Origin of the sequence: Rhodoferax sp. (assembly GCF_030653815.1) — a bacterium.
Classification (GTDB): Bacteria; Pseudomonadota; Gammaproteobacteria; order Burkholderiales; family Burkholderiaceae_C; genus Rhodoferax.
Window position 1 is genome coordinate 170,909 of sequence record NZ_JAURYQ010000037.1, and the last position, 56,562, is coordinate 227,470.

49 protein-coding genes, 6 tRNA genes and 2 pseudogenes (2 of these 57 only partly in view) are annotated in these 56,562 nt (G+C 61.1%); 40 read left to right on the forward strand and 17 right to left on the reverse strand.

Annotated features, from left to right (window positions below; all coding sequences use genetic code 11):
* The 6 genes from Q7U49_RS14070 to Q7U49_RS14095 form a co-directional block, all read left to right on the forward strand.
* On the forward strand, positions 1-26 hold the final stretch of the coding sequence (locus Q7U49_RS14070) for a DUF2065 domain-containing protein (protein WP_304764959.1). It extends 163 nt beyond the left edge of the window; the window shows 26 of its 189 coding nt (coding positions 164-189); its start codon lies off the left edge, out of view; it ends in the stop codon at positions 24-26.
* 57 nt (positions 27-83) lie between these two features.
* Entirely contained in the window at positions 84-1,235 is a 1,152-nt protein-coding gene (locus Q7U49_RS14075) for an ATP phosphoribosyltransferase regulatory subunit (RefSeq protein ID WP_304764961.1), read from the forward strand.
* Between the two features lie 19 nt (positions 1,236-1,254).
* On the forward strand, positions 1,255-2,631 hold the full coding sequence (locus Q7U49_RS14080; protein ID WP_304764963.1) for an adenylosuccinate synthase: 1,377 nt from the start codon (positions 1,255-1,257) through the stop codon (positions 2,629-2,631).
* A gap of 66 nt (positions 2,632-2,697) precedes the next feature.
* Positions 2,698-3,222 (forward strand): phosphoribosyltransferase, encoded by a 525-nt coding sequence (locus Q7U49_RS14085; RefSeq protein ID WP_304764965.1) that lies wholly within the window; start codon positions 2,698-2,700, stop codon positions 3,220-3,222.
* A gap of 18 nt (positions 3,223-3,240) precedes the next feature.
* Positions 3,241-4,446: a PLP-dependent transferase gene (locus Q7U49_RS14090; protein ID WP_304764967.1), complete on the forward strand. Its 1,206-nt coding sequence runs from the start codon at positions 3,241-3,243 to the stop codon at positions 4,444-4,446.
* A 78-nt stretch (positions 4,447-4,524) separates the two neighbouring features.
* A complete protein-coding gene (locus Q7U49_RS14095) occupies positions 4,525-4,701 on the forward strand; it encodes a hypothetical protein (RefSeq protein ID WP_304764969.1) in 177 nt (58 codons plus the stop codon).
* A 24-nt stretch (positions 4,702-4,725) separates the two neighbouring features.
* On the opposite strand, the gene mnmH is transcribed toward Q7U49_RS14095, so the two are convergent.
* Entirely contained in the window at positions 4,726-5,778 is a 1,053-nt protein-coding gene (mnmH, locus tag Q7U49_RS14100; protein WP_304764970.1) for a tRNA 2-selenouridine(34) synthase MnmH, read from the reverse strand.
* Entirely contained in the window at positions 5,775-6,335 is a 561-nt protein-coding gene (locus Q7U49_RS14105) for an arylesterase (RefSeq protein WP_304764972.1), read from the reverse strand. Before Q7U49_RS14105 ends, mnmH begins: the two co-directional genes overlap by 4 nt.
* A 112-nt stretch (positions 6,336-6,447) precedes the next feature.
* Between Q7U49_RS14105 and Q7U49_RS14110 the strand changes: the two genes are divergently transcribed.
* The 4 genes from Q7U49_RS14110 to Q7U49_RS14125 all read left to right on the forward strand — a co-directional run bounded on the left by Q7U49_RS14110 (position 6,448) and on the right by Q7U49_RS14125 (position 12,071).
* On the forward strand, positions 6,448-7,119 hold the full coding sequence (locus Q7U49_RS14110) for an ABC transporter ATP-binding protein (protein WP_304764974.1): 672 nt from the start codon (positions 6,448-6,450) through the stop codon (positions 7,117-7,119).
* A gap of 68 nt (positions 7,120-7,187) precedes the next feature.
* Entirely contained in the window at positions 7,188-9,158 is a 1,971-nt protein-coding gene (locus Q7U49_RS14115) for a TonB-dependent siderophore receptor (protein WP_304764976.1), read from the forward strand.
* A gap of 7 nt (positions 9,159-9,165) precedes the next feature.
* Positions 9,166-10,116, forward strand: coding sequence for an ABC transporter substrate-binding protein (locus tag Q7U49_RS14120; RefSeq protein WP_304764978.1), 951 nt, complete (start codon positions 9,166-9,168; stop codon positions 10,114-10,116).
* Positions 10,113-12,071 carry an ATP-binding protein gene (locus tag Q7U49_RS14125; protein WP_304764980.1) on the forward strand — a complete coding sequence of 653 codons (1,959 nt, stop codon included), beginning with the start codon at positions 10,113-10,115 and terminating at the stop codon, positions 12,069-12,071. Before Q7U49_RS14120 ends, Q7U49_RS14125 begins: the two co-directional genes overlap by 4 nt.
* Here Q7U49_RS14125 and Q7U49_RS14130 read toward each other — a convergent pair.
* Complete coding sequence (locus Q7U49_RS14130; RefSeq protein ID WP_304764981.1) at positions 12,038-12,697, reverse strand: response regulator transcription factor; 660 nt, start codon at positions 12,695-12,697, stop codon at positions 12,038-12,040. The two genes, Q7U49_RS14125 and Q7U49_RS14130, sit on opposite strands and share 34 nt — an antisense overlap.
* Positions 12,698-12,792: 95 nt before the next feature.
* On the opposite strand from Q7U49_RS14130, the gene dnaE reads away from it, so the two are divergent.
* Positions 12,793-16,356 carry a DNA polymerase III subunit alpha gene (gene dnaE, locus Q7U49_RS14135; protein WP_304764983.1) on the forward strand — a complete coding sequence of 1,188 codons (3,564 nt, stop codon included), beginning with the start codon at positions 12,793-12,795 and terminating at the stop codon, positions 16,354-16,356.
* Between the two features lie 3 nt (positions 16,357-16,359).
* Here the strand turns inward: dnaE and Q7U49_RS14140 are convergent, their stop codons facing one another.
* The 8 genes from Q7U49_RS14140 to ribBA are packed head-to-tail and all read right to left on the reverse strand — an operon-like array spanning position 16,360 to position 22,125.
* Positions 16,360-17,229: an energy transducer TonB gene (locus Q7U49_RS14140; protein WP_304764986.1), complete on the reverse strand. Its 870-nt coding sequence runs from the start codon at positions 17,227-17,229 to the stop codon at positions 16,360-16,362.
* A gap of 9 nt (positions 17,230-17,238) precedes the next feature.
* A complete protein-coding gene (locus Q7U49_RS14145) occupies positions 17,239-17,658 on the reverse strand; it encodes a biopolymer transporter ExbD (RefSeq protein WP_304764989.1) in 420 nt (139 codons plus the stop codon).
* 2 nt (positions 17,659-17,660) lie between these two features.
* Positions 17,661-18,353, reverse strand: a complete 693-nt coding sequence (tolQ, locus tag Q7U49_RS14150; protein ID WP_296273447.1) for a protein TolQ — start codon at positions 18,351-18,353, stop codon at positions 17,661-17,663.
* Positions 18,354-18,360: 7 nt separating this feature from the next.
* A complete protein-coding gene (gene ybgC / locus Q7U49_RS14155; protein WP_304764994.1) occupies positions 18,361-18,789 on the reverse strand; it encodes a tol-pal system-associated acyl-CoA thioesterase in 429 nt (142 codons plus the stop codon).
* Positions 18,786-19,970, reverse strand: a complete 1,185-nt coding sequence (locus Q7U49_RS14160; RefSeq protein WP_304764997.1) for a pyridoxal phosphate-dependent aminotransferase — start codon at positions 19,968-19,970, stop codon at positions 18,786-18,788. Before Q7U49_RS14160 ends, ybgC begins: the two co-directional genes overlap by 4 nt.
* Positions 19,971-19,978: 8 nt before the next feature.
* Positions 19,979-20,509, reverse strand: a complete 531-nt coding sequence (gene nusB, locus Q7U49_RS14165; RefSeq protein WP_304765000.1) for a transcription antitermination factor NusB — start codon at positions 20,507-20,509, stop codon at positions 19,979-19,981.
* A complete protein-coding gene (ribH, locus tag Q7U49_RS14170) occupies positions 20,506-20,982 on the reverse strand; it encodes a 6,7-dimethyl-8-ribityllumazine synthase (protein ID WP_304765003.1) in 477 nt (158 codons plus the stop codon). The genes nusB and ribH overlap by 4 nt, the downstream gene beginning before the upstream one ends.
* Before the next feature lie 27 nt (positions 20,983-21,009).
* Positions 21,010-22,125: a bifunctional 3,4-dihydroxy-2-butanone-4-phosphate synthase/GTP cyclohydrolase II gene (ribBA, locus tag Q7U49_RS14175; protein ID WP_304765005.1), complete on the reverse strand. Its 1,116-nt coding sequence runs from the start codon at positions 22,123-22,125 to the stop codon at positions 21,010-21,012.
* Positions 22,126-22,267: 142 nt separating this feature from the next.
* Between ribBA and Q7U49_RS14180 the strand changes: the two genes are divergently transcribed.
* The 3 genes and pseudogenes from Q7U49_RS14180 to Q7U49_RS14190 all read left to right on the forward strand — a co-directional run.
* A complete protein-coding gene (locus tag Q7U49_RS14180; protein WP_304765007.1) occupies positions 22,268-22,651 on the forward strand; it encodes a hypothetical protein in 384 nt (127 codons plus the stop codon).
* A gap of 99 nt (positions 22,652-22,750) precedes the next feature.
* Positions 22,751-24,769: pseudogene (locus Q7U49_RS14185) on the forward strand (FAD-dependent oxidoreductase); the annotation flags it as partial.
* 120 nt (positions 24,770-24,889) lie between these two features.
* A pseudogene (locus Q7U49_RS14190) lies at positions 24,890-25,690 on the forward strand (crotonase/enoyl-CoA hydratase family protein); the annotation flags it as partial.
* Positions 25,691-25,705: 15 nt separating this feature from the next.
* Here the strand turns inward: Q7U49_RS14190 and Q7U49_RS14195 are convergent.
* Positions 25,706-26,026, reverse strand: coding sequence for a cell division protein ZapA (locus Q7U49_RS14195; protein WP_304765009.1), 321 nt, complete (start codon positions 26,024-26,026; stop codon positions 25,706-25,708).
* Positions 26,023-26,259: a DUF904 domain-containing protein gene (locus tag Q7U49_RS14200; protein ID WP_304765012.1), complete on the reverse strand. Its 237-nt coding sequence runs from the start codon at positions 26,257-26,259 to the stop codon at positions 26,023-26,025. The genes Q7U49_RS14195 and Q7U49_RS14200 overlap by 4 nt, the downstream gene beginning before the upstream one ends.
* 180 nt (positions 26,260-26,439) lie before the next feature.
* Between Q7U49_RS14200 and Q7U49_RS14205 the strand changes: the two genes are divergently transcribed.
* The 12 genes from Q7U49_RS14205 (at position 26,440) to Q7U49_RS14260 (ending at position 37,440) form a co-directional block, all read left to right on the forward strand.
* Positions 26,440-27,582: an efflux RND transporter periplasmic adaptor subunit gene (locus tag Q7U49_RS14205; protein ID WP_304765014.1), complete on the forward strand. Its 1,143-nt coding sequence runs from the start codon at positions 26,440-26,442 to the stop codon at positions 27,580-27,582.
* A 7-nt stretch (positions 27,583-27,589) separates the two neighbouring features.
* Positions 27,590-30,760 (forward strand): efflux RND transporter permease subunit, encoded by a 3,171-nt coding sequence (locus Q7U49_RS14210; protein ID WP_304765016.1) that lies wholly within the window; start codon positions 27,590-27,592, stop codon positions 30,758-30,760.
* A gap of 100 nt (positions 30,761-30,860) precedes the next feature.
* Positions 30,861-30,947 (forward strand) — tRNA-Leu (locus tag Q7U49_RS14215).
* Positions 30,948-31,027: 80 nt separating this feature from the next.
* A complete protein-coding gene (tig, locus tag Q7U49_RS14220) occupies positions 31,028-32,338 on the forward strand; it encodes a trigger factor (protein WP_304765019.1) in 1,311 nt (436 codons plus the stop codon).
* 134 nt (positions 32,339-32,472) lie between these two features.
* A complete protein-coding gene (gene clpP / locus Q7U49_RS14225) occupies positions 32,473-33,081 on the forward strand; it encodes an ATP-dependent Clp endopeptidase proteolytic subunit ClpP (RefSeq protein WP_304765021.1) in 609 nt (202 codons plus the stop codon).
* A 4-nt stretch (positions 33,082-33,085) separates the two neighbouring features.
* On the forward strand, positions 33,086-34,342 hold the full coding sequence (gene clpX, locus Q7U49_RS14230) for an ATP-dependent Clp protease ATP-binding subunit ClpX (RefSeq protein WP_304765027.1): 1,257 nt from the start codon (positions 33,086-33,088) through the stop codon (positions 34,340-34,342).
* 32 nt (positions 34,343-34,374) lie between these two features.
* Complete coding sequence (lon, locus tag Q7U49_RS14235; RefSeq protein WP_304765030.1) at positions 34,375-36,816, forward strand: endopeptidase La; 2,442 nt, start codon at positions 34,375-34,377, stop codon at positions 36,814-36,816.
* A 61-nt stretch (positions 36,817-36,877) separates the two neighbouring features.
* A tRNA-Gly gene (locus Q7U49_RS14240) sits at positions 36,878-36,953 on the forward strand.
* A gap of 36 nt (positions 36,954-36,989) precedes the next feature.
* Positions 36,990-37,065 (forward strand) — tRNA-Gly (locus tag Q7U49_RS14245).
* 47 nt (positions 37,066-37,112) lie between these two features.
* Positions 37,113-37,186, forward strand: a tRNA-Cys gene (locus Q7U49_RS14250).
* A 70-nt stretch (positions 37,187-37,256) separates the two neighbouring features.
* Positions 37,257-37,342, forward strand: a tRNA-Leu gene (locus Q7U49_RS14255).
* 21 nt (positions 37,343-37,363) lie between these two features.
* Positions 37,364-37,440: transfer RNA gene (locus Q7U49_RS14260), tRNA-Arg, on the forward strand.
* Positions 37,441-37,503: 63 nt separating this feature from the next.
* Here Q7U49_RS14260 and fabI read toward each other — a convergent pair.
* The gene (fabI, locus tag Q7U49_RS14265; protein WP_304765033.1) at positions 37,504-38,289 is read right to left on the reverse strand and encodes an enoyl-ACP reductase FabI; all 786 of its coding nucleotides are present in this window, start codon (positions 38,287-38,289) and stop codon (positions 37,504-37,506) included.
* Between the two features lie 43 nt (positions 38,290-38,332).
* On the opposite strand from fabI, the gene Q7U49_RS14270 reads away from it, so the two are divergent.
* The 12 genes from Q7U49_RS14270 (at position 38,333) to Q7U49_RS14325 (ending at position 54,326) form a co-directional block, all read left to right on the forward strand.
* Entirely contained in the window at positions 38,333-40,141 is a 1,809-nt protein-coding gene (locus Q7U49_RS14270; protein WP_304765036.1) for an extracellular solute-binding protein, read from the forward strand.
* A 3-nt stretch (positions 40,142-40,144) separates the two neighbouring features.
* Entirely contained in the window at positions 40,145-41,179 is a 1,035-nt protein-coding gene (locus Q7U49_RS14275; protein ID WP_304765039.1) for a microcin C ABC transporter permease YejB, read from the forward strand.
* On the forward strand, positions 41,145-42,218 hold the full coding sequence (locus Q7U49_RS14280) for an ABC transporter permease (protein ID WP_304765041.1): 1,074 nt from the start codon (positions 41,145-41,147) through the stop codon (positions 42,216-42,218). The genes Q7U49_RS14275 and Q7U49_RS14280 overlap by 35 nt, the downstream gene beginning before the upstream one ends.
* Positions 42,215-43,810, forward strand: a complete 1,596-nt coding sequence (locus Q7U49_RS14285) for an ABC transporter ATP-binding protein (RefSeq protein WP_304765044.1) — start codon at positions 42,215-42,217, stop codon at positions 43,808-43,810. The genes Q7U49_RS14280 and Q7U49_RS14285 overlap by 4 nt, the downstream gene beginning before the upstream one ends.
* A 131-nt stretch (positions 43,811-43,941) precedes the next feature.
* Positions 43,942-44,580, forward strand: a complete 639-nt coding sequence (rimP, locus tag Q7U49_RS14290; RefSeq protein ID WP_304765047.1) for a ribosome maturation factor RimP — start codon at positions 43,942-43,944, stop codon at positions 44,578-44,580.
* 17 nt (positions 44,581-44,597) lie between these two features.
* The gene (nusA, locus tag Q7U49_RS14295; RefSeq protein WP_304765050.1) at positions 44,598-46,094 is read left to right on the forward strand and encodes a transcription termination factor NusA; all 1,497 of its coding nucleotides are present in this window, start codon (positions 44,598-44,600) and stop codon (positions 46,092-46,094) included.
* 77 nt (positions 46,095-46,171) lie between these two features.
* On the forward strand, positions 46,172-49,102 hold the full coding sequence (infB, locus tag Q7U49_RS14300) for a translation initiation factor IF-2 (RefSeq protein ID WP_304765053.1): 2,931 nt from the start codon (positions 46,172-46,174) through the stop codon (positions 49,100-49,102).
* 17 nt (positions 49,103-49,119) lie between these two features.
* Positions 49,120-49,488, forward strand: coding sequence for a 30S ribosome-binding factor RbfA (gene rbfA, locus Q7U49_RS14305; protein WP_296652850.1), 369 nt, complete (start codon positions 49,120-49,122; stop codon positions 49,486-49,488).
* Positions 49,489-49,492: 4 nt separating this feature from the next.
* On the forward strand, positions 49,493-50,494 hold the full coding sequence (gene truB, locus Q7U49_RS14310; RefSeq protein WP_304765056.1) for a tRNA pseudouridine(55) synthase TruB: 1,002 nt from the start codon (positions 49,493-49,495) through the stop codon (positions 50,492-50,494).
* Positions 50,495-50,512: 18 nt separating this feature from the next.
* On the forward strand, positions 50,513-52,342 hold the full coding sequence (gene typA / locus Q7U49_RS14315; protein WP_304765059.1) for a translational GTPase TypA: 1,830 nt from the start codon (positions 50,513-50,515) through the stop codon (positions 52,340-52,342).
* A gap of 5 nt (positions 52,343-52,347) precedes the next feature.
* On the forward strand, positions 52,348-53,223 hold the full coding sequence (locus Q7U49_RS14320; RefSeq protein ID WP_370654014.1) for a DMT family transporter: 876 nt from the start codon (positions 52,348-52,350) through the stop codon (positions 53,221-53,223).
* Positions 53,220-54,326 (forward strand): enoyl-CoA hydratase/isomerase family protein, encoded by a 1,107-nt coding sequence (locus Q7U49_RS14325; RefSeq protein ID WP_304765062.1) that lies wholly within the window; start codon positions 53,220-53,222, stop codon positions 54,324-54,326. Before Q7U49_RS14320 ends, Q7U49_RS14325 begins: the two co-directional genes overlap by 4 nt.
* 17 nt (positions 54,327-54,343) lie before the next feature.
* Here Q7U49_RS14325 and Q7U49_RS14330 read toward each other — a convergent pair whose 3' ends face one another.
* From Q7U49_RS14330 to Q7U49_RS14340, 3 genes are all read right to left on the reverse strand, one after another.
* On the reverse strand, positions 54,344-55,171 hold the full coding sequence (locus Q7U49_RS14330; protein WP_304765064.1) for an anti-sigma factor: 828 nt from the start codon (positions 55,169-55,171) through the stop codon (positions 54,344-54,346).
* 13 nt (positions 55,172-55,184) lie between these two features.
* The gene (locus Q7U49_RS14335) at positions 55,185-55,733 is read right to left on the reverse strand and encodes an RNA polymerase sigma factor (RefSeq protein ID WP_304765067.1); all 549 of its coding nucleotides are present in this window, start codon (positions 55,731-55,733) and stop codon (positions 55,185-55,187) included.
* A gap of 71 nt (positions 55,734-55,804) precedes the next feature.
* Complete coding sequence (locus Q7U49_RS14340) at positions 55,805-56,161, reverse strand: hypothetical protein (protein WP_370654016.1); 357 nt, start codon at positions 56,159-56,161, stop codon at positions 55,805-55,807.
* Positions 56,162-56,224: 63 nt separating this feature from the next.
* Here Q7U49_RS14340 and Q7U49_RS14345 point away from each other — a divergent pair, with 63 nt between their 5' ends.
* Together Q7U49_RS14345 and murJ are read left to right on the forward strand one after the other, a co-directional pair.
* The gene (locus Q7U49_RS14345; protein ID WP_304765072.1) at positions 56,225-56,467 is read left to right on the forward strand and encodes a hypothetical protein; all 243 of its coding nucleotides are present in this window, start codon (positions 56,225-56,227) and stop codon (positions 56,465-56,467) included.
* Positions 56,464-56,562: the beginning of a murein biosynthesis integral membrane protein MurJ gene (gene murJ, locus Q7U49_RS14350; protein WP_304765074.1), read on the forward strand. 1,467 nt of this gene lie beyond the right edge of the window; only the first 99 of its 1,566 coding nucleotides appear in the window; it begins with the start codon at positions 56,464-56,466; the stop codon falls past the right edge of the window. The genes Q7U49_RS14345 and murJ overlap by 4 nt, the downstream gene beginning before the upstream one ends.

Below are 56,562 nucleotides of genomic sequence, written 5' to 3' on the forward strand. Positions count from 1 at the left end.
TGGCGCTGATTTGGTGGCTGGCTTGACGAAATACCGGACTTTTGCCCGGTAAAATCGCGTATTTAACAGCCTCTCAAAATCACATGTCCGCTTGGGTTCTGCCGGATCACATTGCCGATGTCCTGCCTTCCGAGGCCCGTCACATCGAAGAACTTCGCCGCGACTTGCTCGATACCGCACGCAGCTATGGCTACGAACTGGTCATGCCGCCGCTGCTGGAACATCTCGAATCGCTGTTGACAGGTGCCGGGTCGGCGCTTGATCTGCAGACGTTCAAACTCGTCGACCAACTCTCGGGCCGCATGATGGGCTTGCGCGCAGACAGCACGCCCCAGGTCGCCCGCATCGATGCACATTTGCTCAACCGAGCCGGCGTCACCCGGCTGTGCTACTGCGGACCGGTGCTGCACACGCGCGCCAGTGCCCCTCATGCCACGCGCGAGCCGCTGCAATTGGGCGCAGAAATTTATGGCCACGCCGGGCTTGAGGCGGACATCGAAATCCTGACGCTGGCCTTTGACTGCCTGCAGGCGGCCAGGGTGCAGGCGCCCAGCATTGACCTGGCCGATGCGCGGCTTGTCAAGGCCTTGCTCGCCGATGTTTCCCTGAGCCCAGCCCGGCTGTCTGACGTGCACGCAGCGCTGGCCGCCAAAGACAGTGCCGAACTGGCTGCGCTGACCCGTGATTTACCCCAGGCTGTGCACCAGGGTTTGCTGGCGCTGGTGCAGCTCTATGGCGATGCAGGCGTGCTGGCGGAGGCCGAAAAAACCCTGCCCGCGCTGCCTGCCGTGCGTGAGGCGCTGCAAAGCTTGCGTTATTTGGCACAACACCTGCCGGCGGCCCAGCTCAGTTTCGATCTCGCGGACTTGCGGGGTTACGCCTATTACACCGGCGTTCGTTTTGCCATCTACGCCCCCGGCGCCAGCGACGCCCTGGTGCGCGGTGGCCGTTATGACGAGGTGGGGGCAGTTTTTGGCCGCAACCGGCCCGCAGCAGGTTTCAGTCTTGACCTGAAGGCCCTGGTGGCGGTGGTGACGCCGCGCGCCTTGCAGGCCGCCATTCGTGCGCCCTGGCGCGAAGATGCCGGGCTCAATGCCGCCATTGCCGCCCTGCGTGCACTCGGCGAGGTGGTGGTCTGCGTGTTGCCAGGCCACGAGAGTGAAGTTGATGAGTTCCATTGCGACCGCGAGCTGATTGAAGTTGGCGGGCAGTGGGTTGTTCAAGCCATGCATTGAAATTAGAGAGAAGCAAAAAATGACTGCTATCAAAGGACGTAACGTTGTCGTCGTGGGCACCCAGTGGGGCGATGAGGGCAAGGGCAAGCTGGTCGATTGGTTGACCGAGAGCGCCCAGGGCGTCGTGCGTTTTCAGGGCGGCCACAATGCCGGCCACACGCTGGTCATCAACGGCGTCAAGACCGCGCTGCATCTGATTCCCAGCGGCATCATGCGCCCGGGCGTCAAGTGCTACATCGGCAACGGTGTGGTGCTGTCGGCGGCCAAACTGTTTGAAGAAATTGCCGGACTGGAAAAGGTGGGCGTGGACGTGCGCTCGCGCTTGCGCATCAGTGAGGCTTGTCCGCTGATTTTGCCGTTCCATGCAGCCCTGGACGTGGCGCGTGAATCGGCGCGCGAGCAGGGCGGCAGCGAAAAGATTGGCACCACCGGGCGCGGCATCGGCCCGGCCTACGAGGACAAAATCGCGCGCCGCGCGCTGCGCGTGCAGGACCTCAAGTTCCCCGAGCGATTTGCCAACAAATTGCGCGTGTTGCTGGACTTGCACAACCATGTGCTGACCACGTTTCTGGATTCCAAAGCCTTTGACTTCGGCCCGACGCTGGCGCCTTACATGAAAGATGGCGAAGTGCAGTTTGACGCGGTCTATGCAGAAGCCATGCGCCACGCCGAACTGCTCAAGCCGATGATGGCTGACGTCTCGCGCGAACTCAACGACGCCCACCTGAAGGGTGAGAACCTGTTGTTCGAGGGCGCGCAGGGCACCTTGCTTGACGTCGATCACGGCACTTACCCCTTTGTCACTTCCAGCAACTGCGTGGCCGGCAATGCCGCCGCCGGTGCCGGCGTCGGCCCCGGTTTGCTGCACTACATTCTGGGCATCACCAAGGCCTACTGCACGCGCGTGGGCGGTGGTCCGTTTCCGACCGAACTTGAATGGGAAGTCGAGGGCACGCCGGGCTGGCACATGAGCACCGTGGGCGCAGAAAAGGGCGTCACCACCGGGCGCAGCCGGCGCTGCGGCTGGTTCGACGCGGCCTTGCTCAAGCGCTCGGCGCAAGTCAACGGTTTGAGCGGTTTGTGCATCACCAAGCTCGACGTGCTCGATGGCTTGAAAGAACTCAAGCTGTGCACCGGCTACGAGCTTGATGGCACGGTGACCGACATTTTGCCCATGGGCGCCGACGACATCGCACGTTGTGTGCCCATCTACGAAACCATGGAAGGCTGGAGCGACAGCACCGTGGGGGTCACCCAGTACGACAAGTTGCCCATGGCAGCGCGGCTGTACCTGCAGCGTATCGAGCAGGTCACGGGCGTCCCGGTGCACATTGTCTCGACCAGCCCGGACCGCGATCACACCATCATGATGCGCCATCCCTTTCTGGCCGACTGACGCTGAAGCCGCCACTTTTTCATTCACATCCGATTCGCGTTAGCACTACTTATTTGAGAGGCCTTTATGTTGACAGAAGACGGCAAGCACCTGTATGTGAGCTATGACGAATACCACGGCCTGATTGAAAAACTGGCAATCAAGATTTTTCAGTCAGGCTGGGAATTTGACACCATCCTGTGTCTGGCACGGGGTGGCATGCGCCCGGGTGACATTTTGTCGCGCGTCTTCGACAAGCCGCTGGCCATCATGTCCACCAGTTCCTACCGGGCTGGCGCGGGCACGCAGCAGGGCAACCTTGACATCGCCCACTACATCACCACGCCCAAGGGCGAAATTGCCGGCAAGGTGCTGCTGGTGGACGACCTGGCCGATTCCGGCCTGACGCTGCACGCCGTGATCGATCAGCTCAAGACCAATTACAAACCCATCACCGAGTTGCGCAGCGCCGTGATCTGGACCAAGTCCTTGTCCAGGTTCACGCCCGATTATTCGGTTGAATTTCTGCCGACCAACCCCTGGATTCATCAGCCCTTTGAAGGCTACGACAGCCTGCGTCCCGAGCAACTGATCAAAAAGTGGAGTGTTTGACGCCCATCTGCTTTTGCCATGGCTGAACTCACCACGACCCTGATCCATCACCCCTACCAGCCGCCGGCAGGGTTTGGTGCGCCGCAGCCCGGGGTGTTCAAAGCCTCGACGGTGTTTTTTCCCAACGTGGCAGCCATGCGCCAGTTCGAATGGAAAGACAAGTCGGCCTACACCTACGGTCTGCACGGTACGCCCACCACCTACACCCTGGAAGAACGGCTGTGCACCCTGGAGGGTGGTGCCCAGTGCCTGTTGGTGCCCAGCGGCCTGGCGGCTATTGCCACGGTGTGCCTGGCTTTGCTCAGGCGTGGCGACGAGGTGCTGATTCCTGACAACGCCTATGGCCCGTCCAAAGCGCTGGCCGAAGGCGAGTTGGCGCATTGGGGCATTACGCACCGCTACTTCGACCCCATGGATCCCGCTGACCTGGCGGCCAAACTGTCTCCAGCCACCAAATTGGTCTGGCTGGAGGCTGCAGGCTCGGTCACGCTGGAATTCCCTGATCTGTGCGCGCAGGTTCGCCTGTGCCGCGCCGCCAAGGTGCTTTGCGCCCTCGACAACACCTGGGGCGCCGGTCTGGCTTTCCAGCCGTTCGACCTGCAGCCGGGCCAACTGCCGACACTGTCCGTGGACATTTCCATCCATGCCCTCACCAAGTACCCCAGCGGCGGTGGCGACGTGCTGATGGGCAGTGTCATCACCACCCATGAGCGTCTGCACATGCAGCTCAAGCTGTGTCACATGCGGCTTGGCTTGGGTGTGGCTGCAAACGATGCCGAAAGCGTGTTGCGCGCCCTGCCCAGTTTAGCACTGCGCTACCGCTCCCACGACGAGACGGCCCGTACCTTGGCGCACTGGTGCCAGCAGCGCAATGAGTTCGCTCAGGTTTTGCACCCGGCTTTGCCGCAGTCACCCGGCCACGTGCATTGGCGGGCGCTGTGCGGTGACGCTTTGGGCGCGGCCGCCGGTCTGTTCAGCGTGATCTTCAAACCTGATGTCAACCAGGCCCGGGTTGATGCGTTTTGCGACGCCCTGCAGTTGTTCAAGATTGGTTACAGCTGGGGCGGCCCCATGAGCCTGGTCATGCCTTACCAACTGGAGACCATGCGTTCAAGCTGGCCGGTTTATTTGCAGCCGGGAATTCTGGTGCGCTTTTCCACGGGGCTGGAGTCGGCCGCCGACCTGCAGGCCGACCTGCAGCAAGCCTTGCAGCACATCGCCTGAAAACAGGCTTGCGCTGGCGCAGTGCAACTCAGCCCCGCAAGGCGGCTAAAATCCAGTCCATTAACTTGAAAGTACAACTTGGCAACACCTAATTACGGCTACGAAAAGCGTCAGAAAGAACTGGCGAAAAAGAAGAAAAAAGAAGAAAAACTCAAAGAAAAAGCCCAGCGCAAGGCGGGCGAGGGTGGGCCTGAGGGGCAGGAAGATCAGCCAGATCAGCCAGATCAGCCCGCTCAGGACACACCAGCCAGCTGATTTTCCCGACCTTCGCCCGCGCCATCAAGCCAGCATCTGGCTTGCCAAGGTGTGCATGGCTTCGGCGGACCGGTCGGTGGGCGTCAACGGAGCGGCCCGTGCAAACTGCACAAAATTGCGCTGCATCGACTGCGCATAAGCCGGGTCGTAATGCTGGGTCAGCAACTCCATGACCACCGTGGCAAAGTCCCCGCTTTGCGCCATGCCTTGCCAGCGTTTCACCACCTCGTGGCCCTTGAGTTCGGTGAGTTTTTCCAGTCGCTCACAAAAATAGGCCACGTCGCGCGTCAGGTAGTCATAGTCTTCCAGCAACAGCGCCACACGTTCTTCATCAGACAGTTGCAGGTTCAGGCAGGGGCTGTTGCGCATGGCGTCCATCAGCGCGGTGGGCACCGACAAATTGCCCACTTTTTTGCTCTCGCTTTCCACAAACACCGGCACCGCCGTATCGAACTGGCGCAGTTGGTCCCACACCAGGGTTTCAAAATGCTTTTGGCTTGGCTGGGCCAACCCGGGCACCGCGCCCAGCACCGAACTGCGGTGGTTGGCCAGGGCCTCGAGGTCCAGCACCTGGGCACCTTGCTTTGCCAGCGCCTGCAGCAAGCGGGTTTTGCCACTGCCGGTCGGGCCGCACACCACGCGGAACATCAGCTTGGGCACGCGCGCCACGATGTCCTGTACCAGCGCCGCCCTGAAAGCCTTGTAGCCGCCTTCCACCAGTGTCACCCGAAAACCGATCTGGCTCAAGACCAGCGACAGCGAGCCGCTGCGCTGACCACCGCGCCAGCAATAAGCCAGCGGCTGCCAGTCGCGCGGCTTGTCGATCACCTCGCGCTCAATGTGCGCGGCAATGTTGCGCGCGGCTTTTGCTGCCCCCCGCTTGCGCGCTTCAAACGGGTTGACCTGCTTGTACAGGGTGCCAATCTCGATGCGTTCGGCGTTGTTCAGGGTCGGCCAGTTGATGGCGCCGGGCAGGTGGTCGGCCTGGTATTCGTCTTCGCTGCGGGCGTCGATGATGGCATCAAAGTCGGCCAGCCGCGCCATGACTTCGGCCGCGCCAAGGAGGGTCAGACTCATGACAGTTCTTTCGTGATGGCTGGCCAGACATTGGCCAGCATGCGCGGCTGAGCTGCCTCCTTGGGGTGGATGCGGTCGGCCTGAAACCAGGTCAGGCTGTCAGGGGCATCGGCAATGCCCTTGAGGAAGAAGGGCACCAGGGCGGCACGCGTGGTCTTGGCCACCTCGGCGTACATGCGGGCAAAGCGCTGGGTGTAATCACGTCCGTAGTTCGGTGGCACCTGCATGCCGAGCAACAGCACTTTGGCGCCACTTTGCTGCGCCAGCCGGGTCATGGCCAACAGGTTGTCCCGGGTCATGTCGAGCGGCAGGCCGCGCAGGGCATCATTGCCGCCCAGTTCAATCACCACCAGCGTGGGGCGGTGTTGCGCCAGCAAAGCGGGCAGGCGGGCGCGCCCGCCCGAGCTGGTGTCGCCACTGATGCTGGCGTTGACCACGTCGGCCCGGATCTTTTCAGTCTGAAGTTTTTGTTCAAGCAGAGCGACCCAACCGGTGCCGCGCCTGAGGCCATACTCCGCGCTCAGCGAGTCACCCAGCACCAGCAGGGAAGAGCGCATGGGCGGCGTTGTGTCAGCTGCCACGCTGCGGTAAATCCCGCTGCTGGCAAGGACAGCCGCCAACGCGATACAGTGGCGTCGGTTCAAATTCATTTGTTGCAAAGAAAAATTCATGTCAGATGTCATTATCTCGGTAGAGCACGTTTTCAAGTCGGTGGCCGATGCCACGGGCACGCTGGAAATTTTGCAGGACATTGATTTTGCCCTGCGCTCCCGTGAAACTGTGGCTATTGTCGGTGCTTCGGGTTCCGGCAAGAGCACCCTGTTGTCGATCATTGCCGGGCTCGACACACCCAGCAAGGGCACGGTGCGGCTCGCCGGACACGACTTGTTTGCGATGAGCGAGGACGACCGTGCCGCACTGCGCGCTGAAAAACTGGGTTTCGTCTTCCAGAGCTTTCAATTGCTGGGTAATCTGACAGCGCTGGAAAACGTCATGCTGCCGCTGGAACTGGCCGGCCGACGCCAGGCACGCAAGCTGGCCACCGAGATGCTGGACCGTGTCGGCCTGGCCGAGCGTCTTGGACATTACCCCAAGGTGCTTTCGGGAGGCGAGCAGCAGCGCGTGGCGCTGGCGCGTGCCTTTGTGGTGCAGCCCGCGGTCTTGCTGGCGGACGAACCCACCGGCAGCCTGGACTTTGCCACCGGTGAAAAAATCATGAGCCTGATGTTCGACCTGAACCGCGAACTGGGCACCACCTTGCTGCTGGTCACCCATGACCGCGCCATGGCCGAGCGCTGCCAGCGCAGCATCACCATTGAGGCGGGGCGCGTGCTGGCGTAGCCGGCCTGACGCCCGGTTGGACAGCGCTGGGCGCGTTGGGCGCTGCGTCTTCAGGGCACAATGTTGCCATGAAAAAATCCCCATTGATGTCCCGTTCGGGCGCTTCCCTATTTGTTGGCTTGGTCGGGCTCATGCTCAGCCAAGGGCTTGCGGCCCAGAACACCCCGGGGGTGTCAGAAAAAGATTTTCTGGACGAGATGCCGATCATCCTGTCGGTGTCGCGCCTGCCGCAGCGGCTGGATGAAACACCGGGTGCAGTCACCATTCTTGACCGTGACTTCATTCGCAGCTCGGGCGCGCGCGACGTGGCCGACTTGCTGCGCCTGGTGCCGGGTTTTCAATCCAGCACGTCTTTTGAAGGTGACGCGCCACAAGCCAGTTACCACGGTGTGTATGGCTATTATTCGGCCCGCATCCAGGTGCTGGTCGATGGCCGTTCGGTCTATTCAAACTATTTTGCCGGCAGCGTGGCACCGGGCTTGATGTCGGTGATGCTCGATGATATTGAACGCATTGAGGTGTTGCGCGGCTCCAATTCGGTGGCCTATGGCGCCCGCGCCATGCTCGGCGTGGTCAATATCGTGACCCGGCACAGTGCCGAAACGCTGGGGCCCCGTGCAGCGCTTACGCGCGGAGAAAACGGCATTCAGGACACCGCGCTGGGCCTGGGCTGGCGCACCGACAACAGCACCCAGCGGCTGGCTGTGGACGAGCGGGGTGATGACGGCCTGAGCGGCGCCAATGGCCACAACCGGGTGCAGCGCGCCAACTTCAGGTCGGATTGGCAGGTTTCGGGCAGCAGCCAAGTGCAGCTGAGTGCAGGCTGGATGGCCATTGGGGCTGGCAAAGGCTACCCCGATCGACCTGGCTCAGGCTTTCGTGATACCACCTTTGAAAACAAATTTCTGCAGCTCGACTGGAGGGAAGTGTTGAGCCCGGACCAGGACCTGACGCTCAGCTTGTCACATAACCAGGAAAGTTACCATGATGTGGTGCCCTACCTGCCCATTCCCGGCTTGAATCTCGATGGCAGCGGCACCACCAGCAACAACACCCTGACGGCACAGCACACGCTGCGACTGAGTCCGGCGCTGCGCATGGTCTGGGGCGCCGAATTGCGGCGCGAATCGGTCACCTCGCGCCCCCTGTTCAACACCGACGAGGCCCTGATCGACAATTTCACGCGCTTGTTCACCCATGCCGAATGGCGTCTGCGACCGGACCTGCTGCTCAATGGCGGTGTCATGGCCGAGCGCAGCAGTGCCAATGGCTCCAGCCTGGCCCCCCGACTCATGTTGAACTGGCACGTCACACCCGAACAGACCCTTCGCGCCGGCATGACGCGTTCGTTCCGACCCCCCAGTGCTTTCGAGCGCCGGGCGGATGTGCGCTACTCGTTTAAAAATAAATTGCTCGATGTCACGTTTTTGGCGAGCGGCAACGTGGTGCCTGAAACCGTGCTGACCCGTGAGTTGGGATACCTGGGCACTTTCCCGAGCCTGAAATCGACCCTCGATGTCCGTCTTTTTGATGAGAAATTTACCGGTTTTATCGACGGTATTCGCTACCTGACAAAAGTTGGCGGTAAAGTTTACGCGCCCTACGATTATTCCAATGTTGACAATTTCTCCATCCGGGGTCTGGAACTGCAATGGACTGGCCGGCCCTGGCCGGGTGCGCAACTGGGTGTCAACCAGTCGCTGACCCGGTTGGCGTTCGAGAAACCACCGTCTGAAACCAAATTGGTGGTGGCGATGCCAAAGTCCACCAGCACCGTGTTCCTGACGCAACAGTTGCCAGCGGGCCTGCAGTTTTCACTCAGCCATCAATACAGCGAGCCCCTCTGGGTGCAAAGATCGGGTGATTTGCGGCAATACCTGCACCGCACTGATTGGCGCTTGAGCAAGTCGCTGCGCTTGGGCCAACGCCACGGTGAATTGGCCTTGACCGTGCAAAACCAGGGCTCACCCTACGCCGACTATGACGATGCGTTTTTGTTCAAGCGCCGCGCTTTCGTAACCCTGCGCATCGACAACTGACGCTGGCATGCTTGCGCGCTTGCTCCGGTTCCTGTCAGGGCTGGCCTTGTGCCTGCTGGTCCTGTCCGGGACAGCGCAAACGCCGGAAATCCAGGTCGGCATCGCCCGCAGTCAAACCAGTGCAGCCTACCTTGACGCCACCCAAGCCCTGGTCAATGGCCTGACCCGCCAAGGCGTGTCGCTCAACGCCATCAACGTATGGAGTCCGGCTGAGTTGGCCGCGCTGTCCGGGGTCCGGCTGTCGTCGGTCAAGGTCTGGGTGGCGTTGGGAACCGAGGCCGCCACGGCCTTGGCCCAGAGTCGCGTCAATGCGCCCGTGCTCAACGCCTTGTTGCCACGCAGCAGTTTTGAACGCGTGCTGCGTGTGTCGGGACGCAAGGCATCGGCCGGGTTCAATGTGCTGCAACTCGACCAACCACTGCAACGTCAGCTCGGGTTGATTCGTTTGGCGTTGCCCAAGGCCAGGCGCTTGGGGGTCGTGTGGGGACCGGATTCGCTGCCCAAAGCAGCTGCGTTGCGATCCCTGGCCAGCAGCCAGGGACTGTCGCTGCAAGAGGCCCTGCTCGACGACGAGACGTCCCTGTTTGCCGCCTTGAAGTCTGTCCTTGACAGCAGCGATGTGCTGTTGGCCCAGGCCGACCCGCTGGTGTTCAACAGCAACAACATCCAGAACATCCTGGTGACCACCATCAGGGGGCAGGTTCCTTTGGTCGCGTTTTCTCCGGCTTACGTGCGTGCCGGTGCCTTGCTGGCCGTTTACAGCACGCCGCCCCAGGTGGGTGACCAGGCCGCGCAGTGGGTGCTGGACGTGTTGGCCAACCGGGTCTTGCCTGAGCAGGCACTTGAGCCGCTTGATTTTGAAATCAGCGTCAATGAGCAGGTGGCCCGGGTGCTGGGCTTGTCGCTGGATGTCAAGGCCCTGACACTGGCCTTGAAACGCCAGGAGACTCAACGATGAAGACGCCGGACATTCGGGTGCGCATGCTGGTGGCTGCGCTGTTGCCGGTTTCGCTGTTGAGCGTGTTGTTGTCAGCCGTGTTTTTGATGGCACGTTTTGAAGACATCAGCGCGGCCCACCAGTTGCGCACGCGCTCGGTGGCACGGCAGTTGGCGTTGGCCAGCGAATTTGGTTTGTTTGCCGGCAACAAGCAGCAGTTGCAAGCCCTGGCGCGCGGTGCCTTGCGGGAATCCGATGTGCGCTGGGTCGCCATTGTCAGTCCGCAGGGTGAAACCTTGGCGAGCGCCGGTGTGGCGGGAGGTAACGACTTCCCACCCTATTCCGAGGTGGAAACGCACCAGGTCGACGCGCGGGGCTTGATCGATATGCTGACGCAACCGGTTGTTGCCAGTGGTATCCAGCTTGACGATTTGTACGAAGACGTGAACCAAGTCATTCCGGGCAAGGCAGCGCCCCTGGGTCAGGTGGTGGTGAAATTCTCACGACAGGCGGTGGTGGAGCAACAACAGAGCATCCTTTTGCTGGGTGGCTTGATCAGCGCCCTGGGGTTGCTGTTTGGCCTGGTGCTGGCAGTCCGGCTCAGTGGCGGGGTGATTCGCCCCATGATGCGGGTGTCGCATTTGATCGAGCGCATCGGCAATGGCGATTTTGCTGCTGCTGCCCAGACGCAAGCGCAAACGCCGCCGCAGGATCCGCTTCATGATTTGCAGAAGAATTTGATACAAATGGCCGATCGCCTGGCCGGTGCGCGTCAGGAGCTGGAGCATCAGGTGAGCACGGTGACCCAGGCCTTGCGTGTAAAAAAGGAGGAGGCCGAACTGGCCACGCAGGCCAAGTCGCGGTTTTTGGCTGCAGCTAGCCATGATTTACGCCAACCGGTGCATGCACTGGGCATGTTCATTGCGCGCCTGGCCCAACTCTCCCACGATGAGCAGACGCGCCAGCTGGTCGGTAACCTGCAGGCCTCGGTGAACGCCATGCAAAATTTGCTGGATGGCCTGTTGGATATTTCCCGGCTGGAAGCCAAGGCCGTGCAAATCCACTTCAAGAAATTTCCCCTGATGGAGTTGTTTGAGCGGCTCGGGCATGACTTGGTCCCGCTGGCCCAGGACAAGGGCTTGCAGTTGCGCATTCGCCCCTGTTCGGTGTGGGTTCGAAGCGACCCCGCCCTGCTGTACCGGATCTTGCTTAACCTGGTGGGCAATGCCTTGCGCTACACCGAAAAAGGGGGGGTGCTGGTCGCCTGTCGCTTGGTTGGCAGTGGGTCGCAGGCCAGCATCGAGGTGTGGGACAGTGGTTTGGGCATTGCGCCCGAACATCAGGAAGACGTTTTCAAGGAGTTTTACCAGGTCGACAATCCGGCGCGGCAGCGCAGCCTGGGCATGGGTCTGGGCTTGAGCATTGTGCGGCGAAGCTGCCAGCTGTTGACGCACCCCCTGGAACTGTCGTCGCGTTTGGGCGTGGGAACACGTTTTTCCGTGAAAGTGCCCAGGGTCACGCCCGGTCCTGACCAGGCGCTGGTGGCGGTGGCAGACGTGCCCGAAAAACCCGAGGGGCTGCTGGCCACCGTGCTGGTGATTGAAGACGATGACATGGTGCGTCAGGCTTTGGTGGGTTTGCTGCAAAGCTGGGGCATGACGGTGGCCGAGGCAAGCGACCTGCAAAGTGCGCAGGGCTTGATTGAACAAGGCCTGGTACCGGGCCTGATCATCAGCGACTACCGACTCAATGAGACGCTGAACGGGATTCTGGTGGTCGCCCGGTTGCGCCAGCAACTGGCCTGTGCGGTGCCAGCCTGTCTCATCAGTGGCGACATCGATCCGGCCCTGATCCAGGCCGCGCAACAGGCCCAACTGACGCTGCTGCACAAACCGGTGCGCCCAGCCAAATTACGCAACCTGCTGCGTCATTTGTTGGCCGATCAGCGTGACTCCGATGGCCCAACCGGGTCGTAGCCCCAACGCTTGGCCTCCAGTGCGGCCTGGGTTCGGGTGCTGGCACCAAAAATCCGCAAAATATTGCTGACATGAAATTTCACGGTCTCCGCCCCCAGCGACAATTTTTCGCAGATCTGCCGGTTGGTCAGACCCTTGATCAGCAGCACAAGAACATCGTGCTGCCGTGGGCTGAGCACTGGCGGTGTGGTCAATTTGCCGGACATCCCGGCCGTTTCCTGGCGCATGGCGAGCAGGTCGTCGGGCTGGTAGAGACCGCCGGCCAGAATTTGTCGCAGCGCGGTGAGCAGGGTGTCGCTCAAACTGGATTTGGTCATGAAACCAGCGGCGCCGAGTGTCATGGCCTGCTGCACCACCCTGGGATTGGCCGAGCCCGACAAAATGACCACGGGCAATTCAGGATGCCGTTGACCAAAAATTTCCAAGCCGGCCAGGCCCGTCATGTCAGGTAGCAGATAGTCCAGCAAGACCAGGTCCAGGTCAGGGTTGAAATGGGCGAGTTCCAGCGCACGGGTGCAGGTGGCGGCCTGCAACACGTCGGTTGCTTCCTGCGGGTCAAGGCCCTGAAGCACTTGGCAAAGCCCTTCCCGCACCAGCGCGTGGTCATCAACGACGAGAATCTTCACAGTGGTCGCCTTATGGGGTTTCTTACAATCCAGCTATTACAAGCAAACGCCTTCATTGCAGGCCGAATCGCTTGAATCATCATACAAGAAGACCCATGTTTGTTCACTTACGCCTGCACACCGAATTTTCCGTCATTGATGGCACCACCCGCATTGACGAGGTGGTCAAGGCCGCCGCCGCGGATGGCCAGCCGGCGCTGGCCATCACCGATCTGAGCAACTTGTTTGGGGCCATCAAGTTTTACAAGGAAGGACGCAAGCGCGGCGTCAAGCCGCTCCTTGGCGCCGAGGTCTGGCTCGAAGGCCTGGGCAAGGAGCTGGGGCAACTCTCGCGCGTGTTGCTGCTGGTGCAAAGCCATGCCGGTTACCTCAATTTGTCCGAGTTGCTGGCGCGCGCCTGGACGCAAAACGGCGGCAAGGCGCAGGCCACCGTGAGTCTGGCCTGGCTCAAGGAACTCAATGGCGGGCTGATTTGCCTGTCGGGCGCGCAGGCCGGGCCGGTCGGGCAGGCCCTGCTGCAGGGCGACGAAGCCCGCGCGCTGGACGCCGCACTGCAACTGGCCGGCGTTTTCACGCACCGCTTTTATCTGGAGCTGCAGCGCGCCGGTCGCCCGGAAGACGAGCAGCAGGTGACTGCGGCAGTGCAACTGGCGCTGCGCTCGGGCCTGCCGGTGGTGGCCACGCACCCGGTTCAATTCCAGGCCCCGGAGGATTTTGAGGCGCACGAGGCGCGGGTCTGTATTGCTGAAGGCGAAATGCTCGCCAACCCGCGCCGGGTGCGCCGCTTCACGCGCGACCAATACTTCAAGACCAGCGCCGAAATGCAGGCGCTGTTTGCCGACGTGCCCTCGGCGCTGGCCAACAGCATCGAGATCGCCCGGCGCTGCAACCTGAGTCTGGTGCTGGGCAAGCCGCAACTGCCTGACTTCCCGATTCCACCGGTCAATGGCGTGGTCATGGGGGCGGACGAGTACTTTCGCCACGCCTCGCATGAAGGGCTCAAAGACCGCATGGCGCACCTGTACCCCGACCCGGCGCAGCGCGACAAGGAAATGCCGCGTTATGTGGAGCGGCTCGAATTCGAGCTCAACACCATCCTTAAAATGGGCTTTCCAGGCTACTTTTTGATCGTGGGCGACTTCATCAACTGGGCCAAAAACAACGGCTGCCCGGTGGGCCCTGGGCGCGGCTCGGGTGCCGGTTCGCTGGTGGCTTACGCGCTCAAGATCACCGACCTCGACCCGCTGCAATACAACCTGCTGTTCGAGCGCTTCCTGAACCCGGAACGGGTCTCCATGCCCGACTTCGACATCGACTTTTGCCAGGGCAACCGCGACCGGGTGATCGACTACGTGAAGGAAAAATACGGCAAGGACGCGGTCAGCCAGATTGCCACCTTCGGCACCATGGCGGCGCGCGCGGCCATTCGCGACGTGGGCCGGGTGCTCGACATGAGTTACACCTTTTGCGACGGCATCAGCAAGCTCATTCCCAACAAGCCCGGCGTGGCCGTCACCTTGCAGCTGCCGCCGGCCGACCGCAAAAAGGACGACAAGCTGGTCTATGCGGTGGAAGCCGAGCCGATCCTGGCCGAACGCGAGGCCAAGGAAGAGGACGTGCGCACGCTGCTGGAACTGGCACGCAAGCTCGAAGGCATGACGCGCAACATCGGCATGCACGCCGGCGGTGTGTTGATTGCCCCTGGCAAACTGACCGACTTTTGTCCGCTGTACCAGCAGCCTGGCAGCGACTCGGCGGTGAGTCAATACGACAAGAACGACGTCGAGTCGGTGGGCCTGGTCAAGTTCGACTTTTTGGGCCTGGCGACCCTGACCATTCTGGAAATTGCGCGCGACTTCATCAGGCAGCGCCACCCGGGGCAGGAAAGCTTTGCTTTCGAGAACCTGCCACTGGACGACAAGGCCACCTACAAGCTGTTTCAGGACGGCAAGACCGAGGCCGTGTTCCAGTTTGAATCGCGCGGCATGCAGGGCATGCTGCGTGACGCCAAGCCGACGCGCCTGGAGGACCTGATCGCCCTCAACGCGCTGTACCGGCCCGGCCCGATGGACCTGATCCCCAGCTTTGTGGCGCGCAAGCACGGCCGCGAGGTGGTGGAATACCCGCACCCGCTGGTGGCCAACATGCTCAGCGAGACCTACGGCATCATGGTCTACCAGGAGCAGGTGATGCAGACCGCGCAGATCCTGGGCGGCTACTCGCTGGGCGGGGCCGACATGCTGCGCCGCGCCATGGGCAAGAAAGACGCCGACGAGATGGCCCGGCACCGCCAGATTTTCCGTGATGGCGCCCTGAAAAACGACATCCACCAGGACAAGGCCGACGAGGTCTTCGACCTGATGGAGAAGTTTGCCGGCTATGGTTTCAACAAGTCGCACGCCGCGGCCTATTCGCTGCTGGCCTACCACACCGCCTGGCTCAAGGTGCACTACACGGCCGAGTTCTTTTGCGCCAACATGACGGTGGAAATGGACGACACCGACAAGCTCAAGGTCTTGCTGGAAGACGCCATCAAAATGGGCCTGACGTTTGAGCCGCCCGATGTGAACCGGGGTGTGAGCCGTTTCGAGCCGATCTCGGACAGGGTGATTCGTTATGGCCTGAGCGCGGTCAAGGGCAGCGGCCAGCAGGCCATCGAGGCGATTGTGGCGGCGCGCGAGGGCCGGGGTGTGGGCCCCAACGGCGACACCGTGGGGCCGTTCAAGAGCCTGTTTGATTTTTGTGCCCGGGTCGATCGCAGCCGCATCAACAAGCGCACGGTCGAGGCGCTGATCAAGGCCGGTGCCTTTGACGCCATCGCCCTTAACCGCGCCAGCCTGATGGCCAGCGTCGACCTGGCGTTTGAGTTCGGCGCGGCGGCGCTGGCCAACGCCAACCAGTGCAGTTTGTTCGACATGGGTGACGGTGACGCGCACGGCTCCAGCACGCAAGAGCCCGAGCTGGTGCAGGCCACGCCCTGGGGCGTGAAGGAACGCCTGGTCTATGAAAAAACCGCTGTCGGTTTTTATTTGTCAGGGCATTTGTTCGACGAAGTGGTGACCGAGGTGCGCCGTTTTGCCAAGCGCCCGATTGCCGAGCTCATCGACACGCGCGAGCCGCAACTGCTGGCCGGCATCATCACCGACTTTCGGGTCATCAATGGCCAGCGCGGCAAACTGGCGCTGTTCAAACTCGACGACGGCTCGGGCGTGATTGAAGCCCGCGCTGACGAGGCGTTGATCAACGCGCACAAGGATTTGCTCAAGGACGACGAACTGGTGATTGTGATGGGCAAGCAGCAGCCTGACCGCTTTTCAGGCGGCATGCAGCTCACCGTGACGCAAGTCTGGGACCTGGAGCAGGCGCGTTGCCGCTTTGGCAAGTACCTGCGCGTGCGCGCCGCCACCGGGCCGCAGGGCCTGAAGCTCGACATGGCGCGGCTGTTGCGCGACTTCCCTGCGCAAAAGGAAGTGACCGAGCAGGGTGATCTGTGGCGTGGTCTGGCCGTGCGCCTGGCCTTGACCTGCCGGGGCGAGGAGGGCGCGGCCCAGGCCGAACTGCAGCTGGGCGAGCAAGCCCGTTTTTACCCCAGCAACGCCGCGCTGGCCAGCTGGTGGGCCCAGGCCGCACCGGGCACGGCCGAGATTGTTTACGAGTGACCGCTAGTCTTTGGGCCGGAAACTGATCAACAGCGGTGAGGGCACGCGGCCGTCGGTGTCGCGTGGCAGCACTTCGGTTTTGTCAATGGCCCGCAGCACCGCCTCGTCCCAGTCTCTGACGCCGCTCGATTGCGTAAGTTTGCGCGCGATGATGGTGCCGTCGGATGAGGTGCGCACCTCAATGATGGCGGTCGGGTTGCCGCTGATGGCCTCGGTGAACACGATATTGGGCTTGACCCGAGCAATTACACGCCCGGCGTAGCTGGCGGACGGGCCGGCCGACTTGAGTGCGGTACCGGCTGACGACGCGCTGCCGCTGGCACCGGCCAGGCCGCTCATGCGTTTCAAATTCTCGGCGCGCTGAGCTTCCAGTCGCCGGACTTCCTGCTCGGCCAGTTTTTTCTCTTGCGCCAGTTTGGCCTTGTCGGCCTGGACCTGTTTCAGTTGCTCGGCCTTGCGCTTTTCTTCCAGCGCCTTCTGCTGCTGCTTGTCCTGCTTGAGCTTTTCCTGTTGCTGTTCAAGCGCCAGCTGCTTTTGTTTTTGCAGGCGTTGTTTTTCCTGCTCAAGGGCAATGTCGACCTTGGGCGGAGCCACCACCGGCTTGGGCGGGGGCGGGGCCTGGGTGACGGGCTCGGGCCTTTCTGGCTGGATGGGCTCTGCCAGTGGTTCCTGCAAGCGCGGTGCGGCGGCCACCGGGACTGTCGCCCAAAGCTCGGCTTCAATGCTGATGATTTGCGCCTCGCGCTGCCAGTGCACGCCCCAGGTCAGTGCGGCCACCAGCAGGCCGTGCGCCAGCAGTGCCAGCAGCACGGCGCGCACCACGCCGGGTGTGGCGGGTGGCGCAAATTCAAGTCGGTCAGCCGCGGCGTGCATGGTGGGGATTCAGGGGGCCAGTTGCACCGACAGGCCGACCCGGGCAATGCCGGCGCGCTGCAAGGTGTCCATGACGCGCACCACGGCTTCGTACTTGACCGACTTGTCGGCGCTGATGACCACGGCCGTGTTGGCTACCGTTCCTTGCGCCTGCTTGACGGCGCTGGTGATGTCCTGCAGGCGCAGCGACGTGGTGGTGTCCTTGAGCTTGAGTTGCAGCGCTTCGTCCTTGCCGATCACGATCTGGATCACCTGGTCAGGCTGACCAGCCGCCTTGCCGACGCTGGGCAGGTCGATCATGCTGGGGGCAATCAGCGGCGCGGTCACCATGAAGATGATCAACAGCACCAGCATCACGTCGATGAAGGGCACCATGTTGATCTCGTTGATGGTGCGCCGGCCCCGGCCACGGCTGACAACGGCGGCCATGGTCAGTGCCCCGAGGCCGATTGCGCGCCCACATTGCGCTGCAGGATGTTGGAAAACTCTTCAATGAAGGTTTCCAGCCGGATCGCAATGCGGTCGATGTCCCGTGCAAAGCGGTTGTAGGCCACCACCGCCGGAATGGCGGCAAACAGACCAATGGCGGTGGCCACCAGGGCCTCGGCAATACCGGGCGCCACGCTGGCCAGCGTCACCTGGGTCAGCGCGGCCAAGCCGGTAAAGGCGTGCATGATGCCCCACACCGTGCCAAACAGGCCCACATAGGGCGACACCGAACCCACCGAGGCCAGAAACGACAAATGGGTCTCGATCACGTCCATCTCCCGCTGAAAGCTGGCCCGCATGGCGCGCCGGGCACCGTCCATCAGGGTGCCGGCGTCGGTGATGTGGCGTTCACGCAGTTTTTGGTATTCGCGCATGCCGCTGGCAAAAATACGCTCCATCGGGCCGCCCTGGCGGGCGTTCTGGGCGGCGGCGGCAAACAGGTCGTTCAGACTGCTGCCCGACCAGAAGTCACGCTCGAAGCTGTCGTTGAGCGCCTTGACCTTGCCCAGCGAAAACAGCTTGCGAAAAATGGCGGCCCAGCTGGCGATCGACACGCTGATCAGCAGCAGCATCACCAACTGCACCACCAGGCTGGCGTTCAGTACCAATTGAAATATCGAAAGGTCTTGGTTCATGCGTGCTTCAGGTGAGTGCGTGGAGGATCTGGGTGGGAATTCTGTCAGGTTTCAGGGTGCTGGCCTGAACCCAGCCGGCGCGGACGGTCGCCTCGCACAGCAACACGGGACCCGTCGCGGTGCTCAGCAGCGCCTGTTGGTGGATTGTCATGGAGGCACGCCCGGCCTCCTGCAGCGAAGTTGTAAGCAGAAGTTCATCGTCGAGGCGGGCGCTCTTGAGAAAACGCACCTGCACCTCACCGACCACAAACATGCCGCCGGTCGCCTCTTTCAAGGCTTGCTGGCTGATGCCCTTGGCACGCAGCCATTCGGTGCGCGCACGCTCAAAAAACTTCAGGTAATTGGCATAAAACACGATGCCGCCGGCGTCAGTGTCCTCCCAGTACACGCGCACCGGCCAGTTGAAGGTTTCCTTGTCGAGCCGCTGCGCACTCATGCCAGCAAGACTTTCAATCGGTCGATGGCGCTGTGCAGTTGCGCCATCGAATTGGCCGTGGAGAGGCGAATGAAATGCCCGGTATCAAACTGGCCGAAATCGCGCCCCGGGGTCACGGCCACGTGGGCCCGGTGCATCAGCGCAAAGGCCAGGTCCCAACTGCCACTCACACCCAGTTTCTGGCACGCCGCCGTGCAGTCGGCCCAGGCATAAAAAGCGCCGTCGGGCATCACTGGCACGGTCAGGCCCAGCGCGTTGAGGGCGGGTATAAAGTAGTCGCGGCGCGCCTTGAATTCGGCCCGGCGGCGCTCGTACTCGGCCAGGCTCTCGGCCTCAAAGCAGGCCAGTGCCGCGTATTGGGCAATGGTGCTGGGGCAGATGAACAGGTTTTGCGCCAGCCGCTCAATCACCGGCACCAGCGCTTCCGGCACCACCATCCAGCCCAGGCGCCAGCCCGTCATGTTGAAGTACTTGCTGAAACTGTTGATGCTGATGATCTCTTCATCCAGCCCCAGCGCCGTCTGGCCATAGGCGTCGTCATGGCTCAGCCCCAGGTAAATCTCGTCGACCAGGGTGATGCCGCCGCGCTGGCTCACCAGCTCGTGAATGCGGCGCAATTCGTCCGGTGCCAGCGAGGTGCCGGTGGGGTTCGAGGGCGAGGCCATCAGCACGCCACGCGTGCGCGGGTTCCAGGCCGCCTGCACCTTGTCGGCGCTGAGCTGAAAACGCTCGGCCGCCGTGGTCGGGATCAGCACCGGCGTGCCGTCGGCCGCCGTCACAAAATGGCGGTTGCACGGGTAGCTGGGGTCGGACATCAGCACTTCGTCGCCGGCCTCCACCAGCGCCAGGCAAGCCAGTTGCAGGGCTGCCGACGCACCGGCCGTGACCACAATGCGGCTGGCCGGAACCGTTACACCAAAATGGCTTTGGTACCAGGCGCTGATGCGCTCGCGCAACTCGGGCAGGCCGGTGGCCGGGGTGTACTGTGTCAGGCCGTCGCGGATGGCACGGGCAGCGGCCTCATGCACCAGCGGCGGGGCGGTGAAGTCAGGCTCGCCAATGTTCAGGAAAATCATCGGCGCATCCGTGTGCGCCACCAGGGCCGCCAGGGCGCTGGCAGCCTTGCCCACCTCCATCACATAAAACGGCTCAATCTGTTGGGCGCGTTTTGAGATTCGCATGGACTGGGCTAGCGTGCGGCGCCCTGGTCGGCGGCGACCTCAAGCTCGCGCAATTGCCGGGCCAGACCGTTGAGCACGCCGTTCACGTATTTGTGGCCGTCGGTGCCGCCAAATTCCTTGGCCAGCTCCACGCATTCATTGAGCACCACGCGCCAGGGCACGTCCAGGCAGTGCTGCAACTCGTAAGCGCCAATCCACATCACCGCATGCTCGACCGGTGAAATCTCTGCCAGTTTGCGGTCGAGCAGCGGCAGAATCAGCGCGTCCAGCTGCTCAGCCTGTTCGGCACTGCCATGCAGCAAGGCATCGAAATGCACGCTGTCGGCCTTGCTGAAGCCCGCCAGGTCGCGCGTGAAGGCATCCACGGCAGCCACGTCGTTTTTGCCGACCAGCACCTGGTACAACGCCTGCACGGCAAACTCGCGTGCGCGAGAGCGGTCGGACTTGCTGGCGGCCTTGCGCACGCCGGTGCTGGTCAGGCCTTTGCGCGGTTGGCGCGGCGGCCGGGAAGGGGGTTTTGGGTGGCTCGATTCGCTCATTCAATTTCTTCCAGTAAGTTGGCCATTTCAACGGCCACACGGGCGGCGTCGCGGCCCTTGTCGGTTTGCCGGGCCACGGCCTGGGCCATGTCCTCGGTGGTGAGGATGGCGTTGGCAATCGGAATTTGATAGTCCAGCGCAATCCGGCTGACGCTCGCCGCCGATTCGTTGGCAACCAACTCAAAATGGTAAGTTTCGCCGCGAATGATGCAGCCCAGGGCCACCAGCGCGTGGTACTTGAGCTGTTCGGCCAGCGCCTGCAGTGCCACAGGCACTTCCAGCGCGCCCGGCACCTGCACCAGCGTGATGTTTTTTTCTTCCACACCCAAGGCCAGCAGTTCGGCGCGGCAGGCCTGCGCCAGCGCGTTGGTGATGTCGGCATTGAAGCGCGCCTGGACGATGCCAATGGTCAGGTTTTTCCCGTTCAGGCGGGGGTCGGTGGCGGCAAGTGCACCCTGGTCTGCAATCAGCATGGGAATTTCCTGTTCATCAAAAGGGGTTCACGCGGTCACGTAGCCAACAATTTCCAGTCCATACCCGGTCATGCTGGGCATGCGCCGTGGGTTGCCCATCAGGGTCATTTTGTGGACGCCGCATTCGCGCAAAATCTGCGCGCCCACGCCGTAGGTGCGCAAGTCCATGCGGCCGCGCTCCGGGCCGTGGCTGGCCTTGGCGGTGCCGTCAAACTGGGCCAGCAATTGGTCGGGGCTTTCACCGCAGTTCAGGAACACCACCACGCCCTTGCCCTCGGCGGCCACGCGCGACAGGCTGGCGTCCAGGCTCCAGGAGTGCATGGTGCGGCCTACTTCAAGGGCATCAAAGACCGACAACGGCTCGTGCACACGCGCCAGCACGGCTTCATCCGCGCCCCACTGGCCCTTGACCAGCGCCAGGTGCACGCCGTGGGCGGTCTTGTCGCGAAAGGCATGGGCCGTGAATTCGCCAAAAGCGGTTTTCAAGGGTCGCACCCCCACATGCTCGACCAATGACTCGGTACTGCTGCGGTGGTGAATGAGGTCGGCGATGGTGCCAATCTTGAGACCGTGTTCGGCAGCAAAAAGCTGCAGGTCGGGCAGGCGCGCCATGGTGCCGTCGTCTTTCATGATTTCGCAGATCATCGCAGCCGGCTCGCAGCCGGCCATGGCGGCCAGGTCGCAGCCGGCTTCGGTATGGCCCGCGCGCATCAGCACGCCACCTTCGACCGCCTGCAAGGGAAAGATGTGGCCAGGTTGCACCAGGTCCTCGGGTTTGGCCTTGCGGGCCACGGCCACCTGGATGGTCTGGGCCCGGTCGGCGGCCGAAATGCCGGTGGTGACGCCCTCGGCGGCTTCGATGGAGACGGTAAAAGCAGTGCCTTTTTTGTCGCCATTGCGTGCCGTCATGGGCGGCAGTTGCAGTAGTTCGCAACGTTCGCGGGTCAGCGTCAGGCAGATCAGGCCGCGGCCAAACCGGGCCATGAAGTTGACCGCGTCGGCGGTCACGTGTTCAGCGGCCATGACCAGGTCGCCTTCGTTTTCACGGTCTTCTTCGTCAACCAGAATGACCATGCGCCCGGCGCGCAGGTCGGCGACGATGTCTTCAACAGGGGAAATGGCAACGGGATGAGGCTGTGTCATGCAATGATTCAAAGGGTTGGGTGTCGAAAATCAGGACCAGCGAGTGCAAGCGCCACAAGGGCGTGTTTGGCCGATCAATTGCACCGATTATCCGGGATTGTGGTTTGGGTTAGGCTAGACCCCAGATTTCAGGAGACGATACATGGCGATTGGATGGTTGACCGTACTCAAGATGGTGCCTTGGGGCGATGTGATCGAGAATGCACCCAAGGTGGCCACGGGCGCCAAAAAATTGTGGCAGACCGTGGGCAAGAAACCTGTGGCAGCCGCGCCGGTCTCACCCGCGCGTGAGGTATTGCGTGCTGAGTCGCCTGCGGTTGCAGCGCTGCAATCGCAGGTGGCCGAGCTGCAAACGGCCGTGGCCGATCTGCACCAGCAGATGCTGGTATCCAGCGAGCTGATCCAGTCGCTGGCCGACCAGAACACCCAACTCATCAAGCGGGTCGAGGTGAACCGGGTGCGTGTGTTGTGGCTCATGGCTGGGGTATCGGTCCTGGCGCTGGCGTTGGCCAGCCGCTTTTTTTAGAGTCTCACTCCTAGCCCGCTTTCGGCCTTTCCGGTTAAGCTGCCTGTTGCCTTCAGTCGCGCCAGGCAGGGCTGCTTTGATTTTTTTACAGGAAGTTTCATGGTCACCTACCCCCATTTGTTCGAGCCGCTGGATCTGGGCTTCACCACGCTGCCCAACCGCGTCATCATGGGCTCGATGCACGTCGGACTCGAAGAGGTCAAGGACGGCTTTGCCCGCATGGCCGCCTTTTATGCCGAGCGTGCGCGTGGCGGGGTCGGCCTCATCGTCACCGGCGGCATCGCACCCAACGACCGTGGCCGCCCCATGCCGGGTGGTGCGCGCCTGACCACCCCCGAGGAAGCCGCCAAACACCGGCCGGTGACCGACGCGGTGCATCAGGCCGGCGGCAAGATCGCCATGCAAATCCTGCACTTTGGCCGCTACGCCTACCACGAGCAGCTGGTGGCACCCAGCGCGCTGCAGGCCCCCATCAACCCGATGAAACCCAGGGCACTCAGCGGCGAAGAAGTGGTCCAGACCATCGACGACTTCGTGCGCTGCGCCGCGCTGGCCCAAAGCGCCGGTTACGACGGTGTCGAGATCATGGGCAGCGAGGGCTATTTACTCAATGAATTCATTGCCGCGCGCACCAACCAGCGTGACGACGAATGGGGCGGCAGCTACGCCAAGCGCATCCGGTTCCCGCTGGAGATCGTGCGCCGCACGCGCGAAAAAGTGGGCGCCAACTTCATCATCATCTACCGCCTGTCGATGCTCGATCTGGTCGAAGGTGGCTCTACGCTTGACGAGGTGATTGAGCTCGCGCAAGCCATCGAAGCCGCGGGCGCCAGCATCATCAACACCGGCATCGGCTGGCACGAGGCGCGTATTCCCACCATCGCCACCAAGGTACCGCGTGCCGCCTGGGCCTGGGTCACGCGGCAGCTCAAGGGCAAGGTGGGCATTCCGCTGGTGGCCACCAACCGCATCAACACGCCCGAGGTGGCCGAGCAACTGCTGGCTGACGGCTTTTGCGACCTGGTGTCGATGGCACGGCCGTTCCTGGCCGACCCGCTGTTCATGCAAAAAGCGGCAGCGGGCAAGGCCGACGAGATCAACACCTGCATCGGCTGCAACCAGGCCTGCCTGGACCACACCTTTGCCGGCAAGATCACCAGCTGCCTGGTGAATCCGCGCGCCTGCCACGAAACCCTGATCAACATCACGCCTGCCGTCAATCGCGACAAAATCGCCGTGGTCGGCGCCGGTCCGGCCGGTTTGAGTTTTGCCACGGCCGCGGCCCAATGCGGGTTTGACGTGACCCTGTTCGATGCGGCCAGCGAAATCGGAGGCCAGTTCAACATCGCCAAGCAGGTGCCCGGCAAGGAAGAGTTTTACGAGACCTTGCGCTATTACGGCAAGCAGATCAGGCTGACGGGTGTGTCGCTCCGGCTCAACACCCGCGTCACCGCCTGGGACCTGATTGCGGGCGATTTCAAACACGTGGTGCTGGCCACTGGCGTGACACCACGCACCCCCCCCATTGACGGCATCAACCACCCCAAAGTGCTCGGTTACCTCGATGTACTGCGCGACAAGCAACGAGTAGGCAAAACGGTGGCCTTGATCGGTGCCGGTGGCATTGGCTTCGACACCGCCGAATTCCTGCTGCACGAGGGCACCAGCCCGAGCCTGGACCAGGCCAAGTTTTTTGCCGAGTGGGGCGTCGACACCGCCTACGGCACGCGCGGCGGCCTGGCGCCGGCCCACATCGAGGCCAGCCCACGCAAGCTGTACCTGCTGCAGCGCAAGGCCAGCAAGGTGGGTGAGGGCCTGGGCAAGACCACCGGCTGGATCCACCGCACCTCATTGAAGAACCGCCATGTCGAGATGTTCGCTGGCGTGACTTATCGAAAGATTGACGACGCCGGCCTGCACATCACTGTGGGCGAGCGTGACATGACGCTGCCGGTGGACAACGTCATCATTTGCGCCGGCCAGGAGCCGCAGCGCGAACTGCAGGCCGACTTGCTCGCCGCCGGCCTGTCCGTGCACCTGATCGGCGGCGCCTCTGAAGCGGCCGAGCTTGATGCCAAACGCGCCATCAAACAGGGTCTGGAACTGGCTGTGGCGCTGGCCTCAGGCAAGACCCCCAGCGTTAAAAAGCCAAGCCAGCCAGCACCCACCGGCGAGCCACAGCACAGCGCTGACAACACCAGTAAGCGCACCGTTAGCAACAGTGCCTCGTCCTATGAAACCCTCACGGTCAGTCTGGTCGACCACATTGCCACCATCCGCCTGAACCGTCCGGACAAGGCCAATGCCATGAACCTGGTCATGTGGCACGAGATTCGCCAGGCCTTCAAGTGGGTCGATGCCACCCCGGAGGCGCGCGTGGCGATTCTGGAAGGTGAGGGCAAGCTCTTCACCAGCGGCATCGACCTGCAGATGATGATGGGCATGGGCGACCAGATCCAGAACGACTGCGAGGCCCGCACCCGCGAAAACCTGCGCCAGGTCATTCTCGACCTGCAAGACACCCTGACCAGCCTGGAGCGCTGCCGCAAGCCGGTGCTGGCCGCCATTCACGGTGCCTGCGTGGGCGGCGGGATTGATTTGATTTGTTGTGCCGACATGCGTTACTGCGCCAGTGATGCAATTTTTAGCATCAAGGAAATTGACATCGGCATGACCGCCGATGTCGGCACCCTGCAGCGCTTGCCCAAGCTGGTGGGCGAAGGCATGGCGCGAGAACTGGCCTACACCGGGCGCAAGTTCGATGCCGCCGAGGCGCTGCAGATGAAGCTGGTGAACCATGTATTTGAGTCGCGTGAAGCCTTGCAGGCGGGTGTGCGCGAACTGGCAGCCAGCATTGCCACCAAGTCGCCGCTGGTGGTGCGGGGCGTGAAGGAAATGATCACCTATGCGCGTGATCACTCGGTGGCCGACGGCCTGAACTACGTGGCCACCTGGAACGCCGCCATGCTGCTCAGCAACGACCTGCAGGAAGCCATGATGGCCAACATGGGCAAACGTGCCCCGAAATTCAAGGACTGAGGGCGCCGGACGGCCTCAAATCAGGCTGTCATCGCTGTTCAAGGCGGCATCAAGCCGCTGCAACAGCTGTTTCAGCTTGAACGTTTCGCCGGCCTGCGACGCATCGCTCGACAGCGTGTCCGGCGTGTTTGTCTTGACTTGCTCTGGCGTGTCGAAGGCCAGGTTGAGCGCCGCCAGCACGGCGATGCGGTCGCGTGAACGCACCTTGCCGGCTTCACGGATCTTGCACATGGCGTCGTCGACGCGGGCGACCACATTCAAAAGCCTGGCCTCTCCGCCTTCCGGGCAGCCGAGCATGTAGCTCTGGCCCATGATGTTGACCTCAAGCTGTTTCATTGGGAACCTCTGGGCGTCGTGGCTGGGCTGGGGTTGGCTTCAGGCAGCCGGGCCAGCAGCACGTCAACACGTGCCCGTGCTGCGCTCAAACGCGATTTGAGCGAGTCACGCTCTTGCGTCAGTGAATCGATTTCCTGGTAAAGCAGGGCATTGGTTCGCTTGAGCTCTTCGTAACGCAGCAACAAGCGGTCCACCCGTTCGGTAATTTGATCAATGGGGGTCAGGTCTGACATAAGTCTGCATTGTAGGATCGTGGTTCGGTATTTTAGGGAGGGGCAGGCGCTTAAATAACGCGTCAAAACAACAGTCTTTTGCGGTTGGTGACTAATGACCAAATGGTTATTAAAATCGTTTTCGCGTCAAATCACTCAAGTGGTCCGCAGAGGCTTCACATCTACCGGGAATGAACAAACATGGTCAAGGATTCAGTTTTCAAAGGGGGCCTTCTGCTGGTGCTTTCGGCCGTTCTGGCCGCTTGCTCCAAGCCGGCGCCGCCTGCTGAGCCGGTGCGTTCGGTCAAGCTGATCACCGTGGGTGTGCAAAGCGCAGGCAGTCAGCTGGAATACGCTGGCGAGGTCCGCGCCCGGGTCGAATCGACGCTGGGCTTTCGCGTCGGTGGCAAGTTGCTGGAGCGCCCGGTCGAGGCCGGCCAACGTGTCAAGACCGGGCAATTGCTGGCCCGGCTCGATGCCCAAGACCTCGGGCTCGCCGCTGACGCGGCCCGCGCCCAGGTGGCCGCCGCGCGCACCACCCGCGACCTGGCCGCGGCAGATTTCAAGCGCTACAGCGAACTCAAAAACCAGGGCTTCATCGGCAGTGCTGAACTGGAGCGGCGCGAGGCCGGTTTCAAGTCTGCCCAGGCGCAGCTCGATCAGGCGCAGGCGCAACTCTCGGCTCAAGGCAACCTGGCCGCTTATGCCAGCCTGGTTGCCGATGCTCCCGGTGTGGTGACGGCCGTGCTGGCCGAGCGTGGCCAGGTGCTGGCGGCTGGTACCCCGGTGCTGCAACTGGCACACGACGGCGCGCGCGACGTGGTGTTTTCCGTGCCCGAAGACAAGGTGGCTGCCATCAAGGTGGGTACGCCGGCCCAGGTGCGGGCCTGGTCGGCGCCCGGTCTTCACCCCGGCGTGGTGCGCGAGGTTGCCGCCAGCGCCGACCCCGTGACCCGCACTTTCACCGTCAAGGCCGCCCTGCAGACCACGGATCCCCTTGCCCTGGGCAGCACAGTGTCGGTGCTGCCGCAGGCCTTGCAGTCGGCCGGCACGCCGGTCATCAAGCTGCCCACCAGCGCCCTGTGGCAGCAGGGCCAGGCCACTGCGGTCTGGGTGTTCGACCCGGGCAGCATGACCGTCAGGGCGCAAACGGTGCAAATTGCCACTGCCGACGGCAACGACGTGGTGGTATCCGCTGGTTTGCAGCCGGGCATGCAAGTGGTGGTGGCCGGCGTGCATGTGCTGGCGCCTGGTCAAAAGGTCACGCGCTACCAGGCCAGCGCCTCGCCCGACACCACCAGCCAGGCGCAAACCGTGCCCGGCAATTCGGCGCCTGCCAAGTGAGCTGTTCATGAGTGAAACGCACCTGCAACCTGAAAAAGGTTTCAACCTCTCGCGCTGGGCCATTGAGCACGCGCCGCTGACGCGGTTTCTGATGATTGTGCTGATGGTGCTGGGCGCCGCCAGCTATTTCCAGCTGGGGCAGGACGAGGACCCGCCGTTCACCTTTCGCGCCATGGTGGTGCGCGCTTACTGGCCGGGGGCCAGCGCCCAGCAAATGGCCGAGCAGGTCACCGACAAGCTCGAGCGCACTTTGCAGGAAGTGCTCCATGCCGACAAGATCCGCAGCTACTCCAAACCCGGCGAGACCCAGATTATTTTCCAGATTGAGGACTCCGCCCGTGGCGACAGCGTGGCCACTGCGTGGGACCAAGTGCGCAAGAAGGTCGGCGACATGCGGGGCACGCTGCCCCAGGGTGTGGTGGGGCCCTATTTCAACGATGATTTTGGCGACGTCTACGGCGTCATTTATGCCTTGCAGGCGCCGGGTTTCAGCAACGCCGAAGTCAAGACCTTTGCCGACGACGTGCGTCAGCAACTGCTGCGGGTGCCCGATGTGGCCAAGGTTGAATTGTTTGGCGTGCAGGATGAAAAACTGTACATTGAAATCTCGCAACAGCGGCTGGCCCAACTGGGGCTTGACCTCAATGCGGTGCTGGCCCAGCTGAACCAGCAAAACGCGGTGGTTTCAGCCGGCAGCGTGCAAACGCCGCTCGATGTGCTGCAGGTGCGCGTGGCCGGCCAGTTCAAGGCGGTCGAAGACCTGCGCGCCATGCCGATACGCGCCGGCAGCCGCCAGCTGCGCCTGGGCGACATTGCCGACATCAAGCGCGACTATGTCGACCCGCCCACGGTCAAGGTGCATTTTCAGGGCGAGCCGGTGATCGCCTTGGGGGTGTCGATGAGCAAGGGCGGTGACATCATCGCGCTGGGCAAGGCCTTGACTGAAGCCGTCCAGCACATCGAGAAAACCCTGCCGCTGGGCGTGTCGTTGGGCCAGATCCAGGATCAGCCCAAGTCGGTGGCCACCTCGGTCAATGAATTCGTCAAGGTGCTGATCGAGGCCGTGGCCATTGTGCTGGCAGTCAGCGTCATCAGCCTCGGGTTGCACCAGCGCCCCGGCAAGCAGCCCTTGTGGAAGCGCTGGACGCTCGACATACGTCCCGGTCTGGTGGTGGGCATCACCATTCCGCTGGTGCTGGCCATGACTTTCCTGGCCATGAACTACTGGGGCATCGGCCTGCACAAGATATCGCTGGGCTCGCTCATCATTGCGTTGGGCCTGCTGGTCGACGATGCCATCATTGCGGTGGAAATGATGGTGCGCAAAATGGAAGAGGGCGTTGAGAAGGTCCGCGCTGCCACCTTTGCGTATGAAATCACGGCCATGCCCATGCTCACCGGCACGCTCATCACCGCCGCCGGCTTTTTGCCCATCGGCCTGGCCAAAAGCAGCACCGGCGAGTACACCTTTGCCATCTTTGCGGTCACGGTGATTGCGCTGGTTCTGAGCTGGATCGTGTCGGTGTATTTTGTGCCTTACCTGGGCACGCGCTTGCTCAAGGCGCCACCGCATGTGCTGGCCGCAGGTCGGACGCATGAGGCCGGCCACGCCCCGGCGCATGACATGTACGACACACCCTTTTACCGTGCCTTTCGCCGTGCCCTGAATACTTGCATTCGCCACCGCTGGCTCACTATCAGCGCCACGCTGGCCTTGTTGGGGTTGGGCGTTGTCGGCATGGGCCAGGTGCAGCAGCAATTTTTCCCCGATTCCAGCCGGCCGGAAATCACGGTTGAATTGTGGTCGGCCGAAGGCACCGCGTTTGCCGCCACCGAAGACGTCGCCAAACGGGTCGAGACCCACCTGATGGCCGAGCCCGGGGTGACCTCGGTCACGCAATGGATCGGCTCCGGTGTGCCGCGCTTTTATTTGCCGCTGGAGCAGGTTTTTCCGCAGACCAATGTGTCTCAGCTCATTGTGCTGCCCAAGGACCTGCCCACACGTGAGGCCCTGCTGCGCAAGCTGCCGGTCTTGCTGGCGCAGGAGTTCCCCGAGGTGCGCGGCCGCGTCAAGCTGCTGGCCAATGGCCCGCCGGTGCCGTACCCGGTGCAGTTTCGCGTGATCGGGCTTGACCCGCTACTGCTGCGCGAGCGCGCCGACGAGGTCAAGGCCGTCATGCGCCAGAGCGCCAACACCCGCGGTGTCAATGACAACTGGAACGAGTCGATCAAGGTCATGCGCCTGGAGGTAGACCAGGACAAGGCGCGCGCGCTCGGCGTGACCAGCCAGTCCATCGCCCAGGCCGCCAAAACCATCCTGAGCGGCACCACCGTGGGCCAGTACCGCGAGGGCGACTTGCTTGTCGACATGGTGCTGCGCCAGCCGCTTGATGAGCGCAACGCCATCACCGACATTGCCAACGCCTACCTGCCCACCGCGTCGGGCCGGTCGATTCCGCTGACGCAAATCGCCAAACCCGTGTTTACCTGGGAGCCCGGCGTGATGTGGCGCGAAGGCGGCGACTACGCCATCACCGTGCAAAGCGACATTGCCGAAGGTCTGCAGGGTGCCACCGTGTCCGCGCAACTCCTGCCCGAGCTCAAAAATCTTGAAGCTCGCTGGGCGCAAGCCGGGCAGGGCGTCTATCGCATCGAAGTGGCCGGCGCCGTGGCCGAGAGCGCCAAGGGTTCGTCCAGCATCGTGGCGGGCATTCCCGTCATGCTGTTCATCACTTTCACGCTGCTGATGCTGCAACTGCACAGCTTCAGCCGCGCAGTATTGGTGTTTTTGACCGGACCGATGGGCATTGCCGGTGTCGCCGGCGCGCTGCTGCTGTTGAATCGCCCGTTCGGCTTTGTTGCGCTGCTCGGCGTGATTGCCCTGATGGGCATGATTCAGCGCAACTCGGTCATCCTGATCGACCAGATTGAGCACGACCGCGCCCGTGGTGTGCCGGCCTGGGAGGCCATTGTGGAATCAACTGTGCGCCGCTTGCGTCCGATTGTGCTGACCGCTGCGGCTGCCGTGCTGGCCATGATTCCGCTGTCGCGCTCGGTGTTCTGGGGGCCGATGGCGGTGGCCATCATGGGCGGGCTGGTGGTGGCCACGGTGCTCACGCTGCTGGCCTTGCCGGCGATGTACGCGGCCTGGTTCAGGGTTTCGCCCAGCAGCCGCTGAATGACTTGTTGCGGGTGCAGGCATTTAGGGTGGCTGCGCGGGTTAAAATCTTGAGTTGACCTATTCAAGGGGTGGTTTGAAGGACCGCCCTGTTCAGTTTGCGCGGGTGGCGAAATTGGTAGACGCACCAGGTTTAGGTCCTGACGCTGGCAACAGTGTGCGGGTTCGAGTCCCGCCCCGCGCACCACGGAGAGAATTTGCTTGACAGGGCGCTGCTGTGCTGCAGCCGTGCACTGTCTTTTATTTTGTGTAATTTGGAGTAACACCATGGCAGTCGTAGTTGAGACCCTTGAAAAATTAGAGCGCAAGATGCTGCTGAGCATGCCGGTTGCGTCGATTCAATCTGAAGTGACGGCGCGCCTGAAAAAGCTGGCACGCACCGTGAAGATGGACGGTTTCCGTCCGGGCAAAGTGCCGATGAACGTGGTGGCGCAGCGTTATGGCTACAACGTGCAGTATGAGGTCATGAACGACAAGGTGGGCGAGGCCTTTGCCAATGCCGCCAACGAAGCCAAGCTGCGTGTCGCGGGCCAGCCCAAAATCAGCGAAAAAGAAGGCGCCCCGGAAGGCGAGTTGACCTTTGAAGCCGTCTTTGAGGTTTACCCCGAAGTCAAGATTGGCGACCTGAGCACGGCCGAAGTCGAAAAGGTCACGACCGAAGTGTCGGACGCCGCCATTGACAAGACCGTGGACATCCTGCGCAAGCAACGCCGTACCTTCTCGCAGCGTCCTCAAGATGCGGCAGCCGAGGACGGTGACCGCCTCACGGTGGACTTCGAAGGCAAGATCGATGGCGAGCCCTTTGAGGGCGGCAAGGCCGAAGGCTTCCAGTTCATCCTGGGCGACGGCCAGATGCTCAAGGAGTTTGAAGAAGCGTCGCGCGGTATGAAAACCGGTGAAAGCAAGACTTTCCCGCTGGCTTTCCCGGCTGACTACCATGGCAAGGATGTGGCTGGCAAGACGGCTGATTTCATGGTCACGGTCAAGAAGATCGAAGCAGCGCACCTGCCCGAAGTCAACGAGGCACTGGCAAAGTCCCTGGGCATTGAAGACGCGTCGGTTGACGGCTTGCGTACCGACATCAAGAAAAATCTCGACCGCGAAGTCAAGTTCCGCCTGCTGGCGCGTAACAAGACCGCCGTGATGGACGCTTTGGTGGCCAAGGCGGAACTGGATTTGCCCAATGCCAGCGTGCAGGCCGAAATGCAGCGCCTGCTGGAAGGCGCTCGTGCCGACCTGAAACAGCGCGGCATCAAGGACGCCGACAAAGTGAGCATCCCCGAGGACGTGTTCCGTCCGCAGGCGGAGCGTCGTGTGCGCCTGGGCCTGGTGGTGGCTGAGCTGGTGCGTGCCAACAACCTGCAAGCCACCATGGACCAGATCAAGGCCCACATTCAGGAGCTGGCAGCCAGCTACGAAAAACCCAGCGAGGTGGAGCGCTGGTATTTTGGCGACAACAACCGTCTGGCCGAAGTGGAAGCCATTGTTCTGGAAAACAACGTGACCGATTTTGTGATGTCCAAGGCCAAGGTCAGCGAGAAGGCAGTCAGCTTCGATGAGTTGATGGCGCAAAACTGAATTTTTTGACGTTTTGATGGTGGTATGGGGCTTGTGCCGGGCTTTAAGTCCGGCATTCAAGCCCCATTTGCTTACAGGCCATGTTTTTTTAGCTACAGTAGTAGCAAATTTTTGGAGTCATGATGAATTTTGAAATGAGCGCAATGGATACACAGGGTCTGGGCATGGTGCCCATGGTGATTGAGCAGTCGGGCCGCGGCGAGCGCTCTTATGACATCTATTCCCGTTTGCTCAAGGAGCGTGTGATTTTCCTGGTGGGTCCGGTCAATGATTACGTGGCCAACCTGGTGGTGGCGCAGTTGTTGTTTCTGGAAAGCGAAAACCCTGACAAAGACATTTCGTTCTACATCAACTCCCCCGGCGGTTCAGTCAGCGCCGGCATGGCGATTTACGATACCATGAATTTCATCAAGCCACAGGTTTCCACGCTGTGCACCGGCATGGCTGCCAGCATGGGTGCTTTCCTGTTGGCTGCTGGTGAAAAGGGCAAGCGCTTTTGCCTGCCCAACGCCAAAATCATGATCCACCAGCCTTCGGGCGGCAGCCAAGGCCAGGCCACAGAAATCGAAATTGCGGCGCGTGAAATTTTGAAGACGCGCGAGCAGCTCAACCGGATTTTGGCTGAGCGCACGGGTCAGCCGCTGGAACGCATTGCGCGTGACACCGAGCGCGACTACTACATGACGGCGCAGGAAACCCAGGAATATGGTCTGATTGACCAGGTTATCACCAAGAGGGCATAAGGTCATGGCTAAAGGCTCTTCCGGAGAGAAAACCCTGTACTGCTCGTTTTGCGGCAAGAGTCAGCATGAGGTCAAGAAACTGATTGCGGGTCCGTCGGTGTTTGTCTGCGACGAATGCATCGAACTCTGCAACGAAATCATTCGCGACGAGTTGCCGGCGACCACCGAGACATCTGAGAAAACCGATCTGCCGACACCCGCCGAGATCAAGGCCAATCTGGACAACTATGTGATCGGTCAGGAAGCCGCCAAACGCATTCTGGCGGTGGCGGTGTACAACCATTACAAGCGGCTGCGGCATCAGGAAAAGTCGAGCAAGGACGAGGTCGAGCTGTCCAAGAGCAATATCTTGCTGATCGGCCCCACCGGTTCCGGCAAGACGCTGTTGGCCCAGACCCTGGCGCGCATGCTCGACGTGCCCTTTGTGATGGCAGACGCCACCACACTCACTGAGGCGGGTTATGTGGGTGAAGACGTCGAAAACATCGTGCTCAAGCTGCTGCAAAGCTGCAACTACGAGGTCGAGCGGGCGCAGCGCGGCATTGTCTACATCGACGAGATCGACAAGATTTCGCGCAAGTCCGACAACCCGTCCATCACCCGTGATGTCTCGGGTGAAGGCGTGCAGCAGGCGCTGCTCAAGCTGATCGAAGGCACCATGGCCAGTGTGCCGCCGCAAGGTGGGCGCAAGCATCCCAACCAGGATTTTGTTCAGGTCAATACCACCAACATCCTGTTCATTTGCGGTGGCGCGTTCTCGGGTCTGGAAAAAGTCATTGACAACCGCACCGAGTCCTCCGGCATCGGTTTTGGTGCAGCGGTCAAGAGCAAGCAAAACCGCAACCTGACCGAGGTGTTCAAGGAAGTCGAACCCGAGGACTTGATCAAGTTCGGCTTGATTCCTGAATTGGTGGGTCGCATGCCGGTGGTGGCTACCCTGGGCGAACTCAGTGAAGAGACGCTGGTGCAAATTTTGACCGAGCCGAAAAATGCCCTGGTGAAACAGTACAGCAAACTGCTCGCCATGGAAGGCGTCGAGCTTGAAATTCGCCCTAGCGCGCTGAAAGCCATTGCCAAAAAGGCGCTGGCCCGTAAAACCGGTGCCCGCGGTTTACGCTCGATCCTTGAATTGGCGCTGATCGACACCATGTTCGATCTACCCAATGTCTCCAACGTCGAAAAAGTTGTGCTGGACGAGTCCACGATCGAGGAAAACAAGGCGCCTTTGCTGGTTTACCGTGAAGTCGCCAAGCAAGCCTGATGTAATTTCATACCGGTAACAGAAGGATTTTTATGTCTGGCCATCCCAATTTACCTGCCATCCCTGTGGATCTGCCCTTGTTGCCTTTGCGTGATGTGGTCGTTTTTCCGCACATGGTGATCCCGCTTTTTGTCGGGCGCCCCAAGAGCATCAAGGCGCTCGAGGCCGCCATGGGCGCCGAGCGCCGCATCATGTTGGTGGCCCAAAAAGCGGCTGCCAAAGATGATCCGGTGGTCTCTGACATGTTTGACATGGGCTGCATTTCCACCATTTTGCAAATGCTCAAATTGCCCGACGGTACCGTCAAGGTGCTGGTGGAAGGCCAGCAGCGCGCTGTGGTGAACCACATTGAAGACGGTGAAATGCATTTCACCGCCACCGTGACGCCGGTGGAGTTGCCGGCCGAGCCCGAGGCCAAGACCAAGGCCCAGATCAGCGAGATTGAAGCCTTGCGCCGCGCCGTGATGCAGCAGTTTGACCAGTACGTCAAGCTCAACAAAAAGATTCCGCCTGAAATCCTGACTTCGATCTCAAGCATTGATGATCCGGGTCGCCTGGCCGATACCATTGCTGCGCATTTGCCGCTGAAGCTGGAGAGCAAACAGGCTGTGCTCGACCTCGCCAGCGTGCGTGATCGTCTGGAAAACCTCTTTGCGCAAATCGACCGTGAGGTGGACATCCTCAATGTCGACAAGAAAATCCGTGGTCGCGTCAAGCGGCAAATGGAAAAGAACCAGCGCGATTTTTATTTGAACGAACAGGTCAAGGCCATTCAGAAAGAGCTGGGCGAGGGCGAAGACGGCGCTGACATCGACGAGATCGAGAAGAAGATCAAGGCCGCCAAGATGCCCAAGGACGCCCTGAAAAAGGCGCAAGGCGAACTCAAGAAACTCAAGCTGATGTCACCCATGTCGGCCGAGGCCACGGTGATCCGTAACTACATCGACGTGCTCACCGGTCTGCCCTGGGCTGGCAAGACCAAGATCAAACACAACCTGGCCAACGCTGAAACGGTGCTCAATGAAGACCATTACGGGCTGGACAAGGTGAAAGACCGCATCCTGGAATACCTCGCGGTGCAGCAGCGCGTGGACAAGGTCAAGGCCCCCATTCTTTGCCTGGTCGGACCGCCTGGCGTGGGCAAGACCTCGCTGGGGCAGTCGATCGCCAAGGCCACCGGGCGCAAGTACGTGCGCATGGCGCTGGGCGGCATGCGCGACGAGGCCGAGATTCGCGGTCACCGCCGCACCTACATTGGTGCCATGCCGGGCAAGGTGCTGCAAAGTCTGAGCAAGGTCGGCACGCGCAACCCCTTGTTCCTGCTCGACGAAATCGACAAGCTGGGTACCGACTTCCGCGGTGATCCGTCCAGCGCTTTGCTTGAAGTGCTCGACCCCGAGCAAAACCACAAGTTTGCCGATCATTACGTTGAGGTCGACTTTGATCTGAGCGATGTCATGTTTGTGGCCACCTCCAACTCCATGAACATTCCGCCAGCGCTGCTGGACCGGATGGAAGTGATTCGTTTGTCGGGCTACACCGAAGACGAGAAAACCAACATTGCGCTGCGCTACCTGTTGCCCAAACAACTGGGTAATAACGGGGTCAAGGAAGCCGAGTTGCAGGTGACGGAGGATGCGGTGCGCGATATCGTGCGCTACTACACCCGCGAGGCGGGTGTGCGCTCGCTGGAGCGGGAAATATCCAAAATCTGCCGCAAGGTGGTCAAGGGTCTGCAACTCAAGCAAATGACCGCGCAAGTGGTCGTTTCTGCCGCCAATTTGAGCGAATTTTTGGGGGTGCGTAAATTTGATTACGGCCGCGCCGAAAAGATAAACCAGGTGGGACAGGTGGTGGGTCTGGCCTGGACCGAGGTGGGTGGTGACTTGCTCACCATCGAGGCGGCCATGGTGCCTGGCAAGGGCGTCATTACCCGCACGGGTTCGCTCGGTGATGTGATGAAGGAGTCGGTGGAGGCAGCCCGCACCGTGGTGCGCAGCCGTTCGCACCGGCTCGGTATCAAGGATGAATTTTTCGAGAAGAAGGACATTCACATCCACGTGCCTGATGGCGCGACGCCCAAAGACGGTCCCAGTGCCGGTGCCGCCATGACCACCGCGTTTGTGTCGGCCATGACCGGTATCCCGGTGCGTTGCGGTGTCGCCATGACCGGTGAAATCACGCTGCGCGGTGAAGTCACTGCCATTGGTGGCCTGAAGGAAAAGTTGCTTGCGGCACTGCGCGGCGGTATCAAGACCGTGCTGATCCCGGAAGACAATGCCAAAGACCTGCAGGAAATTCCTGAAAACGTGAAGAACGGGCTGGAAATCGTGCCGGTGCGCTGGATCGACAAGGTGCTTGAAATTGCGCTGGAACGCATGCCAACGGCCTTGCCCGAAGACGCATCAACCGGTGCTGCTGCGACAGAAATTGCCTTGACGGCACCGGCCTCGGTTGAGGCGGTAAAACATTGAGAAAAATGATCGCTCCAGAGCTGAAAGCTTGAAAATTACCTTATAATTTAGGGCTTGTAACGCGGGATTAGCTCAGTTGGTAGAGCGATACCTTGCCAAGGTATAGGTCGAGAGTTCGAGTCTCTTATCCCGCTCCAGTTTTTTATCTGGTGCTGATCTTGTTGGCACCATTTGCGGGAATAGCTCAGTTGGTAGAGCGATACCTTGCCAAGGTATAGGTCGAGAGTTCGAGTCTCTTTTCCCGCTCCAGTTTTTTAAAAAGGGAAGCACTGCTTCCCTTTTTTTGCAAAAACATCGGCGCGATAGCAAATCGGTTATGCAACGGATTGCAAATCCGTCTAGCCCAGTTCGACTCTGGGTCGCGCCTCCAGTTATTTTGTTGTCAATCAAGCCTCGTAATTTTTATTGACGAGGCTTTTTTGTTTGACAATACGCCTGTTGCCCGAGTGGTGGAATGGTTTACACAGCAGACTTAAAATCTGTCCCCCGTCAGGGGTTGCCGGTTCGAGTCCGGCCTCGGGCACCATCCATGCGTCACAGCGCCTGACAGCCAGTAGCTCATCCGGATAGAGCACGAACCTTCTAAGTTCGGGGTAGGGGGTTCGAGTCCCTCCTGGCTGGCCAAAAAAAAGCAGGTTGTTCGCCTGCTTTTTTATTTTCCGCGGCTGCCGGGACAGCCTGACTGGCTCAGCTCTCCACCACGGCTACTGCCGTCTGGCTGACGCCGCAATCCACATACGAAATTTGACCGGTCATGCCGGAAGCCAGATCGCTGAGCAGGAAGGCCGCCACGTTGCCAACTTCGTCGATGGTCACGTTGCGCTTGAGCGGGGATGCCGCCGCCGAGATGCCCAGCAGCTTGCCAAAGTCCTTGATGCCGCTGGCCGCCAGCGTCTTGACGGCGCCGGCGCTCAGGCCATTGACACGAATGCCTTTGGCGCCGACCGCATCAGCCAGGTAGCGCACCGATGATTCGAGCGACGCCTTGGCCAGGCCCATGGTGTTATAGCTCGGCACCACGCGCACGCCACCCAGGTAGGTCAGGGTCAGCAGCGACGCGGTGTTGCTCAGGTAGGGCAGGGCGGCTTTGGCCATGCCAGGAAAGCTGTAGGCGCTGATGTCGTGCGCAATGCGGAAATTCTCGCGCGTCAGACCATCCAGAAAGTTCCCGGCGATGGCTTCGCGCGGGGCAAAACCGATGCTGTGCACAAACCCGTCAAAGGTGGGCCAGTGCTGCGACAGGTCCTTGAACAACTTGTCGATCTGCTCGTCCGAGCTCACGTCGCAGTCAAAAATCAGCGTGGAATTGAAGTCAGCGGCAAATTCGGTGATGCGATCCTTGAAGCGCTCCCCCACGTAGCTGAACGCCAGCTCGGCACCCTGCGCGTGACAGGCCTTGGCAATGCCGTAGGCAATGGAGCGGTTGGACAACACGCCGGTGATCAGAAATTTTTTGCCTGTCAGGAAACCCATAGTAGCCTCTGCTTTTTCAATTGATTTGATGCAGAATTGTCGCATGCGTCGACTGTTTTTTTTGTTCTTCCTGAGTTGGGTGTCTCCTTTATGGGCGGCGCACGGCTACGCACTCTGGGGCGACCTGAAATACCCGGCCAATTTCGCCCATTTCGACTATGTCAACCCGGCTGCGCCCAAGGGCGGTGAACTGCGTCTGGTGAGCAACCTGCGGGTCTCCACCTTTGACAAGTACAACCCGTTCACCATCAAGGGTTCGGCCCCGGCCTACCTGGCTGACCTGATGTTTGACAGCTTGTTGACCGGTTCCCTGGACGAGACCGGTTCCGGCTATGGTTTGCTGGCGCAGGACGTGGTGGTGGCTGCGGACGGCCTGAGTGCCACTTTCACGCTGCGTCCCGAAGCCCGCTTTCACAATGGGGACCCGGTGTTGGCCGCCGATGTGAAGTACAGCTTTGACATGCTGATGGGCCCCTTTACTTCTCCGGCCTACAAGACCATTCTTTTTGATGTGGCGGGTCTGGATGTGCTGGACGAGCGCAGCGTGCGCTACCGCTTCAAGAAGCCCAACCGCGAACTGCCGCTGACCGTGGGCGGCTTACCGGTCTTCAGCCGGGCTTGGGGTGCCGAGGCCGGCAAGCCCAAACCGTTTGACCAGATCGTCACCGATGTGCCCATCGGCAGCGGGCCCTACAAAATCGGCCCGGTCCGTTTTGGCAAAGACATCACCTATGTGCGCGATGCCAATTACTGGGCCAAGGACCTCCATGTGCGACGTGGCACAGCCAATTTCGACCGCATCACGGTCAAGATTTACAAGGACGGCACGGCCCGTCTGGAGGCCCTGAAAGCGGGCGAATTTGATTTGATGCGTTTTTTCTCAGCCGGTGACTGGGCGCGCCGCGTCAACGGCAAGCGCTTTGATTCGGGTGAACTGGTCAAGCGGGAATACCAGCACCGCCTGCCCACGGGATTTCAGAGCTATGTGCTCAACACGCGGCGTGAGCTGTTCAAGGATGTGCGCGTGCGCCAGGCGTTGGGTCTGGCATTGGACTACGAGTGGCTGAACCGGCAACTTTTTTACAACGCCTACCAGCGCGTCAACGGCTTGTTTGGCAACACCGACTGCCAAGCCAGCGGCGTGCCTTCAGCACAGGAACTCGCCTTGCTGGCGCCATGGCGCAGCAGTGTGCCCGCCGAGGTCTTTGGCCCCATGACGCAGCCTCCACGCACCGATGCGCCTTCCAGCCTGCGCGCCAATTTGCGCCAGGCCCAAGCCTTGTTGAATGCCGCGGGCTGGCAGGTGCGCGATGGCAAGTTGCGCAACGCCCAAGGCCAGCTGTTCGAGATCGAGTACCTCGACAGCAACGAAGGCTCGGCAAGGGTGGTGACACCGTGGGCGCGCAACCTGGAGAAACTGGGTATCACGCTGAACTTTCGTCCGGTGGACTTTGCCCTGTACCAGCAGCGTCTGCAAAAATTCGAGTTCGACATCACCTCGTTGGCCTACGGTGGCACCCACAATCCGGGCCAGGAGTACGCCGATCTGTTTGGTTCCCAAGCGGCGGAGCAGGAGGACTCCGGCAACCTGGCGGGGGTCAAGAACCCGGCGGTCGATGCCTTGATCAGCGCCATGACCCGTGCCACCTCCAAGGCCGAACTGCTGCCGGCCTGTCGCGCGCTGGAACGCGTGATTGCCCACAGCCATGTGCTCGTGCCACAGTGGTCTGCGGCGACCCACCGCATCGTCTTCAACAGCTGGCGGTTGAGCCAGCCCGCCGCCATGCCCCCGTATTCCCAAGGCGAAGGCTGGGCCATTGACACCTGGTGGGCAAAGCCCTTAGCCAAATAAATCATGCTGAGCTACATTCTCAAACGCCTGTTGTTGATGATCCCCACGCTGTTCGGGGTGCTGTTGCTCACCTTTGTGGTGATCCAGTTCGTGCCGGGCGGCCCGGTGGAGCAGTATTTGGCCGAGGCCAAGGCCGGCACCGGCAAAGGCGCTACGGCAGAGAGCGGCGGCTTGAGCTACCGGGGTGCGCAGGGGGTGGACCCGAAACGCATCGAGCAGATCAAGGCGCTCTATGGCTTTGACAAACCCGCCCATGAGCGCTTTGTGCAGATGCTGGGCCAGTTTGCGCGTTTTGATCTCGGCAAGAGTTTTTTCCAGAACAAAAGCGTGTCGGAGCTCATGTGGGAAAAGTTGCCGGTGTCGATCAGCCTGGGCTTGTGGACGTTTTTTATCAGCTACCTGATTGCCGTGCCGCTGGGTGTGGCCAAGGCGGTACGCGCTGGCTCGCGTTTCGATTTTGTGACCACGCTGCTGGTGCTGCTGGGCTACGCCATTCCGGGCTTTGTGCTGGGTGTCGCGCTGCTGGTGATTTTTGGTGGCCAGTTGCAGTGGTTTCCGCTGCGCGGCCTGACCAGCAGCAACTGGGACGAGTTGAGCTGGGGCGCGCGTGTGGTGGACTACCTGTGGCACATTGCGATGCCGGTCACGGCCATGGTGCTGGGCAGCTTTGCCGTGACCACCATGCTGACCAAGAATGCCTTCCTGGAAGAGATTCGCAAGCAATATGTGGTCACCGCGCGGGCCAAGGGTCTGGATGAGCGCCAGGTGCTGTGGGGCCATGTGTTTCGCAATGCGCTGATCCCCATCATCACCGGTTTCCCAGCGGCCTTCATCGGCGCTTTCTTCACAGGCTCGTTGCTCATCGAGACCCTGTTTTCCCTCGACGGCCTGGGCCTGCTGAGCTACGAGAGCGTGATCCGGCGTGATTACCCGGTGGTGCTGGGCACCCTGTTTTTCTTTACCCTGATCGGCTTGGTGACCAAGCTGATTTCAGATTTGTCTTATGTCTGGGTGGACCCCCGTGTCAAGTTTGACTAAGCCCCCTGCCAACAGCCTGAGCCCAGGCCAGCGCGCCTGGCTGCGCTTCAAGCGCAACCGGCTGGGTTATTGGAGCCTGGTGCTTTTTTGTGTGCTGGTGGGCCTGAGTTTGATGGCCGAGCTGATCAGCAACGACCGGCCCTTGGCTGTCCGCTACCAGGGTGAAACCTATTTCCCCATGGTCAAAGACTATTCAGAGAAGACCTTTGGTGGCGACTTTGACACACCCACCGATTACCTGGATCCGTTCATTCGCGAACGACTGAGTCAGAACGGCAACTGGGCGCTGTTTGCTCCCAACCCCTATGGCGCCAAAACGCTTAACTATTTTGCCAAGGCGCCCAACCCGTCACCGCCCACAACAGACAACTGGCTGGGCACCGATGACCGCGGCCGCGACTTGCTGGCGCAACTTGTCTATGGTTTCCGGGTCAGCGTGCTGTTCGCCCTGGCGCTGACCTTCACCGGGACGCTGCTGGGTATTCTGACTGGCGCCATCCAGGGGTTTTTTGGTGGCAAAACTGACCTGGCGTTCCAGCGTTTCATTGAAATCTGGGGTGCCATGCCCGAGTTGTACCTGCTGATCATTTTCAGCGCGGTGTTTGCGCCCAGTCTATCCCTGCTGCTGATTTTGCTGAGCCTGTTTGGCTGGATGGGCTTGTCCGATTACGTGCGGGCCGAATTTTTGCGCAATCGCCAACTTGACTACGTGCGCGCCGCGCGCTCAATGGGCGTGAGTAACTGGCACATCATCCGGCGCCACCTGTTGCCCAACAGCATGACACCAGTGGTGACTTTTTTGCCGTTTCGCATGAGTGGCGCCATTCTGGCGCTGACCTCGCTGGACTTTCTGGGTTTGGGCGTGCCGCCCGGTACGCCGTCGCTGGGCGAGTTGTTGTCGCAAGGTAAGAACAACATCGACGCCTGGTGGATTTCGCTGGCCACTTTTGCTGTGCTGGTGGTGACCCTGCTGCTGCTCACATTCATGGGTGACGCGCTGCGCGATGCGTTGGACCCGCGCAAGGCAGACAGCGTATGACGACGATACCCTTGCTGGAGGTGCGTGACCTGTCGGTGTCGTTTGCCGGCACCGAGGTGGTGCATGGCATTGATTTCGCTATTGCGCCGGGTGAGCGGGTGGCGCTGGTGGGGGAGTCCGGTTCCGGGAAAACAGTGTCTGCCCTGAGCCTGTTGCGCCTGGTGGCCAATGCCAAGCTGGGCGGTCAGGCCTTGTTCAACGGCCAGGACTTGCTGGCGATGCCGGAGCCTGAGCTGCGTGCATTGCGCGGCCGTGACATCGCCATGATTTTTCAGGAGCCCATGACGGCGCTCAACCCGTTGATGGCGGTGGGTGACCAGATTGCCGAGGTGCTCGCCTTGAAGACGGCGCTGAGCAAAACACAAATGGCGCAAAAAGTCATCGAGTTGCTGGCGGAGACCGGCATTCCGGAGCCGGCGCGTCGTGCCCGGGCTTTCCCGCACCAACTCAGTGGGGGCCAACGCCAGCGCGTCATGATCGCCATGGCGCTGGCTTGCCAGCCCAAGCTGTTGCTGGCCGATGAACCCACCACCGCGCTGGATGTGAGCCTGCGTGGCCAGATTCTGGAGCTGCTGGTGCGCTTGCAGCAAAGCCACGGCATGGCCGTGCTGTTGATCACCCACGACCTGAACCTGGTGCGGCGCTTTGCCGACCGCATCATCGTGATGGAAAACGGCTTGGTGGTGGAGCAGGGCCCCACCGCCGAGGTTTTTGCCAGACCGCAGCACGCCTATACCCAAGGTTTGATTGCGAGCAAACCGGTGCGTGATGTGGTGGAGGAAGGTTCATCAAGACCCTTGATGGCGGCCAAGGGCTTGCGCGTGGTTTACCCGACCCCGCTGGCGGGTATGCGTGGCTGGTTCAAGCACGGCGAGTTTGTGGCGGTGCAGGGAGCCAGTTTTGACGTCCTGGTTGGGCAAACCCTGGGCGTCATGGGCGAATCGGGCTCAGGCAAGTCGACGCTCGCGTTGGCCGCCCTGGGGCTTTTGCCGTTTCAGGGCGAATTGAAGATTGCGGGTGACGCCTGGAGCGCCCATGCGGCGCGCAACAAGGCCTTGCGGCGCCAGGTGCAGGTGGTGTTTCAGGACCCGTTTTCGTCCTTGTCACCGCGCATGACGGTGGAGGAAATCGTTGGGGAGGGTCTCGGGGTGCATGCGCCCGCGCTTTCCAGGCATGAGCGCCAGCAGCTGGTGATGGCGGCCCTGCGCGATGTCGGGCTGGGCACGGCTGACGATGCCGCCATGCTGCAGACTTTGCAGCGTTATCCTCATGAGTTTTCGGGTGGCCAGCGTCAGCGGCTGGCGATTGCGCGGGCCTTGATCATCCAGCCCGACATGCTGGTGCTTGACGAGCCGACCAGTGCGCTGGACGTGACGGTGCAAAAACAGGTGCTGCAGTTGCTGCAGAAGTTGCAGCGCGAACGCGGTTTGAGCTACCTGCTGATCACCCACGATGTGGACGTGATCCGGGCCATGGCGCATGCGGTGCTGGTGATGAAGGACGGCGCCGTGGTCGAGTCGGGTCCGGTGGACCAGGTGCTGGCGCAGCCGCAGCACGAGTACACCCGGATTTTGGTCAGCGCTGCTGGGTAAATCCTTGAAAATCAAGGGCTTTCCCTTATATTTTCAGATATAATCCTGCCTTCACGACCAAACGGGCGAGTCACTTCCGCCCGTTTTTTTTGGTCGATTGTTTTTGACAAAGTGAGTAATTTGGGGTTTTGGTGGCGCTAAAAGACATTGTTGAGCAAACGGTAGCTGGCTTGGGCTATGACCTGGTGGAGATTGATCGCTCCGCCGGTGGCTTGCTGCGCATCACCATTGACTTGCCTTGGTCGCCCCCTGTTCTTGATGGGGTGCAAGCTGCCCCGGTGGATCAATTTGTCACGGTGGAAGATTGCGAAAAAGTCACGCGCCAGCTGCAATACGCGCTGGAAGTCGATGAGGTGGATTACAAGCGTCTTGAGGTGTCATCGCCTGGCATTGATCGCCCGTTGCGCCATGACCAGGACTTTGAGCGTTTTGTCGGTCATGTGGTCGATGTCACGCTCAAGATGCCTTTGGGTAGCGCGGCGGCGGGGCAAGTCAGCCCGACCCGCAAGAAATTTCGTGGTGTGCTGGAGCGGGTTGAGGCTGCGGCCGATGCGTCGCCCCAGGCTGAGCGCCCTTGGCAAATTGTTTGGCGCGATGAGCCGGTGACCAAGCCGGGTCAGAAAATCAGTAAAAAAAGGCCGCCTGCGCCGACGCAGGCACTGGGTTTTGTGTTGAGCGAGTTGAAAGAGGCGCGCTTGGCACCCATTGTGAGTTTCAAGGGTCGCGCGCAAGCGCCTGACCTTGAGCCACAAGCATCAGATTTGAATTGAAACAGGAGAGACATGGCATGAATCGCGAAATGTTAATGTTGGTTGACGCCATCTCACGCGAGAAAAACGTGGAGCGTGATGTTGTTTTTGGCGCCGTGGAAGCGGCTTTGGCGCAAGCCACCAAAAAACTTTACTCGGGTGAAGTTGATATCCGTGTTGCGCTCGACCGCGACACCGGCAACTACGAGACCTTCCGTCGCTGGCATGTGGTGCCCGATGAAGCCGGTCTGCAGTTGCCTGACCAGGAAATTCTTTTGTTTGAAGCCAAAGAACAGATTTCCGACATCGAGGTTGACGAGTACATCGAGGAAACCATCGAGTCCTTGCCGATTGGCCGCATTGGTGCCATGGCGGCCAAACAGGTCATCCTGCAAAAGATTCGTGATGCCGAGCGTGAAATGTTGCTCAACGACTTCATGTCGCGCGGCGACAAGATTTTTGTCGGCACCGTCAAGCGCATGGACAAGGGTGATCTGATTGTCGAGTCGGGTCGGGTTGAAGGCCGTCTGCGCCGCAACGAGATGATCCCCAAGGAAAATTTCCGCACCGGCGACCGCGTGCGCGCCATGATCATGGAAGTCGACTTGACCCTGCGTGGTGCGCCCATCGTGTTGTCGCGCTCGGCCCCTGAGTTCATGAAGGAACTGTTTCGCAATGAAGTTCCCGAGATCGAGCAGGGCCTGCTCGAAATCAAGTCCTGCGCCCGTGACGCTGGCTCACGCGCCAAGATTGCCGTCCTGTCGCATGACAAGCGGATCGACCCCATCGGCACCTGTGTCGGTGTGCGCGGCACGCGTGTCAACGCCGTCACCACCGAACTCGCTGGCGAGCGTGTGGACATTGTGTTGTGGAGCGAAGACCCGGCGCAATTTGTCATCGGTGCGCTGGCGCCGGCCAATGTCAGCAGCATCGTGGTGGATGAAGAGCGCCATGCCATGGATGTGGTGGTGGACGAGGAAAATCTGGCCATCGCCATTGGTCGCGGCGGTCAAAATGTGCGTCTGGCGGCCGAGCTGACCGGTTGGAAAATCAACATCCTCGATGCTGCGGAATCCGCTGAAAAGCAGGCCAGCGAAGTTGATGAGAGCCGCCGCTTGTTCATGGAAAAGCTTGACGTGGACGAGGAAATCGCCGATTTGCTGATTGCCGAGGGCTTTACCAGCCTGGAGCAGGTGGCTTATGTACCGCTTGAAGAAATGCTCGAAATCGAGAGCTTTGACGAAGACACCGTGAGCGAACTGCGTACCCGCGCCAAAGACGCCTTGTTGACGATGGAGATCGCCATTGAGGAAAATGTGGGTGGCGTGGCGACGGAGCTGCGTGATCTGGAAGGCATGACGACCGAGTTGATCGCCAAGCTGGCGGACAACGGCGTCCATGTGCTGGATGACCTGGCCGACCTGGCGGTGGATGAGCTCACCGACATCACCGGTCAATCTGCTGACGAGGCCACGGCCTTGATCATGAAGGCCCGTGAACATTGGTTCGCCAATGACGCACCTTCCAAAGAGTGAAAATCATGAATTCAAAGTTGAAGTAAAGACCTTGACCGCCTGCGGGCACCAAGTCTGAACTAAAGGTTACCTAAAAAATGTCCAGTATGACCGTTGCCGAGTTTGCTAACGAACTCAAGAAATCCCCCGACACATTGCTTGAGCAATTGAAGTCGGCAGGTGTTGCCAAATCGGCCGCATCTGACAGGCTCACAGAGTCTGACAAGCAGCACCTGTTGAGTTATCTGCAGCTCAGCCACGGTACCAATACGGGCGAGCGCAAAAAGATCACGCTGGTCAAAAAATCGACCACCGAGATCAAGCAGGCCGATGCCACCGGCAAGGCGCGCACCATTCAGGTGGAAGTGCGCAAGAAGCGCACCTTTGTGCGTCGCGATGACGGCATGGAAGCCAGCCCGAGCGCTGCACAGGAAGAAAGTGCCGAGCAAGAAGCGCAGCATGCGGCCACGCTGCAAATTGACCACGCCGAATTGGCCCGGCGCGAAGAAGAAGCCCGTCGTCAAGCCGAGTTGATCCGTCGCCAGGAAGAGGAATTGGCCGAGCGCCGCCGTCAACGCGAGGCACAGGAAGCTGCTGCGCGCGAGGCTGCAGAACATGCCGCCGTTGCTGCTGCTGCCGAACGTGCACTGGCGCAACAGCAAGCTGCAAAAGCTTCGCCGGTGGCGACCGTTGATGACGGCGCTGCGCAAGCCGGCAAGGAAGCTGCCGCAGCGCAGGCTGAGGCCAGCAAGCTCGCGCAGCAACAAGCGCAGCTGCAAGCTCAGGAAAAGGCCGCACTGGATTCCAAAAAATTGAAGGACGAGGAACAGGCCCGCGCGCTCGATTTGAACGCACGTCGCCAAAAAGCCGAGTCCGAAGCCGCTGCCATCCGCTTGATGATGTCGCAGCCAGGCAAAAAATTACCACCCAAGAAGGAAGAGCCCAAGCCGGTGGCCAAGCCCGCCGAGGCCGCCAAAGCCGGTCTCAAAGGCACTTTGCACAAACCCGCGGGTAGCCCCGCCGGTGCCAAGCCGGCCGCACCCGGCGCTCCTGCCGCTGGCGCGGCCGCCGGTGCGGGCAAGGAAGTCAAATCGGCCAAGCTTTCCAGCAGCTGGGCGGGTGACCCGGCCAAGAAAAAAGGCATTCCCACCCGTGGTGACACCGGTGCGGGCGCCGGTCGCGGTGGCAATTGGCGCGGTGGGCCACGTGGCCGTCGCGGCAGCAATGACCGCGGTCACGACGATCACCACCAGGCTGCGCCGGTCGAGGTGCGGGTGCTCGAAGTGCACGTGCCGGAAACCATCACGGTGGCCGAATTGGCCCACAAGATGGCTGTCAAGGCCTCTGAAGTGATCAAACACCTGATGAAGCTGGGCCAGATGGTCACCATCAACCAGCCGCTGGACCAGGACACGGCCATGATTCTGGTGGAAGAAATGGGGCACAAGGCCATTGTGGCGGCGCTCGACGACCCGGAAGCGTTTACCGACATTGAGGTGTCGCAGCAGCAGGCCGAGTCCCTGTCACGCGCGCCTGTCGTGACCGTGATGGGTCACGTCGACCACGGCAAGACCTCCTTGCTGGATTACATTCGCCGCACCAAGGTGGCGTCGGGTGAGGCCGGCGGCATTACCCAGCACATTGGTGCCTACCACGTGGAAACGCCGCGCGGTGTGGTGTCTTTCCTCGATACCCCGGGCCACGAAGCGTTTACCGCCATGCGCGCCCGTGGTGCGCAGGCCACCGACATCGTGATTCTGGTGGTGGCCGCCGACGACGGTGTCATGCCACAAACCAAGGAAGCCATCAAACACGCCAAGGCGGCCGGGGTGCCGATTGTGGTGGCGATCACCAAGGTCGACAAGCCCGACGCCAACCCTGAGCGCGTCAAGAATGAGCTGGTGGTGGAAGACGTGATTCCTGAAGACTTCGGCGGTAGTTCGCCATTCGTTTCGGTGTCGGCCAAGACTGGCCAGGGCATTGACGAATTGCTCGAGCAAGTGCTGTTGCAAGCCGAAGTGCTGGAACTCAAGGCCCCGGTGGATGCCATGGCCAAGGGCCTGGTCATCGAGGCCCGGCTCGACAAGGGCCGCGGCCCGGTCGCCACCGTGCTGGTGCAGTCGGGTACCCTGAAAACCGGCGACGTGGTGCTGGCCGGTCAAACCTTTGGCCGCGTGCGCGCCATGCTCGATGAAAACGGCAAACCCGTCAAAACGGCGGGTCCGTCGATCCCGGTTGAAATCCAGGGCCTCACCGAAGTGCCGCAGGCCGGCGATGAATTCATGGTGCTCTCGGATGAGCGTCGGGCCCGCGAAATCGCCACTTACCGTGCCGGCAAATTCCGTCACACCAAGCTGGCCAAACAGCAGGCGTCCAAGCTCGAGAACATGTTCACCGACATGACGGCGGGCGAAGTCAAGATGGTGCCCATCATCGTCAAGGCCGACGTCCAGGGTTCGCAGGAAGCCTTGTCGCAGTCCCTGCTCAAGCTCTCGACCGACGAGGTCAAGGTGCAACTGGTGTACGCCGCAGTGGGTGCCATCAGCGAGTCCGATGTCAACCTGGCTATTGCCTCCAAGGCCGTCATCATCGGCTTCAACACCCGGGCTGATGCCGGTGCGCGCAAGCTGGCCGAGAACAACGGCGTTGACATTCGTTACTACGACATCATTTATGACGCTGTCGACGAACTCAAGCTGGCCATGTCGGGCATGCTGACGCCAGACAAGAAGGAAGAAGTCATTGGTACCGCCGAGATTCGCCAGATTTTCAAGGTCTCCAAGATCGGTTCCATTGCGGGCTGTATGGTCACCGCCGGTGTGGTGCGTCGCAGCGCGCGCTTGCGTCTGCTGCGCCAGAACATGGTGATCATGACCGGCGAACTCGAATCGCTCAAGCGCTTCAAGGACGACGCCAAGGAAGTGCGCGAAGGCTTCGATTGCGGCTTGAATATCAAGAACTACAACGACATCCAAGAGGGTGACGTGCTGGAGTTCTTCGAGATCCGCGAAGTGGCGCGTACGCTGTAAACAATTGGGCCTGACCTGTGCATAAAAAATCTGCCACGCCCAACCGCGCCTTCAAGGTCGCCGATCAGATCCAGCGTGATCTGACCGAACTGATTGCGCGCGAGCTGAAAGATCCGCGTGTCGGCATGGTCACCATCCAGGGGGTCGAGGTGACGCCCGACTACGCCCATGCCAAGGTGTTTTTCAGCCTGCTGGCCGGTGACGTGAAAGCTTGCACCGAGGGCTTGAACCAGGCGGCAGGTTTCTTGCGCGCCGGACTGTTCAAGCGCCTGCACATCCACACCGTGCCGACCCTGCATTTTGTTTTTGACCAGACTCCTGAACGTGCTGCCGACATGAACGCGCTGATTGCGCGCGCCGTCGCCTCGCGGGCCAAGGAAGATTGATTAGATGAATGCGCCACGGGTACGGGTTGCCAGGCGCCCCGTGCATGGGGTGCTGTTGCTGGACAAGCCATTGGGCTGGTCGAGCAATGATGCGCTGCAAAAGGTGAAATGGCTCTTGCGTGCCGAAAAAGCGGGCCACACCGGCACGTTGGACCCGCTGGCCACAGGGGTGCTGCCACTGTGTTTTGGGGCGGCCACCAAGTTCAGCCAGTTGCAGCTGGATGCCGATAAAACCTATGAAGCGACCTTGTGTCTGGGTGTCAAGACCAGCACGGCGGATGCCGAGGGTGAGGTCATTGAAACCCGGCCCGTGGCGGTGGGCGCTGCCGATGTGGCGCGGGTGCAGGCGCAGTTCACTGGCAAGATTCGCCAGTTGCCGCCCATGCATAGCGCCTTGAAGAAAGATGGCAAGGCGCTGTACGAATATGCGCGTGCCGGGATTGAAGTGGAACGGGCCTCGCGCGAGGTGCAGATTTTTGAATTGCAGCTGACATGGGTGACCACCGAGGCGCTGCCGCCGGTCATCAAGTTGGTGGCCAAGTGCAGCAAGGGCACCTACATCCGCACGCTGGGCGAGGATATTGGTGAGGCGCTGGGTTGCGGAGCACATTTGAGTGCGCTGCGACGCATTGGCACCGGCGGTTTTGATGTGGCGCAGTGTGTCACGCTGGAAGCCCTGGAGGCCATGACCGAAGTGCAACGTCTGGCGTGTTTGTTGCCGGTGGACAGTTTGTTAGGTGATCACGCGGTGGTCACACTCGACGCGGACAATGCCGGGCGCTTCCTGTCGGGCTTGCGCCGTCGGGGCGATTGGCCTGATGCGGCGCAGGTGGCGGTGTACGCCAGCGAAGATGCCATGCTGCTGGGTGCGGCCCGCGTGGTGGCAGGTGAATTGATTCCCGGGCGGCTGCTCAGCCCGATTGAAATTGAACAGATGAGAAGTGTTAAACCGAATGTGACAGATGCCGGGACAGAAATGAGCGCAGGGTGCGCTGTCCTGAACTAATTTAAGAGAAAGTGAACCATGGCCCATAAACAAATCAGAAATATCGCGATCATTGCCCACGTTGACCACGGCAAAACCACCATGGTTGACCAGCTGCTGCGTCAGTCCGGCACCTTTGCCGAGCACGAAAAAGTGGTCGACACGGTGATGGACAACAACGCGATCGAAAAAGAGCGTGGCATTACCATTTTGGCCAAAAACTGTGCCGTGACCTGGGAAGGCACCCACATCAACATCGTCGACACCCCCGGCCACGCCGACTTCGGTGGTGAGGTGGAGCGTGCTCTGAGCATGGTCGACGGTGTGGTTTTGCTGATTGACGCCCAGGAAGGCCCGATGCCGCAGACCCGCTTTGTGACCAAGAAGGCGCTGGCCCTGGGCCTCAAGCCGATTCTGGTCGTGAACAAGGTCGACAAGCCCGGTGCCCGCCCGCAATTCGTGGTCGATGCCGCCTTTGACCTGTTTGACAAGCTCGGCGCCACCGACGAACAGCTGGATTTCCCGGTGGTGTATGCCTCCGGCATCAACGGCTGGTCGTCACTGGAAGAGGGTGGTCAGGGTGAGCAATGGGGGCCCGACATGTCGGCCCTGTTCAACACCATTCTTGACCATGTGCCGCACCAGCAGGGTGACCCGGCAGCCCCGCTGCAGTTGCAAATTTCTGCGCTTGACTTCTCCACTTTTGTCGGCCGTATCGGCGTCGGCCGGATCAGCCAGGGCACCATTCGTCCGATGATGGACGTGGTCGTCATGGAAGGTCCGGACGGCAAGGCGGTCAAAGGCCGCATCAATCAGGTGTTGACCTTCCAGGGCCTGGAGCGCGTGCAGACCGACGAAGCCGGCCCCGGCGAAATTGTGCTGATCAACGGCGTGGCTGACATCGGCATTGGTGTCACCATCACCGATCCGACCACGCCGGCACCGCTGCCCATGCTCAAGGTGGACGAACCCACCCTGACCATGAACTTTTGCGTCAACACCAGCCCGCTGGCCGGCCGCGAAGGCAAGTACGTCACCAGCCGCCAGATCTGGGACCGCCTGCAAAAGGAACTGCAGCACAACGTGGCCCTGCGCGTCAAGGAAACTGACGAAGAAGGTATTTTCGAAGTCATGGGCCGCGGCGAACTGCACCTGACCATCCTGCTGGAAAACATGCGCCGCGAAGGTTACGAACTGGCCGTTTCCAAACCGCGCGTGGTGTTCAAGGACATTGACGGCGTGCGTTACGAACCCATCGAGATGGTCACCGCCGACATTGAAGAGCAGCACCAGGGTGGCGTCATGCAGGCTCTGGGCGAGCGCAAGGCCGACCTGATCAACATGGAGCCAGACGGCCGGGGCCGGGTCCGCCTGGAGTACCGCATTCCGGCGCGTGGCCTGATTGGCTTCACCAATGAGTTCCTGAACCTGACGCGTGGTTCGGGCCTGATCTCCAACATCTTCGACAGCTACGAGCCGCACAAGGGTGAAATTGGTGGCCGCAAGAACGGCGTGCTGGTGTCGATGGATGCCGGTGAGATTTTCAACTATGCACTGGGCAAGCTCGACGACCGTGGTCGCATGTTTGTCACCGCCAATGACCCGGTCTATGAAGGCATGATTGTGGGTATCCACAACCGTGACAATGACCTGGTGGTGAACGCCACGCGCACCAAACAGCTCACCAACTTCCGCGTCAGCGGCAAGGAAGACGCGATCAAGATCACGCCACCGATCCAGCTGACGCTGGAATACGGTGTGGAATTCATCGAGGACGATGAACTGGTTGAAATCACGCCCAAGTCGATTCGCTTGCGCAAGCGCCATTTGTCCGAGCATGAGCGCAAGAAGGCTGGCCGCAACGCTTAAGCCGATTGAAGCTCACGCACAACCGCGCGGTCTGGGTGATGGTGGCGGTGACCCTGATGTGGTCCACCGCCGGTGTCGTCACGCGCCATCTGGAACACGCGCAAAAATTTGAGGTGACTTTCTGGCGCAGCTTTTTCACCATGCTGTGCCTGCTGGTGATGTTGCCGATGTTCAAGGGCCGTGATGTGTTCAGTCGCATGCGCCACGGTGGCGCGGCGCTGTGGTGGTCCGGCTTGTGCTGGAGCGGCATGTTCACCTTTTTCATGGTGGCCATCATGCTCACCACGGTGGCCAATGTGCTGGTCACCCTGGCCTTGGCGCCCCTGTTCACCGCGCTGGCCTCGCGCATTTTCATTGGCCACCGCATTCCGCTGCGCACCTGGCTGGCCATTGTGGTGGCGGGCGCTGGCATTGCTTTCATGTACGCCAGCCAGTTGAGTCAGGGCGTCAGCCTGGCCGGTACGCTGGTGGCGCTGTGTGTGCCCATTGCCGGTGCCGCCAACTGGACCATCACGCAACACTCGCATGCCCAGGGCAAAGACGTCGACCTGATTCCCGCTGTGTTAATTGGTGCGGTCTTGTCGTCACTGATCACGCTGCCGCTGGCCTGGCCGTTCCAGGCCTCTGCCTACGATTTGTCGCTGCTTTTTGGACTGGGTCTGGGCCAATTGGCCATTCCGTGCGTGCTGGTGGTGGTGTGCGCCCGCGTCTTGAAGGCCCCCGAAATCGCGTTGCTGGGTCTGCTGGAGGTTATTTTTGGCATCTTGCTGGCCTGGGTGGGCGCAGGTGAAGTGCCTGGCCCGGATGTGTTTGTGGGCGGTACGCTGGTCATTGGCGCCTTGGTGGCCAACGAACTGGTTGGCTGGCGGGACAGGGCATGAGTGACGACACGGCTGATGTGTTGTGCGAAGTTCGTGGGGCGGTGGGCTTCATCACCCTGAACCGTCCCCAGGCGCTCAACGCGTTGACCCTGTCCATGATCCGGGCCTTGACGACTTGCCTGCTGGCCTGGCGCGAGGATGACCGCATCCAGGCGGTTGCCATTCGTGGCAGCAACAAGGCCGGGCCTTTTGGGGCGTTTTGTGCCGGGGGCGACATCCGCTTTTTCCACCAGGCGCTGCTGTCGGGCGACCCGGCACCGGAAGATTTTTTTACCGAGGAATACACCCTCAATCACCTGATTCACAGTTTCCCCAAGCCGTACATCGCCTTCATGGACGGCGTCGTCATGGGTGGGGGCATGGGAATCAGCCAGGGTGCGTCGCACCGCCTGGTCACGTCACGCAGCAAATTGGCCATGCCGGAGACTGCTATCGGCTTGTTCCCGGATGTCGGTGGCGGTTATTTTCTGAGCCGCTGTCCCGGTTACGCGGGCGAATGGCTGGCCCTCACCGGGACCTCGTTGGGCGCCGCAGAGGCAATTGAATTGGGGCTGGCCGATCACTGTCTGGATGCCGGGAAGTTGGCCCAAGCTTGGGATGCCCTGGCCGACATCCAGTCGCCCGATGCCGCGGGTTTGCATTCCTGGCTGGCTGAGTTTTCGGTCGTTGAAAATGTCACCCCGGTGCTTGATCGAAGCCAGATTGACGCCTTTTTTGCGTTGGATTCTGTGAGCGCCATCGTGCACGCGCTGGAAGCCGATGCCTCCGACTGGGCACAGCGCAGCGCCCTGCAATTACGCCAGCGCTCGCCTTTGATGCTGCATGTGGCTTTTGAACAGATCCGTCGGGCGCGCCAACTCACCGTGGCGCAAGACCTGCGCATGGAGCGCGACATGATGCGGCATTGCTTTTTCCCGAGGCATTTGGCGCGCAGCGGTGCGCAAACCGAAACCGCTGAAGGCATTCGCGCCCTGGTGATCGACAAGGACAACGCGCCAGTCTGGCAACCGGCGCGCATTGAGGCTGTCACACCCGAGATGGTGCAGCCGTTTTTTGCCAGCCCCTGGGTGGCGCACAGCCATCCGCTGCGCGCGCTGCCCTGACTTTTGTTGCAGGTTGGCTAAAGCTGGCGGTAAATCTCCAGCGCCAGTTGCATCAGTGATGCACGGGGCAACTGGCCAGCCAGTGCGTAACCAAATCCCTGATCGACCCAGTAAAAGCTGGGAACAGCTGCCTCCGATTCAAACCGGAACCCGCTTTCCTTGCCTGACACACCCGCTGCGGCCTTGTCCATGGCGCCCAGGTAGAGCGTGACGCGCTGGCCCGCGACGTCTTGATACATGAACTGTGCCCGTGCCCCGGCTTCTCCTGGCAAGAGCCGCCCACCCACCAGGTTAAAGCCTTGCGTGGTCAGATCCGGCACCTTGAGGGGTTTGTCCAGTCGCTTGGACAGCCACTGCACCAAGTGCGTCTGTTCCTGCGCGGACACTTCGACCGGGTGACGAATTTCCGGTGCGTAAACAGCATGGGCCAGCACGGCCTGACGGACGAATTCACGCTCGGGCTGAATGCTCGCCATGCTGGGTGCCGTGGCTTCACGCCCCCCCAGCTCCTGCCAGTTGGCATTGGCCAACCAGCCTGCGCCAAATGCCATCACCACACCGGCCGCCATGCCACCATAGCGCCACCACGGGTGATCGGTCGGTCGCACCAGACTGTCGCCATGGGCGGCTTTCAGCAGCGTCGGTGGCACCGCCTCGGTCAGAACTTGTGTGTGCAGGCGCTGCAAGGCCTCACGCTGGTGTTGCCACTGCGCAAGCCTGGCCTGAGCGTCAGGGTCATGCGCCAGCCTCAGCCGCAGTGCTGCCAGTTCGTCGAACGCACCCTGGCCGTCCACCAGGGCGTGGAGTTCATCGTCAGTCAAGGGGTGGTCAGGCTTGCGGTTCATGGTGGTGGACGGTTTATTTCAAGCGGTGCAGCGTCACGGGGCGGGTTGGTGGCGCTTGATTGGTAGCCGGGTTTGTGCGCCCGTGTGCGGGCGCATCCAGCAGTGCCTGCAGTCGGCCTCTGGCACGCGACAAGCGCGACATCACGGTACCCAGCGGTACACCGGTCACCTTGGCAATATCGGCATAACTCATGCCTTCCATGCTGACCAGCAGCAAGATTTCCCGCTGCTCTGGCGGCAGTCGGAGCAGGCAACGTTGCAGGTCCAGCGCCTGGTCCGGGCTGGATGCCGGTGTCGGCAACTCATCGGCCAGATCGTCAATGTCGAGTATGGCCGGACGTCCTGCAACGGCCGACTGGCGCAATTGATTGACAAACAGGTTGTGCATCACGCTGAACAGCCAGGCGCGCAAGTTGGTTCCCACCAGCCACAGGCGCCATTTGCTGCAGGCGCGCTCCAACGTGTCCTGCACCAGGTCATCCGCCGCCCAGGTGTCCCCCGTCAGTGCCCGGGCATAACGGCGCAGCGAGGGAATCTGGGCAACCATGAGTTCGCGGCTCATGGGCTTATGTCAGGCAGGCAAGCATGGGATGTTTCTTCGAGTCGCGTGGAGGTGCCGGCTGCGCTGCCCGATCAGGGCTTGGCGACTTGCCAGATCCCGTTGACGCCGTCCCCGGTCTTGTCGCCGGGCTTGCTGTCCTTGACCCAGTAATAGACGGGCTTGCCCTTCAGCGCCCATTGTTTGCTGCCGTCATCGCGCGTGATGATGCTGAAGTCTCCGCTGGCGGAATCCTCCTTGGCCGCCATCAGCGGTGGCCAATTGGTGGCGCAGGGGCCATTGCAGACGGACTTGCCGCTGCCGGCCACATCCTTGTCGAAGGTGTAGAGCGTCATGCCGCTGGGGCCGACCAGGATGCCATCAGCGACTTTGGCAGGCGCTGAGGACACCGAGGCGCATGCCGTCAGCATGGCAAAGGTGACCGAGGTCATAAACAGTGCGGGTGATTTGAATGTCATGGTGAGCTCCAAAGTTGGGTGAGCGCAAACAGGCGTTTGCAATCACATGAACACCGGGCGGCGCGGTTTTATTCCCGCGGCCCGCAAATAAAGATTGAATCCGTGTTTTTACGCCATGACTACAATCCGCGCGAGTCTCCATTCTATGAAAATCTTCAAAAAATCTGTTTTGGTTTGTATCAGCCTGGCGGCGTCCTCCCGGTGGGCGGCGCCTTGGTGATCGGCGCAGTGGTGGCCATGGGGCTGATACGCTGGCAGGGTAGGGGCGCGGCGCTGTGAGTTTGCTCAAATCAGCCTCGGTGGTGTCGCTGCTGACGCTGCTGTCGCGCGTTACCGGGCTGGTGCGGGAGCTGCTGATTGCCTCCACGTTTGGC

What these genes read in the sequence shown, in the direction of transcription:
- Q7U49_RS14075 (WP_304764961.1), top strand. Translation starts at nt 84, where the DNA reads ATGTCCGCTTGGGTTCTGCCGGATCACATTGCCGATGTCCTGCCTTCC.
- Q7U49_RS14080 (WP_304764963.1), top strand. Translation starts at nt 1,255, where the DNA reads ATGACTGCTATCAAAGGACGTAACGTTGTCGTCGTGGGCACCCAGTGG.
- Q7U49_RS14085 (WP_304764965.1), top strand. Translation starts at nt 2,698, where the DNA reads ATGTTGACAGAAGACGGCAAGCACCTGTATGTGAGCTATGACGAATAC.
- Q7U49_RS14090 (WP_304764967.1), top strand. Translation starts at nt 3,241, where the DNA reads ATGGCTGAACTCACCACGACCCTGATCCATCACCCCTACCAGCCGCCG.
- mnmH (WP_304764970.1), bottom strand. Translation starts at nt 5,778, where the DNA reads ATGAGTCTGACCCTCCTTGGCGCGGCCGAAGTCATGGCGCGGCTGGCC.
- Q7U49_RS14105 (WP_304764972.1), bottom strand. Translation starts at nt 6,335, where the DNA reads ATGCGCTCTTCCCTGCTGGTGCTGGGTGACTCGCTGAGCGCGGAGTAT.
- Q7U49_RS14110 (WP_304764974.1), top strand. Translation starts at nt 6,448, where the DNA reads ATGTCAGATGTCATTATCTCGGTAGAGCACGTTTTCAAGTCGGTGGCC.
- Q7U49_RS14115 (WP_304764976.1), top strand. Translation starts at nt 7,188, where the DNA reads ATGAAAAAATCCCCATTGATGTCCCGTTCGGGCGCTTCCCTATTTGTT.
- Q7U49_RS14120 (WP_304764978.1), top strand. Translation starts at nt 9,166, where the DNA reads ATGCTTGCGCGCTTGCTCCGGTTCCTGTCAGGGCTGGCCTTGTGCCTG.
- Q7U49_RS14125 (WP_304764980.1), top strand. Translation starts at nt 10,113, where the DNA reads ATGAAGACGCCGGACATTCGGGTGCGCATGCTGGTGGCTGCGCTGTTG.
- dnaE (WP_304764983.1), top strand. Translation starts at nt 12,793, where the DNA reads ATGTTTGTTCACTTACGCCTGCACACCGAATTTTCCGTCATTGATGGC.
- Q7U49_RS14140 (WP_304764986.1), bottom strand. Translation starts at nt 17,229, where the DNA reads ATGCACGCCGCGGCTGACCGACTTGAATTTGCGCCACCCGCCACACCC.
- Q7U49_RS14145 (WP_304764989.1), bottom strand. Translation starts at nt 17,658, where the DNA reads ATGGCCGCCGTTGTCAGCCGTGGCCGGGGCCGGCGCACCATCAACGAG.
- tolQ (WP_296273447.1), bottom strand. Translation starts at nt 18,353, where the DNA reads ATGAACCAAGACCTTTCGATATTTCAATTGGTACTGAACGCCAGCCTG.
- ybgC (WP_304764994.1), bottom strand. Translation starts at nt 18,789, where the DNA reads ATGAGTGCGCAGCGGCTCGACAAGGAAACCTTCAACTGGCCGGTGCGC.
- Q7U49_RS14160 (WP_304764997.1), bottom strand. Translation starts at nt 19,970, where the DNA reads ATGCGAATCTCAAAACGCGCCCAACAGATTGAGCCGTTTTATGTGATG.
- nusB (WP_304765000.1), bottom strand. Translation starts at nt 20,509, where the DNA reads ATGAGCGAATCGAGCCACCCAAAACCCCCTTCCCGGCCGCCGCGCCAA.
- ribH (WP_304765003.1), bottom strand. Translation starts at nt 20,982, where the DNA reads ATGCTGATTGCAGACCAGGGTGCACTTGCCGCCACCGACCCCCGCCTG.
- ribBA (WP_304765005.1), bottom strand. Translation starts at nt 22,125, where the DNA reads ATGACACAGCCTCATCCCGTTGCCATTTCCCCTGTTGAAGACATCGTC.
- Q7U49_RS14180 (WP_304765007.1), top strand. Translation starts at nt 22,268, where the DNA reads ATGGCGATTGGATGGTTGACCGTACTCAAGATGGTGCCTTGGGGCGAT.
- Q7U49_RS14195 (WP_304765009.1), bottom strand. Translation starts at nt 26,026, where the DNA reads ATGAAACAGCTTGAGGTCAACATCATGGGCCAGAGCTACATGCTCGGC.
- Q7U49_RS14200 (WP_304765012.1), bottom strand. Translation starts at nt 26,259, where the DNA reads ATGTCAGACCTGACCCCCATTGATCAAATTACCGAACGGGTGGACCGC.
- Q7U49_RS14205 (WP_304765014.1), top strand. Translation starts at nt 26,440, where the DNA reads ATGGTCAAGGATTCAGTTTTCAAAGGGGGCCTTCTGCTGGTGCTTTCG.
- Q7U49_RS14210 (WP_304765016.1), top strand. Translation starts at nt 27,590, where the DNA reads ATGAGTGAAACGCACCTGCAACCTGAAAAAGGTTTCAACCTCTCGCGC.
- tig (WP_304765019.1), top strand. Translation starts at nt 31,028, where the DNA reads ATGGCAGTCGTAGTTGAGACCCTTGAAAAATTAGAGCGCAAGATGCTG.
- clpP (WP_304765021.1), top strand. Translation starts at nt 32,473, where the DNA reads ATGAGCGCAATGGATACACAGGGTCTGGGCATGGTGCCCATGGTGATT.
- clpX (WP_304765027.1), top strand. Translation starts at nt 33,086, where the DNA reads ATGGCTAAAGGCTCTTCCGGAGAGAAAACCCTGTACTGCTCGTTTTGC.
- lon (WP_304765030.1), top strand. Translation starts at nt 34,375, where the DNA reads ATGTCTGGCCATCCCAATTTACCTGCCATCCCTGTGGATCTGCCCTTG.
- fabI (WP_304765033.1), bottom strand. Translation starts at nt 38,289, where the DNA reads ATGGGTTTCCTGACAGGCAAAAAATTTCTGATCACCGGCGTGTTGTCC.
- Q7U49_RS14270 (WP_304765036.1), top strand. Translation starts at nt 38,333, where the DNA reads ATGCGTCGACTGTTTTTTTTGTTCTTCCTGAGTTGGGTGTCTCCTTTA.
- Q7U49_RS14275 (WP_304765039.1), top strand. Translation starts at nt 40,145, where the DNA reads ATGCTGAGCTACATTCTCAAACGCCTGTTGTTGATGATCCCCACGCTG.
- Q7U49_RS14280 (WP_304765041.1), top strand. Translation starts at nt 41,145, where the DNA reads ATGTCTGGGTGGACCCCCGTGTCAAGTTTGACTAAGCCCCCTGCCAAC.
- Q7U49_RS14285 (WP_304765044.1), top strand. Translation starts at nt 42,215, where the DNA reads ATGACGACGATACCCTTGCTGGAGGTGCGTGACCTGTCGGTGTCGTTT.
- nusA (WP_304765050.1), top strand. Translation starts at nt 44,598, where the DNA reads ATGAATCGCGAAATGTTAATGTTGGTTGACGCCATCTCACGCGAGAAA.
- infB (WP_304765053.1), top strand. Translation starts at nt 46,172, where the DNA reads ATGTCCAGTATGACCGTTGCCGAGTTTGCTAACGAACTCAAGAAATCC.
- truB (WP_304765056.1), top strand. Translation starts at nt 49,493, where the DNA reads ATGAATGCGCCACGGGTACGGGTTGCCAGGCGCCCCGTGCATGGGGTG.
- typA (WP_304765059.1), top strand. Translation starts at nt 50,513, where the DNA reads ATGGCCCATAAACAAATCAGAAATATCGCGATCATTGCCCACGTTGAC.
- Q7U49_RS14325 (WP_304765062.1), top strand. Translation starts at nt 53,220, where the DNA reads ATGAGTGACGACACGGCTGATGTGTTGTGCGAAGTTCGTGGGGCGGTG.
- Q7U49_RS14330 (WP_304765064.1), bottom strand. Translation starts at nt 55,171, where the DNA reads ATGAACCGCAAGCCTGACCACCCCTTGACTGACGATGAACTCCACGCC.
- Q7U49_RS14335 (WP_304765067.1), bottom strand. Translation starts at nt 55,733, where the DNA reads ATGAGCCGCGAACTCATGGTTGCCCAGATTCCCTCGCTGCGCCGTTAT.
- Q7U49_RS14340 (WP_370654016.1), bottom strand. Translation starts at nt 56,161, where the DNA reads ATGACCTCGGTCACCTTTGCCATGCTGACGGCATGCGCCTCGGTGTCC.